This window comes from Bacteroidota bacterium, assembly GCA_016699695.1.
Taxonomy (GTDB): domain Bacteria; phylum Bacteroidota; class Bacteroidia; order Bacteroidales; family UBA10428; genus UBA10428.
This window is the reverse complement of sequence record CP065006.1, coordinates 2,422,201-2,479,871: the sequence shown is the minus strand read 5'-3', so window position 1 is coordinate 2,479,871 and position 57,671 is coordinate 2,422,201. Positions and strand designations below refer to the sequence as shown.

The window sequence follows — 57,671 nt, the reverse complement described above, 5'->3', positions numbered from 1 at the left end:
GTCCTACGACCTCGAGGGACTGGCTATCTATTATACAAAAAATAAAAAAGGATATCTCATCGCTTCGAGCCAGGGTAATTATTCGTATGCCATCTTTGAACGCGAAAAAGACAATCAATACCTGGGCAGCTTTTCTATCGCCACCGGTATTATTGATGGGGTTGAGGAAACCGACGGGCTCGATGTCACGAACCTTAACCTTGGCCCGCATTTTAGCCAGGGACTATTTGTTGTACAAGACGGGTACAATTACGAAGGAGACAGCCTTAAAAACCAGAATTTTAAATTAATCCCCTGGGAACAAATTGCGTCACTTTTTGAACCAGCATTAAGTATAGATACCGAATATCAGCCTAACACAAGAAAATGGAGAAAGTAGAAGCCGGAATTTATATAGAACAGGCTGAAAGCAGATAGCCTATCAATTCAACATGAGTCCATCTTTGATGGTGAGCATGCGGTCGGACATCCCTGCCAGTTCTTTGTCGTGTGTTACAATGACAAAGGTTTGGTTAAACTCTTTTCTGAGGTCAAAAAACAGCTGATGAAGTTCATTTTTATGCAGCGTATCGAGATTACCCGATGGTTCGTCTGCCAGAATAACTGCCGGGTTATTGATTAATGCCCGGGCAACCGCCACACGTTGCTGCTCGCCGCCACTCAGTTCGTTTGGTTTATGGCTGGCCCTGTCGGATAGTTTCAGAAAGTCGAGCAATTCTTTTGCTCTAGACTCAGCCTTGCTCTTTGAAACTTTTGCTATAAATGCCGGCAAACATACATTCTCCAGGGCTGTAAATTCGGGCAGCAGATGGTGAAACTGAAACACAAATCCAATTTGTGTATTTCGAAATTGTGACATCTCCTTTTCGCGTAATTTATTTACCTGTATGCCATTGTAGGACACATTGCCAGCATTGGGCACCAGCAAAGTGCCAATTATTTGCAACAGAGTGGTTTTACCGGCACCACTGGCTCCAACAAAAGTTACTATTTCTCCTTTTTTTATTTGTACATCGATGCCCTTGAGAACCTCAAGATTACCAAAGGATTTGTGTATTTTTTCTACTTTAATCATTGTTTAATGCCAAAAACCCGTTACGATTTGAGTGAGCCTCTCATATCATTAATATCATCTCCAATTCCTTTGGTTTCCTCATTGATTTCTCGTTTGATTTCGTCCGTGGCTTTTTTGAATTCGCGCAAGCCCTTACCCATTGTGCGGGCAAATTCGGGTATTTGCTTAGAGCCAAACAATAATAAGATGGCCAGAAAGACTATCACTAACTCCCCGCCCCCTATAAACTGAATAATGGTCATTTCTCTGATTTCTTTATTCAAAGATAACAAAATGCCCCGACAAAAACTGCCGGGGCATCAGAGGATAAAATTTTCAATATTATTTTTTCTTTTCTGAGCGACGTTTCCAGTTGAGGGTATCGAAAACAATAGGTGCTGCATTAAAGATAGAAGAATAGGTTCCTATGCCTATACCAATAAGCAGGGCAAAGATAAATCCACGGATAACTTCACCTCCGAAAATGAACATAATAATTAAAGTAAACAAAGTGGTAAGCGAAGTATTTAAGGTACGGCCTAAAGTGCTGTTCATGGCAAGGTTGAATACTTCTTTCTGGTCGCGTTTTGGATAGAGTCCACGGTATTCGCGGATACGGTCATAGATAATTACTGTATCGTTGATAGAATAACCTATCACCGTAAGAATAGCGGCAATAAAGGCCTGGTCAATTTCCATAGAAAAGGGCATCACATTGCGTAAAAGTGAATAAACACCTAGCACAATTAAAGTATCGTGAGCAAGAGATATTACCCCTCCCAAACCAAAACGCCAGTCTCTAAAACGAATAAAGATATACAGGAAGATACCAATCAAGGCAAAGATTACCGACCATAAAGCAGCTTTTTTAATGTCATCAGAAATGGTAGGACCCACCTTTTGAGAACTCATAAGATTCTCTTCAGAGAATGTATCAAAGCTGATACCATCTTTCAAATGAGGTATGAGTCCCTGGTACAATTTTGCTTCGATTAAACTGTCAGCCTCTCGGGTATCACTTGTAAGGGCCATTACCTTGGTAGAAATCTTCACCTGGTTGCCTTCGCCAAAGGTTTTTACCTCTACGGTTTGACCAATGGAGGAGGATAGATCTTTTGATAATTGAACGGTATTTATTTTCTGGGTATTATCAAAACGTACCACATAATTATATCCACCTTTAAAGTCGATGCCGAGGTTAAATCCACCGGTAAACATCGAAACTGTACCAATAAGAATAACAACAGCCGATGCCACATAAAGTATCTTACGAATACCAATGAAATTAATCTTCGCATTGACTAAAACATTGGCAGTTGATTTTCGCGAGTATTCCAGGTTGTACTGCTTATTAAGCAGGTATTCGAAAATAAGACGTGATATAAAGATGGCTGAAAAGAGCGAAGTAAGAATACCTATGATAAGTGTGGTGGCAAAACCCTGAATAGGGCCTGTACCAAAAATATACAAGATAATACCTGTGATAATGGTAGTAACGTTACCATCGATAATGGCAGAATAAGCATTTTTGTATCCATCGGTAAGGGCCATTCGAACACCTTTACCTGCACGAAGTTCTTCCTTGATACGTTCATAGATAATTACGTTGGCATCGACGGCCATACCCAGGGTAAGGATAATACCAGCAAGACCAGGCAAGGTAAGTGCTGCATTGAGCGATGCCAGTACCCCGAAAATAAAGAATACGTTTACAATAAGGGCAATATCGGCTACTAATCCGGCACGTGAATAATAGAACCACATGTAAAGAAGTACGACAAAAAATGCTACCAGGAATGATAACATGCCTGCGTTGACGGCCTCTTTTCCCAGGGTTGGTCCAATTACAGCTTCTTCGATAATATGTGCCGGGGCAGGTAATTTACCTGACTTTAGCAGGTTGGCAAGGTCAGTAGCCTCGTTGATGGTAAAATCGCCTGTAATCTGTGAATTTCCACCCTTTATTTCTTGTTGTACGTTGGGAGCCGAGAATACCCGGTTGTCCATCACAATGGCAATGGATTTGTCGATATTCTGTGCGGTAAGTCTTGCCCATGTCTTGGCACCTTCAGGGTTCATCGACATAGATACATAAGCGGTACCTCGTTGGTCGTCAAATTCCTGACGGGCTGAGGTAATGGCGTCACCATCGAGAGGTGCTTTTCCTTCGCGACCAGTAACCTTAATGGCATAAAGCTGAAAGTAGTTCGTAGGTTTTTTGTCGTTGTCGGTAATTGCTTTTGCACCCCAAAGAAGTTGAAGATCGCGGGGAAGTATGTTTTTTGCTCTGGCAATGGCTAGGTATTTATTTACGCGGGCAGTATCTTTGAAATGAGCCGTACCAACCACAGAACCGCGGTAAGCCTGACCACTCTGCTGGTCGATGCTGGGGTACAATACCTGGAACAATGGGTATTCAACTTCAATATCGCCACCTAAAGTATCAGTAGTTGTTGAAGTATCACTTTCAACAATTGATAAGAGTGAACCTTCTTCTTGTTCAGCAGCCTGTGTTGGCTCAGAGGTCATTTCGTCCGTAATAGCAGCAGCAGGCACTTCCTCTTGTTTCAAAAGAGCTTTTTCAGCCGCCAGGTAATCGCGTACCGCAAAATTTGCCTCAAGAAGCGATTGTTGCAATTCGGCATTCTCGTATGTTTGCCAGAACTCAAGGTTAGCGGTACCCTGAAGGAGTTTACGCACCCTATCTTTATCCTTTACCCCTGGTAAATCAACCATTACACGTCCAGAGGCTTCAAGTCTTTGGATATTGGGTTGTGTGACACCAAATTGGTCGATACGGGCACGAATGATGTTAAAAGCATTGTCGATGGCCCCATTGGCCTCTTCTTTTATCACTGCTATTACCGCTTCGTTTGTGGAACCAAATGGAATACGCTCTGAAAGTTCTTTGGTGCGAAACAAAGCCTCGAGGCTGGCGCCAGGGGCTAACCGGTTGTATTCTTCGCCAAACAAATCTACAAAATCTTTCGACGAACTGGCTTGTAAAAGCTGCGCATTCAGCAGAGCACGGTTCAGCGTAGTATCTTTCGGGTTGCTGGAAAGATTACGAATTACATCGGTTACCGATATTTCAAGGATGATGTTCATGCCACCCTTTAAATCGAGACCAAAATTAAGCTCTCTCTCGATACACTCCTGGTAGGTAAATATTCCCAGAAAAACATTCTCGCTCGAAACTGAATCGAGAAAATACTGCTCTTTTTGAGGGTCGAGAATTTTAGTATCAGGGCTGGTGGCATAAGCCGCCGCTTCTTTCCTTACTGATGCAGCCTTGTATGTGAACGAAAGCTGATAAATACATACAAGTGCAAGGGCTATGGCCAAAGTTAAAATGGCTCCTTTGTTTCGCATTTCTTTATTTATTTTAAAATTTTATACCTGTGCGTAAATCACCTTTTTTACTACGAGGCGCAAATATAAAGGAATTTTTCAGAACAAAAAATTGTAAGTCTTTATAAGAATTGGCGATTCGAAGCAGAAGAAAAATGCAATTCAGGGCTTTACTAATTTATGTCTGCTTTAGTTTGACTCAATTCCAAATTTTGAACCACGAGTATTCTTCAAGTATAGAGAATAATTGCCTATTTGCCTTAATTTTAAATGATGCAGCTTTTGGCTCGAAATACTTTTATCTGAATTTATCATTTTTATCGATCACGGCTTTTATTTGGCAATGGTATAGGAGTATGCAATTCTTGGAGCCTTTGAGTTTTGGTGGAGAATAAAAAGATAGCCACCAAGGCACAAAGGCACAAAAAAAACACTGGGTTTTCAAAACAGATCTAAACTACAGCCTTAATAACCTCCATTACTTTTTGAGCCAAAGAACCGGCTTCCGCTTCACTTGCTCCTTCGGAATAAATGCGAATAATAGGTTCAGTATTCGATTTTCGCAGGTGCACCCATCCATTGCTAAAGTCAATTTTTACGCCATCCACCAGGTTAATTGTCTCTTCAGAGAAGTTTTGTTTTACCTTTTCAAGGAGTGCATCGACATCGGAACCAGAAGAAAGCTCTATTTTATTTTTCGACATAAAATAGGCCGGATAGCTTTTACGCAATTCAGAGCATTTTTTGCCCGATTTGGCAAGGTGGGTCAGAAACAGGGCTATTCCCACCAATGCATCGCGACCATAGTGAAGCTCGGGGTAAATAATGCCCCCATTGCCTTCACCACCAATTACAGCCTGGGTTTCCTTCATCATTTCCACTACATTCACTTCGCCCACAGCCGCAGCAGAATATTTCACCCCGTGTTTTTGGCTTACATCACGCAGGGCTCTTGTAGACGACAGGTTCGATACTGTATTTCCTTTTTTATTCTGTAAAATATAGTCGGCCACCGCTACCAGGGTATATTCTTCGCCAAACATGGTTCCGTCTTCGTTTACTATTGCAAGCCTGTCTACATCCGGGTCCACTACAAAACCCAGGTCGGCTTCGCGGTTCTTAATTACTGCAGCTATCTCTGTTAAATGTTCAGGCAGGGGTTCGGGGTTATGGGGGAAAATTCCTGTAGGTTCGCAATAGAGTTCAATTACTTCCTGCACGCCAAGTTTTTTTAGCAAATTGGGCAATACCAATCCACCCACTGAATTCACACAATCGATAGCCACCCTAAACCCTGCAGCTTTGATGGCAGCTACATCCACCAGTGGAAGATCAAGTACCTGGCGGATATGATCGTCGTTAGCCAATGGATAAGTACTTAATTTTCCAATTTGGTTATAAGCAACAAAAGAATATTTACCCATCTCTATTATATCCAGCAAACGGTTACCGTCGGAGGACGATATAAACTCACCTTTGTCATTGAGTAACTTGAGCGCATTCCATTGGGCTGGATTATGGCTGGCAGTTAAAATAATGCCGCCATGAGCACGAAGCTTTACAACTGCCATTTCGGTAGTGGGTGTGGTGGCCAGGTCGAGGTCAATTACATCAACCCCCATCGATTGGAGGGTAGCTGCTACAACCTGCGAGATAACTGGTCCTGAAACACGTGCATCTCTTCCCAACACTACTTTCAACTTCTCTTTTGGGTGTTTTTCCATCATCCATTGAGCAAAGGCTGCGCTAAATTGCACCACATCCAATGGGGTAAGATTTTCGCCAGGCGAACCTCCAATGGTTCCACGAATACCGGATATCGACTTTATAAGTGTCATTTTAGTTTATGTATTTTTCGAATAAAATTCTGAGTACTTTTGCGTTTCAAAAATAATGTTTTCATCACAGCATAGGGCAGCATATCAAAAAAATAACAAATAGCCGGGTAAAGATACAGATTGAATATTTTGAACAAGAAATGATGCAAGATAAAAAACCAATAAAAAGAAATACTACTCCAATTGTTTCCACGCTTATTAGTAAGGCCGAAGACAAAAGCCATGAGGCTGTTCGGTTAAACAAATACATTGCTTCTACCGGCCTCTGTTCTCGTCGTGATGCAGATCTGCTCATCGATGAAGGCAAAATAATGGTGAATGATATAGTGGTAACAGACCTGGGCACAAAGATACAACCTACCGATGTGATCAAACACAATGGCAAATTGCTTAAACCTCAAAAGTTTGTGTATGTGCTGCTGAATAAACCAAAGGACGTGGTAACTACGATGCACGATCCGCATGCCAAGCTTACCGTAATGGACCTGGTAAAAAATGCCTGCAAAGAACGCATTTATCCGGTAGGTCGGTTGGACAAGCAAACCACCGGGGTGCTCCTGCTTACTAACGATGGTGAGCTGGCTGACAAATTAACCCACCCCAGTAACAATAAACTTAAAGTTTATCATGCAGTGCTCGATAAAACTTTGAGTAAAGATCATTTCGAATCTATCCTGAAGGGAATTGAACTGGAAGATGGCCCCATTCAGGCCGATGCCCTTAGCTACATTGACCCCACCGATGAGAGACAGATAGGTATTGAAATACACAGTGGCCGAAACCGTATTATCAGGCGCATTTTCGAGCATCTCGGCTATCAGGTAAATAAATTAGACAGGGTGTATTTTGCAGGACTCACCAAAAAAGGTTTACAACGTGGTCATTGGCGCCACCTGACCACCACCGAAGTAGCAAGCCTGAAAATGGGTTCTTATAAATAGTATCTAAAAAGGTTTTAGAACTTCACACCCATAAAAAGCACATCATCCACCTGTGGATAATCTTCTTTCCACAAATTAAAGGTGCTCTTCACATATTCATACTGTTCTTCCATGGGTTTCTTGTGAATGTCTTTCAGTAGGTTTTTTAGCCGAACCATCTTAAACTTTTTGCCCATTGGGCCACCAAACTGATCGGGGTAGCCATCGGAAAACATATAGATTAAATCGCCTTTGCTCATCTGAAGGCTATCCTCCGAGAAGTCTTTTTCCTCTTTGGTTTCTCCCTGGCCACCGATGGAGCTACGACTACCTTTAATATAAATCTGCTCACCGTTCCTGTAAACAATCATAGGCCGCATGGCTGAAGCATAGCGCAAGGTGTAATTATGAATGTCAATTTCACAGACCATCACGTCCATTCCATCATGTGATTGTGCTGCATCGACATTCTGGTTGAGGATATTGCTCAATTGTTCGTCGAGATCGAATAATATCTGGGAAGGAGAATTAGCCCTGCCCGACATGCAAATATCTTTTATAAGAGTAGTGCCAATCATCGACATAAATGCCCCGGGTACACCATGACCGGTAGAATCGGCGCAAACCATTATAAATTTATCGTCCGATAGCTTTTCGAACCAATAAAAATCGCCACTCACAATATCGCGGGGTTGATAGAAAACAAAAGAACCGGAGAAGCTTTGCTGGAGTTTTTTAATTGGAGGCAAAATGCTCGTTTGTATGCGCTGGGCATAGTTTATGCTATCTGTAATGTCGCGGTTCTTGATTTCAATCTCTGTCTTTTGTTCCACTACTTCGCGGGTACGTTCGTCGAGACTTTTCTCCAGATATTCCTGCAATGCCTTTTGCCTGCGCTCGCGATACTTGACAACAAAAACAATAGTAAATAGCAACAACAATACAGACAATGTAATGAACCACCATGTTTTCCAGAATGGTGGCTTAATGCGAATGGAGAATCCTACAAGGGTAGAGTCGTATTTCCCATCGTGACTAAACGAGCGAATATTAAATTTGTAATCGCCGTCTTCCACCCTCGAATAAAGGCTAAACCGTAAATCTGTCATCTCGAGCCACCCGAGGTCATATCCCTCGAGCTGATACTGGTAACGTACGGCTTCCGGATCGTTGTAATTGAGGCCAACAAACTCTATACGCAATTTATAGGCGCCATAGGGCAGTATTATGGGCTTGGTAAAATCCACTTCCTGATCGGAAATAAACAACCTAAGCATGTTTGTTTTTGGCGGCACGGCAACTTTCCTGGCTCGCTGTGCATCGTATATTATAAGCCCGTCAGTGGTTCCGAAGTAAAGTTTTCCCTGCTCATCGGTATCTATTGCATTCAAATTGGCATCGCCTCCAATGCCATAATTCACATCGAAGGTTTTAATATTTAAATCTTTGATATGTATGCGGGTGAGACCCATGCGATGACCTACCCAAACATAATTGCTGTCTGAGGTAGCTACACTGTAGCAATAATTCGATTTAAGGCCGTTTTGTGAAGTAAAGTTAATGACGGTATCGGGCAGAATCAGAAAAACTCCCTGACCAAAAGTACTTACCCACAAACGCCCATCCACATCCTGGGTGATGCTGTTAAATGCTAACTCATAATTGCCCACCGAAAAGTAATCAAGCACCTCCCCTTTTTCGTCAATCTCAAAAATTCCGTTACTACGGGTAGCAAAAAGTAATCGATTGTTCCTGTCAATGTAAAGATGTTCGATGTTATTATGAGGTAAGCCCGAACTGGTGTTATAATGATATTGTTTGCCATTGGACTGATCAAACACATAAATGCCATCTTTGGTAGCAGCATAAAGGTTGGTGTTGTCGGCAAGTAAATAATTAATTGAATTGCCTAAGGAATTGGCTGCTTTAAAGTACGACTGAATTTGTCGGGTTTTGGTGTTGTATGAATAGATTCCATGGGATTCGGTACCCAGCCAAAGCCGGGAGTTATTATAGCACATCGAAGTAATTCTGTCGGTTGGTAAACCATTGCGTGTTCCAATAAACTGTTTTTTGAGGGGAAAACTCATTTGTATTTCGAGAAATCCGTTTGCTCCTCCCAAGAAAATCAGACTGTCATTGGTTGCTACAGAAAGTATGTTGTTATCATCTAAATCGGCTTCGAAACCAATAAATGTAAATGCCTGTTCTGCGAGTAAAGAGACTCCACCCCCATAGGTACCTACCCATAAGTTCGACTCGCGATCGAAAAACAAGGATTTAAAAAAATTGGTATTAAAGCCCTGTCCTTTCTTAAAGGTCGAAATAGAACCATAGCCCCCATTCTCATTAAATCCGGTCAACTTTACAAGTCCAGCATAATAGGTACAAACCCATAGGTCCTGGTCAGGGGTATGCCAAACATCTTGTATGTTTTGAAAATCGAGTTGGGTTCCAGGTGCTACAGCTTGAATTTCAGGTATTTGATTTTTTAAGGAAAGTTTAAGTAGACCTTGATCTTCGGTACCAACCAGGTAGGTATTTTCCCAAAGACTGGCTTTTATAATCTGAATGCTGACATAGGCAAGTGCTTCTGGTAAAAGCACCGAATTAAAATCGAAACTTTTATCTACGATAGGAATAATCTCTAAACCATCAGAGGTACCAAGCAACAAACGGTCGGAAGTAAAAAGTAAACTAGAAATGCCTTTCCCTTTAAACTGCTCATCGCTTGCTTTTATTTCGCCTTCGGGCGAAATTAGGAAACAACCCTGGCCATTGGTAGAAACAAATATTTCGCCCCAGGGTGTTTGGGCAATAGCACTGATAGCGCTGGTATTGTTTTCGGGCAGATAATACGAAGTAAAGCCTATACCATCCCAGGAGAGAATTAAGCCGTTGCTGAAACCGAACCACAAATCGCCCAGGTCATCGGTAAAACTCACATTAACAACATCGTTGGCCAGAGAATCGACTGCATCGAAGGATACAAACTCAAAACCATCAAATCGATACAGGCCTTCGCCGGTGCCCATCCAAATAAAGCCGTTCTTATCTTGATTGATCGTATAAATAAAAGGGTGGTATTTTAATTCTGCAACATCATAATTCCTGAATCGTTCCAGCTGAGCTTGAAGAGGTGTAAGTGCTGCAAAAATAAAAATCGCTGCGTACAACCACCTGATCAAACGCTGACTAAGAAAAGCTACAGGGTGCATCATAAAGTTTATTGTCGTTTAACAGAAATGTTATAATTGTATTTAGGCACTCCTCCGATAGGTATTACATAGAAGGGTAATAGCTCATTGTATTGGTTTCGCACATTTACAACGACGTTATTGTTCTTAACCGGTGGGGTTTTCTTTTTAATAAATTGAATATCGAGCGAGGTATTTTTTTCTTCGTCAAATATTTTAAATTCTTCTTCGGCCCATCGGTCATCGCCCGATACTTTCACCATTTGCCCGCGACGTGCCACTGAAACAATGCGAATAAAACCATCGTCGTCCCAATCAAAATTCGACAATTTAACAGTTATGGTGCGGTCGTCGACATAAGGATAAATGTGCGACACCTCGCTGGGGTTATCGTGCATGCGAAACGAATATTCGAAAGCAAAGGCATTACCGCCTTCCACAGGTCTGTTTTCGCTAAAACTGGTACTTAGAAAATATCGATAAAGGTTTCCATCATTACCCGCCACTCCTTCGCAAATTATTTTAAAAATATAGCCTCCGAATTTCGATACATACTCTCCCTCGGTAGGGTTAAAGGGGCCAAAGGTATACCAGTTATTGTCGTATCTTGGGTTAATGCCATAAGATTTCGTAGCCAGAAGGTTTCCGCTTTTATAATTTCCTATCGGGTCAGTTTCTTGCGCATCTTTATGAGTGTAGCAGCCAGCGCCTCCAAAAACTTCATAAGTCACGCGGGTATCCCATTCACCATTTTTTTCGTCCAATTCGCCTCCCACATCCGGATCGTAGACACGGATAAAAATAGGCTCTTTGAATGATTCAGGGATCAGAAAGAAAAATGTTTGCGAGAAATCATCATCTCCCCATGATTTTTCGGCAGCTTTTCCAAAAGTCATCAGGTAAGGAATATTCTCATCGCCCGCAGGCACCGATTGAGCAAGTAATAATTTACCTGCAAGAAAAAAAAGTATGATAAAAGTGAGAAATTGCTTCATTACTTATTTAAAATTACTGAAAATATCCCAAGCGTACTTAAATGGGTAGGACAAATTAAACAAAAGTTTTGCCAAAATGTGTTTACGATAAAAAAGTTTTCAAGTTATACACTTTAGCGCTTGAGTACCAAAATACTTTTTTGGGCGCATAAGCGTCCACCTTCCACTTTTTTATCCTTCTCATCTTCTTCACCCTGCCCATCAGTAACACCCAGTCGAACATAAAAGACTCCGGTGTTGGTATAAGTGTGAGTAGTATTAAGTCCTGTTTGTATATTTCCATCGCCGAAATCCCAAAAATAGCTCACTGGCTCAAAACTTCGAATAACAGACTGTTGCCCATTGAGCTGAATTTTTTCATACACATAGGCTGTATCTACGGCTGCAATATAGGGTTGCTCTGCCGGTTGAACCAATAAGTCGTAAGTAGCTTCGCTGAAGTAAATCTCGCCCGTGAGGGTATCAATTACATTAAGCGATACCACGTAAGTGCCTGTTTTGGCATAACAGTGGTAGGCATCTATGGAACGCATTTTACTTCCATCGCCGAAATCCCACTCATATTTCATGCTGGTGGCCGCAATATCAACGCTGCCTGTTTCGGTAAAGGTGTAGCAGAAATTTTCGTCAACCTGAACCGGACATTCCGGAAAGGCAGGAAAGGATGATGCAAAAAGAAAAATATCGTCTGACCCCCGGCGGTTCGATACAAAATACCCGGTATCCATTCTTTCCGAAAGTACATACGCAAAATCATCCTGTCGGGAATTAAAAGGTGACGGAAGATTAATGGGTCGAACCCATTCACCATCGCGTTTCTCGGAATAGAAAATATCTATTCTTCCCTGCCCCTGATGCCCGCGCGACGAAAAATATAATCGACCATTTGGATGAATAAACGGGTAAACTTCATTTTCCGGAGTATTGATTATTGCCCCCAGGTTTTCGGGGTCTGACCAGCTTACTCCCCGTTTCTCCGATACATAAATATCGTACCCACCCTGCCCGCCAGGCTGACGGGAAGAAAAGTACAGGTATCGCCCATCGCTGCTGATGCTTGGAAAGGCAACATCGTAGCTTTCATCATTAAAATAAAAGGATTGTACCACACGCCAATCCTTACCTGCAGGCTCGCATTCGAAAATACCATTGCGAATGGTGTCGGCCTTAGAAATATCTGAAATAGATGCTGTTGCCATCTGTGAGCGTGTAATGTACATGGTCTGGTAATCGGAAGAAAAACTTGCTGATGACTCACTCAGCCTGCTGGTGAGGCTGCCAGAAAATAACCCGGGGATTCCCCATTTATTTCCTTTCTTTTCGACAAAATAGAGATGGTAGGGGTAATTGCTTTGCTCGTCGGTGGTTACCAGCACAATGTTGTTTTTTCTGTCGGAACTAAAAACAAGGCCATTCTGATAAATAAATGGTGCCATTTCGCTCGAATTGGGACTGTTAAACGGCAATACGCTAACCTTGTAATGTTGTTGCCCCATCGCTGCGAAAGCAATAAAGAGTATGAGTATGGAGAATAACTGTTTCATTCAAATTTGCTAAAAATCCCTTGGATTTACTGTGTTTGCAACAAAACCAAAATAATACATCAACCCTAATTCGTGCGATCCGCTTGAAAATGCTCCCAGCTTACCAAGGGTATGCTCGTAGGAATATGCAACCGAAAACTGCTTGTTAATGCCATAAGCCAAATTAAATAGGAGTGCTTCATCCAATCGATATCCACCCCCAAAAAGAATGTGTTCGATAAGTCTGAAATTGACTTGTGCCATCATGGCCGGCTCTAAATTGGAAGAATAATTTACCGCTAAGGATGGTTCTATTTTTAAAACTTCAGATACAGGAAATGACCCACCTGCAGTGAACAGGTATACCAAACGGCTCATATCAAAATCCATTTCTGCTGTTCCATCGCTTGTAGCCTTTGTGCCAAAAAAATAGGGAATGGCAAGTCCTGCATAAAACTTTTTGGAATAGTATCCTATACCAAACCCGGCATTGGGAAGCAGCAAAGAATTGGTTTCATACGCCGGATCGAAAGTGCTGGTATTCTCCAGAGAAGCTTGTGTGTAGCTAATACTATTAATTCCACCTTTTAAACCAAAGGCAAGTGTTGATTGGGCAAGCCTGATCCGGTGAGTATAAGTAAAAAAAGCTTCGTTGTTGTTTTTATTTCCGACTGTTTCGCGACGGGCTTGCAACCCTAAGGCTACTGCTTGTTTTTTAAGTGGCGCATGGAACTCAAACGATTGGAAGGTGGGCGCACCGGGGACATTTAACCATTGTGTGCGGTGCATTAGGTGAACCACCGCTGCGCCAGGTTTGCCAGCATATGCCGGATTGACATAAAGCAAGTTACGATCGATCTGAGCAGGCATCGAGAACTGTTGAGCCGACAGTGCACAAGAAAATAATAATAATAATATGAAGCTCAATTTACGCATTTACCTTCTTATTTCGATATAACCGACACGGGCCGATTTTCCTTCTTCCTCTATCACATAATAATAGGTATCTTCAGGTACCTGCTGCCCATTTTTGCCTGTACCGTCCCAGGTTAATTCTAATGTTCCGTCAAGAACCTTTACAGGTTGCCCATTCCTATCGAATATGCTTACCTTAAATTTTTGACCACTGGGAATAGAAATCACAAAATTATCGTTCACTCCGTCGTCGTTGGGCGAAAAGCCATTATTCAACAATAATTCGTTTATCAACACGATTAAATTGTCTGATACAGGTAAACAGGCACCATTTGTAATGGTCCAACTAAGCTGATATTCTCCAATGCCAGGAAATTCAACACTTGTATTGGCTAATGTGCTGTCTTCAAAGGTACCAATCCCCGATACAAACCGCCATCTTCCGGAAGCAGGCAATTGGGGTTCATTGGCATCCAATTGGGTAACAAAAGTATAAGGCAATACCTGGTCTTCTCCTGCATCGGCAGCTGCGGGTTGTTCATAAGCTGTAACTGTGATAGTTTCCTGATCGGTACATTCCCAGTTTGTTTCGGTCCAGGTAAGCACAGATTGACCATAAGAACCTAAATTTGCTTGTGTATTGGCGCTGGTCGGATTATCAAACACCGCATCACCCGAAGTCCACAAGCCGGTGCCAAGGGATGTAGATAAACTGGCATTCAATTGAACTCCAAGACCGCAGGCTTCGAAATCTGCTCCCGCATTGGCAATTGGTACTTCATAAGCAGTGGCTAAAACCCGGCCAATTGTAAGGGAAGTATCGGCAATACAAGTGCTATCGTCTTGCATTTCTAGTATCCGGATGTTGGCCGATTCGTTTAAACTAAATGTGATGCTTCCAGAGGAATTTGTCAGTCTGGAAGAAGTATGCAGTGGGCTTGTTTCTCCAAGTTGAAGAATTATACCGCCATTGCCTGTAAGATTTTCATAAGCAATACTTAATACTTCTCCGGCACAAAGGGTGTCTGCACTACTTACTATATCACCCGTAGGAAGAGGGTTAATCTTCGCGAATACAAAGGCCGAAGTATCCTTGCATTGATCAAGTTCGCCAGAGAATGTAATACGCCTGAAATATTGCTGTGTGGTAAGTGGGTCGCTCGTAAAATTTATGTTGTTCGACCCCACATTGCCCCAATTAATGCCATCGGTAGAGTTTTGCCAATAATAATCGTAGCTATTGTCTCCGCCCGCAGGTTGCGAACCACTAAAAAGTTTAGTTGAGCTATAACAAGCATACTGAACCGATGCGCCCAGAATTTCATTTGATTCAATGGAATCGTAAACCAAAATATCCAGCGCATTGCTTGTACTAGCACAAATCTGAGAAGTAGCCAATCGCCGGTATTGAGTAGAGGCGAATAAGACCGGTGCGGAATAACTTATTAGGTTGTTGGTTCCAATAGCATTCACCCAACCTAATCCCGCAGTATTTTGCTGCCAAAGGTATGTGAATGTGCCCGTTCCGGCACCTCCCAGAGCGGCGGTTTCGCTAAATGGCTGAGGTATGGATGCCTGACAAATATTTTCATCGGCCGAAACTAAAGTATTGACAATGGCAGGAATAACATCTACACTCAGCGCAGCGCTTTGATCGACACAAGCATAGATAGAACCGGTTACAAGACCCGAAGAAACGATTCGTCTGTATTCCGTTGTATCTGTTAGAACACCTGGTAAAAAGAATGAACTTGTTTGACCAGACAAATTGATCCAGCTTGTTCCATCGTATTGTTGCCACTGGTATGAATAAGACCCATCTCCTCCACCAAGGGTAAAACCTGTTATTTGTGTCAAAGCCAGCGGACTATCGCCTGAGCAATAGCGGAGCGAGTCGCTGTCGATCACATTATTTGTAATTACAGGCAATACTTCAATCAGTCTGGCAGTAGTGGTGTCGATACAGGCATCGTCGGAGCCGGAATAAACAATTCTCTTGTAATGGCGAGTAGCCGAAAGAGTGCCCGGACTATAATTAATCAAAGTGGCTGCACCCACGGGGGTATAAGTTATACCATTTGAACTTTGCAGCCATCCATATCTATAAGTTCCATCGCCGCCAGCGGGTTGCGAACCAAGAATTGTTCCAGCCGAAAGGCCACTACAAATAGTTGTATCCAAAAAGGGGTTTAGCAAAAGGTTATTGAGAATGGAATCAATAACCGAAAGGGTATCTACATTGCTTAGGCTGTAGCACACTGCCTCTGGTCCGCTTTCTACATGACGTCGGTAGTAGGTTTCCTGAACAAGACTGTTGGTTTCATTGAGTAAAACCGTGGTGTTGGTTCCTCGTGATATCCAGCTTAACTGGTCGGTGCTCGACTCCCAGCGATAGTTATACACTCCACTTCCTCCTGATACAGGATTGGCACTGAGCACCCCGGGTGCCACACCAGAACAAATTGTATCGCGTAAAGTAAGTATGTTATTGCTAAGGTTGGGGTATACCAATATCATCACCGAAAGTGCAGTATCGCGAATATTATCGTCGGGGAAGAAAACTTCGCGGGTATAATAGGTAGTAGTGCTTAAAGTGGGTGGTTGATAGTTTTTGCCCGTTGCAGCGGGGCTTACCGGAACCCAATTACTATTGTCGGAGCTCTGTAGCCACTTATATTGAAAATTGGTTGTTCCTTTGGGCACGGTGCCAATAAGCAAATGTGGGATATCGCCATCGTTGCAGATGGTGTCGTTTGCCGAAATGGCATTGAAAGTAAAACCGTTGAGAAGAGTTGTATAATTTCGTAAAGTATCTCCTACAATTCCTGGAGAGCCAAAATTTGAGCCACATTCCGAATTTCCTTCTAAACCGCCAGACAAGTCGTATGTTACTTGCGATTGGGTTGCTGAAGCAGCAATGAGCAAGGTGCCACCTGCTCCTCCCCCACCAGTTCCACCGCAATTCACTCCAAGTGTGTTTCCACCATTGCCACCTAGCGCAAGAACGGAAAGAGGACCATTGTAATAGGCCACATCGAGCAACACCGTGCCTCCGGCACCTCCACCGCCAGCTCCGGCTTCGGAAGGTGTTGAAACCGACTCACCATTGGCGATAATGTTGTATCCGTTAGAGATAATGGTATCGGCCAGGATAATCGCCAAACCACCTCCATCACCTCCCTTTGAAGCATTGAGTCCGGTACTATCGGTCGAACCTCCTCCTCCTCCTCCAAAAGTGATTTTTTTATAAGTGCTGTAAAAGCCTCCAAACAAGGCAGTCGCACTTAATGATCCATCTTCAAGTCCATTGCCACCGCTTCCAAATTCAGTAGCTGCGGTATTACAGAATATTTGCTGCAAACCTCCTGCACCTCCCCGGCTGTAGTTACTTCCACCACCACCACCACCAAATTTCCCGATTCCCCCACCTCCTCCATTGAAGTTATTGCCGGGTCCAATAGTATAATTTGAGGCCGCAGGTTTAATTCCTTCTCCCTTGGTTCCGCCTTTGTTGACCGAGCCTGTAGGAAAATACATAGTATCGTTGGTATTAAACGGCCGGCAACCGATTAGGTAGGAGGCCGGGTCGGCACCACGAAAACCTTTTCCACTAAGGTCGATATTGGCGTTCAGAGTAAGCTTCTGAAGAATTACAAGGGCAAGGATACCTCCTTTATTTCCATCCCAATCTGCGGCGGTTACTTCGCTGTTGATATTTACATCATAACCTACATATGCTTTAACCAGCTGAATTTTTTCTCCGGCGGTATAGGAGTTTTTAAAATTAGCGGTGAAGCTTATTTCCTTGCTTACATTGTTCACTGCTAATACAGAAAGAAATTCGTATTTACCGCCACTACCTATGTTTTGATCGACATGGTTGTTATCCCGGACATTAAAAATGGTAAAACCAGCACCCGTCATCTGTATGAGTAATACCTTATCGCCAGGCAGCAAACCCGACAAATCTTCTCCGGTGCAGGTAATTGTATTGGTATTGGGAAGGGCCGACACGGCATAATACTGGTTAACCACACCCCCGATATTATCCTGTGCGCGAAGCACAATAACGAAAGCAAATAGAAAAAGTATGGTGGTTAAGTGCTTCAAAGTGGTTTACTCAGTATCGGTTTTAATTCACCAAATATAAAAAAAATATATTCAAGCAACAGAAATTTAAAGTATTAACAGCCACCATTAGATCATTCATATAAAAGAGGAATTCGTATGGTAAAAGTGGTGCCTTTATTAACCTGGGTTGTAAAACCTACCTGGCCATCGATGCTTTCAACAATATTCTTTACAATGGCCAGTCCAAGCCCCATTCCTCCACTTTTGGTAGTAAAACTTGGGGTAAACAACCGATCAATTATTTCTTCAGGTATTCCTTTTCCATTGTCTGAAATATGGATCAAGGCCAGATTGCTTTCGCGCTCCAGCTTCACCTCAATTTTACCTTCAACTCCTTCAGGTATAGCCTGTATACCATTTTTAATGACATTGATAAAAACACGTGTCAACTGATCGGCATCGGCCATTACCCAATATTGTCCTGGCGAGGCCAGATAATTCACTTTTACATGATCCTGACTATCGAACAAGGATACAACTTTACTCAGTGCAACTGACACTTCAACTTTTTCAATTTTTGCCAAGGGCATATTGGCAAAATTGCTAAACTCCCCTGCTATAGCAGAAAGGTTATCGATCTGCTCAAGCAGTGTTTCAGTTACCCGCTGCAGATAGGTTTCAAAATCTTCGCGTTTATCGTTCCAGGTGCGCTTCAATTGCTGCACACTGAGCCTCATGGGAGTAAGCGGGTTTTTTATTTCGTGTGCCACTTGCTTTGCCATTTCCCGCCAGGCCGATTCACGTTCTGACCTTGCTAATAATTCTATATTTTTTTCCAATTCGAGAACCATGCTGTTGTATTCATTCACAAGCCTGCCAATTTCGTCGCTGTTGGCGTATTCGATGGGTTCATAACGGCTTCCTAGTTTTAGGTTGCGAAGTTTGGCCTGAAGCATTTCAAGAGGTCGGGTAATCTGATCTGAAATAATCACAGCTATAATGATAGTAAGCAAAATAAGCAGTACATAAATATTGATAATCGCTACTGTGAGTGTAGTGATATCCTCCTGAAGTTCAGTTTGTTTAGTAAAATAAGGCAAATTCAGATAAGCCAGCAGCTTGCCCTCGCTGTTCAGAAAAGGAGCATAAGCCGACAAGTAAGAAAGCTGACTGATTTTTTCTTTGCTAATGAAGCGTGTAAGCCGATCTTTACGAAGGTTTTGGTATGCAATCGGGGTCATTTTATCACTTTGCAATCCAAGCCGGAATATTTCGTCACGCGAAGTGGCTATGAGCTTACCTTCGGGACTATAAAGATTGATATCGCTATAGAACACATCGGAAAACTTGATGAGAAGTTGCGACAGGTTGTCGTATTTATCAGCCCTCCAATTGGCAGTAAGTTCTTCTTCGTACATAAGTTTATGCTCTAATTCCACATACACCATTTTTATTTTCTCTTCGAGCAGGCGCTGTTGCGACTGATTAAACTTATGTATGTTGAAATAAATTGTACTCCCGGCTGTAAGAACCAGCGAAACAATGAGTATGAATACCACCGAAAACTGAATTTTATTCCGCAAACTATTGCTGAAATTGAATTTTCGGTAATTGGGATCGAGTAAAAAAGTGAAAAACAGAGCCAACAGGTAGAAGAATACAAAAACATACGAGAACAACACCATGTAATCAAGGGCATTTAATTCCTGTACACTTATTACTACAATGTTGTCAGGATTACTTCTAAAAACCAGGTGAAGGTATCCGTTGTGTTTGATTTGTCGAAACTCTCCGGACCAACCCTTTTCGAAAATTTCCGAGCTCAGGCTGTAATCGTAATTTCCTCCGAAAGATAATAGATTGCCCTTGTTGTATTTTGCATAGGAGCGCCCTTCATATTTAATCCCCGAATTCAAATCTTCATCGAGCAAAAGCTCCGGATAACCAAGCTGATTACTCGTAAACCTCGATTCCATTTCAATGAATACCGACACAGAAGAGTTATTGGCGATTTTATAACTGATCCATCCCAGGTAATTGATCAGACCAGAATTTTTATCGATATAAAAGAACTGGGTATTGGGTATAACAATGCCACTGGATTGAATAATTTCTTCAAAAAAAGTATAGCAGGGATACAAAAATAAACTTCCACTGCTAACGAGTACACTGTCAATAGGCCGGCACACTGTTACAGTAAAATCGTAGTTTTTCCAATACCCGTCTAAGTGTTTTTTTCTAAGGTAATCGTAAAATGAAACGATATCAAAGGCATCTGGCTCTAAATTCCTGACGATAGCTGTATCTGATTCCAAATCACGCGATAGTTCGCGAAAGAAATACTCTGCCACCGGATCATGTTCGGCAGATAACCCAATGGCCAATGACCTGTTCTGCTGATACTCTTTCTGCCCGCCTGTTTTTACAGTAAAAAACAAGATGTAAACCGAAAACAACAACAGAAATACCATCAGGGTCGAAAAAATTGTATTCCGTTGCAGGTGTCGCTGCATGTAGGCCAACAAGGAATATAAAATAAAAGCAAATAGTACAGAATAAAGTTCAAAGGGCAATTTCACTGCAAAACTCATAAAATAAGCTACCGACAGCAGGATTCCACAATTAATAACCAATCGGTAGAGCTTTATTTCTGCAAGATTTTTAAATATCCAGAGTGCAATGAGCAATACCGCAAAAAAGTTTAATGAGAAAATGATATAAGCGATTATAACAGGCAGTTTCAGTTGACTGATATTTTGTACCAGTATTTTTAAACTCGAATTGGCAATAAGACTTGTAGACGAAAAAATGGCATAGGCCAGCACCAAGAGAAATATCAGGTTAAAAAACAAAATCCATACAGCCTGGCCTGAAGAACCGGAAACCAATACTGCGGGCACTCTCACATACCTGTAAACGAGGTAAATAATAAATAGAAAGAGGATTGTGTGAAGCATCAAATCGCCCAGCGAGGGAGCCCATGCAGAAGCATAGATATAGGGATCAAATAAAAGATAAAAATCAGCGGGCCAAGCTGTAAACAGCAATCCGATACGCGCAAGTACCAATGCACCAGCCACTAACAGCAGGGCCCATGAGCGCTTTTTAGCGTTCATGTATTTCAGGTATATGCGCAAATATTGAAGCAAAAAATAAATTCCGGTAAAAAACAAAAGAGTTGCTAGTACCAGCAAATTGCGATTAATATCTTTTGATGCATGCGTAAAATCAAGGAAAAAGACAATCTTTCCGTCCTGATCTTTTAGGGGCAAACTGTTCTTAATTTGTTTTTGAGCAATGATTACTCCTTTTGGCAGTTTAAACCCAGGATGCATACCATTGACTACGAAACGATTTTTATGCGGAAAATTGTTTTCAAGCAATACCAGGCCAAGTCCTTCTTCTAAACCAACCGGCCTCTTGAAATAATAATAGCTGCTCGAAAAAATGCTTACAACACCATTTTCATTAAGTGTATCTGTAACAATTTTTTCAACTGCCACATTGTTATCAGACCAGGCTATAAGTGTGTCTCCGCGAAATAAAAAGGCGCTTACACCATGTTTAAAATAATAATCATCGCGATTGGTTACGTATTGCGAATGAAATTCCTTATCAACCAATTGAATCAGTTCAGTAGCCTTTTCGAGCTTTTCGATAAAGGCTTTCTGAGCTTTTTTTACATGCCATGTGCGGGTCTCAATCTTTCCTGGCAATTTTACAAGTGTCACAGAAAGAGCTAGCAACAGAATAGCGATGTAAAAATTTCGGAGAGTATTCTGATTCATTTTAATCTACTAAGTAAAAAAACATTCTTCCGGCTGGCTGGTCTTTTCTCTTATCGAAAAGAACGTAGTAACTACACCGGCACTAAATTTATAGCATATTCCTATAAGTTCCTCATTAATTGATCAACACACCAATCTATTCGTTGTGGTATGGATGCCCGCTAAGAATCGACAATGCCCGGTAAATCTGTTCGGCAAATATCAATCGCACCAACTGATGCGTGGTAGTCATTTTCGAAAGCGAAAGCATCTCCTGGGCCCTTTTGTAAACAGCATCGGAAAAACCATAGGCACCGCCAACTACAAAATAAATATTTTTATGTCCGGCATTAAAATGACGTTGCAATTGATTGGCAAACTCAAGCGAAGTAAAAGATTTCCCTTTTTCATCTAAAAGAATTATATAATCAGATTTACCAAGTCGCTTCAAAATAAGTTCTCCCTCTGCCTTTTTCCTTTCGTTAGGGTTTAGTTTACTGAAATTCTTTGGAGTATCGATGGATTCAAGACTAAAATCAACCTGCTTTTTTATCCGTTCAATATAATCTTCTATCAAAGCATCGAGGTGATGACTTTCAGAACGGTTTACACATAAACAATTGATTTTCATGCAAATTACAATAATAAAAAAATCATACCTAAGTTCAACCTGAATAGCATCTCCGCAGGTTGGTAATAAGTTGGTTTTCAGAGTTCGCTAAATGTTGTATTTTTACTTTTTATTTGGCTTGCTTTTTGAGTCACCCTAACAAAAGTACAATGATGAATTGGAATAAAAAACTTCTTTCATTGCTGGTATTTGTCATGCTATTGGCGACAAAAGCAACTTGTCAGGACTTACCAACGGATTTGATCAATGGATTTAGCACTGGCAACACCTCCCTGATATCAAATTATTTTAAACCTTCGCTTGAGCTCAGTATTGGCTCTACCAGCAATGTTTACAGCAAAACCCAGGCAGAAATTATTCTGAAGGATTTTTTCAAAAACAATGCTCCTAAAAGCTTTTCGGTTTTACACAAAGGAGGCCAGGGCGAATCGAAATATGCTATTGGCACACTGGTTACAGGAAATGGTACCTACCGTGTTACCATTTTAATAAAAGGCGAAACCACCAATGCGTTCATTCATCAATTAAGAATCGACAAAGATGGAGCTTAAGAGTTACCTCGACTCATTCATCTCAGGTGCCATAAACGAAGATATTGGCCCTGGCGACTATACCTCGCTTGCTATATTTCCATCAGACAAAAAGGGAGTTTCCCGACTATTGGTGAAACAAGAGGGTATCTTGTCTGGTGCAGAGATCTCCATCGAAATATTAAAACGTTTTGATCCGGAAATTAAAGTAGAACAATACTTTTTCGATGGCGAACCGATACAAGTGAATGACATCGTATACATTGCCGAAGGAAAAATTTTGGCACTTCTGCAAGCAGAAAGATTGGTATTAAATCTTGTTCAACGTATGAGCGGAATTGCCACACAAACAAGACAGTACGTAGAAGCAATTAAAGGGCTCGACACCAAACTACTCGACACCCGCAAAACCACTCCCGGTTTGCGTATTCTGGAAAAAATAGCGGTTAAACATGGCGGAGGAGTAAACCATCGCATGGGCCTTTACGATGCCATGATGATTAAAGACAACCATATCGATTATGTGGGGGGGATTCGCAAAGCCATTGAAATGACGAGAGATTACAACAAAAAAAACCAGCTAAACCTAAAAATTATTTGCGAGGTACGCTCCTTGGCTGACATCGCAGAGGTTTTAAAAACTGGAGGAGTTGACCGCGTATTGCTCGATAATTTCAGCCCGGAACTAACCAGAGAAGCCCTTTCACTTATTCAGGGCAAACTGGAAACAGAATCATCCGGAGGAATTACATTGGCCAACATCCGAGAATACGCCCGCTGTGGGGTGGATTACATTTCGGTTGGAGCACTTACGCATCAGATACGTAGCCTCGACTTAAGCCTTAAAGCTGTGGTCTCTTAAAAGATGCGAAAATCTGACTCCTACATAATAGGCCAATGGGTAAAGAAGGCAAGCCAGGCTGCAAAAATACGGTGGAAGAAAACCTCCTTTTCTGGCTTTAATGATGTGAGCTTGTCTGATGTAATAGAATTCTTTATAAAAGGAATAAGAAAAGGATCCTTAAACTTAAGGGCCACCTCGATAGCTTTTAATTTTTTATTGGCACTCGGACCTGCCTTGGTTTTTTTTCTAGCCATTTTGCCTTATCTGCCTATTGATAATTTCGAAGCCACTCTCTCGACAGTGCTATTCGACATTATGCCCGAAAATTCATTCATTGCCATCGAGCCCTTGTTGGATGAAATATTCCGTAGGCGGGGGGGGTTGCCAATTTTCGGACTACTTACCAGTCTCTTCTTCGCACAAAAAGCAATACACGGAATCATAGAAGCATTTAATGCCACTCACCACACCATCGAAACCCGCAGTTGGTACAAACAAAGAGCTGTTTCTATTGCACTTGTGTTTGTGTTTTTTGCCCTGGCGGCCATCGCAAGTTCTGCATTTTTTATCAGTAAAATGTGGCTGGCTTCATTTTTCGAAGAGAGCTTTTTCGATATCAATCCATGGCTTTTCTATTTTGGAAAATGGCTTATGCTAATAGTCCTTACTTATATCTCAATTTCCTTATTGTATTATTTCGGACCAAGCCGGCGAGGCAAATGGAAATTCTTTTCAGCAGGCTCCAAACTAGCCACCTTGCTTACCATTATATCCTCATTAGGCTTTACTTATTTTATGGACCACTTTGCCCAGCTTAATAAGTTTTTTGGGTCTATTGGTGCCCTGGTAGCTCTTATGCTTTGGCTAAACTTCAATGCCATTTCACTGCTCATTGGTTTTGAACTTAACGCTTCCATTAACAATGCAAAGCTCAAGCACAACCAGGCACCAGCTGAAAACAATTGATTCAAACTTCCTCTGGAGGTATATCCCTATATCTTTTTCAGAAATACGCTATTTCAATCTTTGAACATAAAGCATGTAGAAAATGTTAAGCATTTATTATTAATAAATTGCCAAATGAAGAAATTTTTCCATATACGCCGCGATTACAATAAATCGAATCTTCAACTCATCGATCTGAAATCGAATCCTATGGAACAATTTGATCAATGGTTTCGTGATGCACAAAAAAATGAAATATACGAACCCAATGCCTTTGTGCTAGGCACCTCAACACCCGATGGCAGAAATTCAACCCGCTATTTGCTTTTAAAGGCCTACGATAATGAAGGTTTGATTTTTTTTACAAATTACGAGAGCAAAAAAAGCCAGCAAATGGCGCGTAACCCCTTAGCATCCATGGCATTTTACTGGCCTGTTGCTCAGCGTCAGGTCAGAATAGAAGGGAGTATCACACGTTTGCCAGAAGCACAATCAGACGAATATTTCAATGTGCGCCCCGAAGGCAGTAAGATCGGTGCCTGGGCATCGCCGCAAAGTAAGCCAATCCCTAACCGCGAATACCTCGAAAAACTAAAAAACGAATACGAAAAAAAGTTTAGTCAATTTCGCATTAATCGTCCAAATTTTTGGGGTGGCTACAAATTATCTCCAGACCTGATCGAGTTTTGGCAGGGCAGACCTGACAGGCTTCACGACCGTTTTGAGTACATCCTAAAAAGTGACGGTTGGAGACGTGAGCGGTTAGCGCCTTAAACTTTTTCGTTGGTATCTATTTTGAAGGATAATCCAGCTTCAATTCAAATAATGAAGCTCCCCGCAACAAACTGACGGGATATCTGCAAAAGATTTTATTCGCCTCAAGAGGCGTGGTATTTACCCGCGCACCTACTTTCAGTCCCGGATGTAAATCGGGATTCGACTATAAAATTTCATTTCGTGAACTCATGAAATTTAAGTCTCACGAATAAAACCGCCCCGAATAATATGCGAAGCGGCTTTTTTTTCGATTAGATTAGTTTGCCCAATTGCTCTCCAATTGTTTTTATTTTTAATTCGGCGTCAGCCTGTTTCTGCTTTTCCTTTTCAACTACTGCTGCAGGAGCACTGCTCACAAATTTTTCATTTTCAAGCTTTTTACACACCGAAACTAAAAATTCCTGATAATACTTAATTTCCCCTTCCAGGCGCTTACGTTCTGTTTCTGAATCGATTAGCTCGGTCATAGGGATTCCAAATTCAGTGGTTCGTACTAAAAAATTTATCGTTCCGCTGTCTACCTTTTCTACAAATACAATCCGATTGATATTGGCAAGTTTCTGAACAACCGGTAAAAAATCTTTTCTGTAACTTTTTTCGTCAGCTACTATCTGAATATCCAAGGAATCTTTGTTGGGAATATTTTTGCCCTGACGGATGTTGCGCACAGCAGCAACCAGTTCTTTAGTCTGCTCAAAAAGCTCAATCAGCTCCTCATTAACCTTTCCAGCCATAGGCATTTGGGCTATCATGATACTATCGTTATCTTGCCGCTTCTCAATAAGTTGATAAATTTCCTCTGTAATGAAGGGCATAAACGGGTGCAGCAACCGCATTACCTTATCGAAATAGCCCACGGTGGCATCGTAAGTTTTTTTATCTATTGGTTTCTGATATTCTGGTTTAACGGCTTCGAGAAACCAGCCGGAAAAATCATCGCGTACGAGAGTGTAAACTAACATCAATGCATCGCTGATTCTGAATTTCGCAAAATTATCGTCGAGAATTTCAATGGTTTTATTGAGGGTATGATCAAACCACTCGATGGCTTCTGCAGCTGATTTGGGTTGCGTGGCCGAGGCGTCAACCTCCCAGCCCTTTACCAACCTGAAAGCATTCCAGATTTTATTGCAAAAATTTCGTCCTTGCTCAGTAAGGCTTTCATCGAAAAGAATATCGTTTCCGGCAGGTGAGCAGAGCAACATTCCAACTCTTACTCCATCGGCCCCATATTTTTCAATCAGGTCAAGTGGGTCAGGAGAATTGCCTAATGATTTCGACATTTTACGACGCAATTTGTCACGCACCATCCCGGTGAAATAGACATTATTAAAAGGTTTTTGGCCTTTAAAAGCATAGCCTGCCATTATCATACGGGCTACCCAGAAAAAAATAATATCGGGTGCAGTAACCAAATCGTTGGTTGGGTAATAATAATCCTGTTCTTTCTCTGGAAAAACAGAATAGGGCCATAGCCACGACGAAGCCCAGGTATCCAATACATCTTCGTCCTGAGTTAAATCAGCCATAGTTAAGGCAGAGTTCCCTGTATTGTTTTTCGCTAAAGTCAACGCCTTTTCAGCGGTTTCGGCTACTACAAACGAACCATTGTCCAGGTAATAAACCGGTATGCGGTGCCCCCACCACAACTGCCGGCTAATGCACCAGTCCTTAATGTTTTCCATCCAATGCCGATACAGGTTCTTAAACTTGGCAGGGTAAAAACTAATGTTATCTTCCATCACAGTTTCAAGTGCCGGACGGGCCAATGTTTCCATGCGCAAAAACCATTGGGTCGAAAGTTTGGGCTCTATCACCACATCTGTGCGCTCTGAATAACCCACTTTATTGACATAATCGTCGGCACGCACAAAATTTCCGGATTGTTCTAATGCAGGAATTATTTTTTTACGGGCAACAAACCGATCTTCTCCAACCAGGTATTGTGCTTTTTCACTTAAAGTGCCGTCATCGTTAAAAATATCAATCGATTCCAGTTTATGGCGCATGCCAATTTCATAATCGTTAATATCGTGTGCGGGAGTAATTTTTAAACAGCCAGTACCAAATTCCATGTCGACATAGTCGTCTTCAATCACCGGTACCGATCTGTTGATAAGAGGCACCAGCACTCTTTTTCCTTTTAGATTCTTATACCTTTCGTCACTGGGGTTCACACACACCGCCGTATCGCCAAGTATAGTTTCCGGCCGGGTAGTTGCAATTACCACATAATTATCTACCTCACCTTCTACCTTGTAGCGTAAGTAATATAACTTGGATTGTTCTTCTTTGTAGATTACCTCTTCATCGGAAACCGCTGTTTTCGCGGAAGGATCCCAGTTTACCATACGCACACCGCGGTAAATCAGTCCTTGCTCGTACAACTCGACAAAAGATTTGATAACTGCCTTACTGCGGGCTTCGTCCATAGTAAAAGCTGTACGATTCCAGTCGCAACTGGCTCCCAGCTTCTTAAGCTGATCGAGAATAATGCCACCATGCTTTTCTTTCCATGCCCAGGCATGTTGTAAAAACTCGTCGCGGGTAAGCTGGTCTTTGTTTATACCCTCGGCCTTAAGTTTATTTACAACCTTTGCCTCGGTGGCAATGGAGGCATGGTCGGTACCCGGCACCCAGCATGCATTTTTACCTAACATTCTGGCCCGCCGAATAAGAATATCCTGAATAGTATTGTTAAGCATATGCCCCATATGCAATACGCCAGTTACATTGGGTGGAGGAATTACAATGGTGTAAGGCTCGCGTTTATCGGGATGCGAACTAAAATAATTCTTCTTCATCCAGTCGGCGTACCATTTATCCTCTACAATACGGGGATTATATTTGCTTTCAATTTCCATTTATACTCTTATTGTTTGAATAAATATTGTTGTAAAAAAACCAAAATAAAATCATGCACTTTTTAAAAATTGCGTAAAAATAGCAATAAATTAGCAGCCACTTTCTGCTGGCATTAAATTTGATTTATTAAACTTAAAAATGCAGATAAGATCGAATTGAATTAATTATAATTTTGCACAATAAATAGAATAATTATGAAAAAGATTCTCACCTTCTGTTTGTTAGCTTTAGCTTCATTCAGTATAAGTTGTTCCCAAACCAGCCAGGCTGAGCCAAATGTGGATATTGATGCTCAGGGGCCTGTAATTAAGTTTAAAGATCTGAATCATGATTTTGGCACCATCGAGCAAGATGGCAACGGTACGTACGAGTTTGAATTTAAAAACGAAGGCAACGAACCACTTCTCCTCGAGAATGTGCGTAGCTCATGTGGTTGCACCATTCCTCAGTGGCCGAAAGAACCAATTGCTCCGGGTCAATCATCAAATATAGTAGTGAAATACGATACAAGACGAGTAGGTTCTTTTTCGAAATCCATTACTGTAAGCTCCAATGGTTCTGAAATACCCATTACACTTAGCATTAGAGGTACTGTTGAAGCCAAAGCGGCGGCGCAATAATTAAAAAACTGAAATAGCTTGATTAGACTCACAAGTCCACCTTACAGGCTTGTGAGTTTTGTTTTTAATAACCATTAACATTCAAATTTATGCCATCCATTTCCGATCGAGGGAATTTAATGCCGAACTCCCCAATCCGTAAGCTTGTTCCGCTGGCTGAAAAAGCTGAGAAAAGCGGCAGAAAAGTAATTCGACTAAATATCGGGCAACCCGATATTCCTACTTCAGATAAGGCATTGGCGGCAATTCGGAACATGAATGTACAGGTAATTGAATACAGCCATAGTGCTGGAATGGAATCGTTAAGACGGAAGATGGCCGAATATTATCAAAAAATCAACATTGATGTAAGTTACGAGGATATTCTGATTACTACCGGTGGGTCAGAAGCCATTACCCTTACTTTGCTCACCTGTTTAAATGCAGGTGATGAGATTCTGGTTCCTGAACCATTTTATGCCAATTATTACAGCTTTGCCACTTCTACCGATGTAAAAGTGGTAGCCATCAGCTCGAAAATTGAAGATGGTTTTCGACTTCCTCCCATAGAAGAGTTCGAGAAAAAAATTACCAACCGTACAAAATGTATCATTATTTGCAACCCGAATAACCCAACCGGTCATGTATACAGCCGCGAGGAACTGGAGCAAATAAGAGATCTGGCATTAAAGTACGATTTGTTTCTGCTCTCCGACGAGGTTTACCGCGAATTTGTATACGATGGAGAGGCTTTCACTTCCATCATGCACCTCGATGGGCTTGAAAACCATGCCATTTTAATCGACTCCCTTTCCAAGCGATATAGTGCCACTGGCTTGCGCACCGGTGCCCTGGTAACCAAAAATAAGTCCCTACGAGATACTGCCTTAAAATTTTGCCAGGCAAGATTATCTCCACCCTATGTGGGGCAAATTGCGGGTGAGGCTGCACTCGACTCCTCGGACGAATACATGAGCAATACTTTTAATGAGTATCTGGCTCGTCGGAATTTTGTAGTAAAAGCGCTTAACGAAATGCCTGGTGTATTCTGCCCCAATCCTAAAGGTGCATTTTATGTCATGGCCAAACTTCCCGTCGACAATGCTGAGAAATTTGCGATGTGGCTTCTCGACGAATTTAATTGCGATGGCAATACCGTTATGGTAGCTCCCGGTGCAGGCTTTTATACCGAAGGAGGATTAGGAATGCAAGAGATAAGAATTGCCTATGTAATTAACCTGCAACAGCTCGATATCGCCATGAAATGCCTGAAAAAAGCCCTGGAAGTTTATCCTGGTCGAATTTCCTGATATTAAAGTCCTATACAGACTATTCGGGATAAATCAGATACTTCTGTCGAATTGTTTCAAAATTTTTTAATCCGGGCTCCCAACTAGCCCGGATTTCTTTTTCTGTAAACCCAGCAAGAATTTGTTTTTGGAGTTGATCCGTTCCGGCCAGCAAATTAAAATATTCGTTAAAAAACAGCTCTTTGCTATTCATTTTCAGATAAGCCGCCAGCAAATAAGACAGATTTAATTGATGAGTTTGGTACAATGAGTCGATGGAGGTTCGGGTTAAATCAACCCCAAAACACCTTAAATTTTTATATTCAGGGTTCAGACTTGCTCCAGGTTTGCTTTTAGGTATAAAAGAGTAATTTTTCTCTGGATAATCTGGATGACCGAAAACCTGAAAAGGAGAAGGAGTACCCCTTCCCACCGAAATAACTGTACCCTCAAATAAACAAAGCGAAGGATAGAGCATAACCGAACGCATGTCAGGCAAATTCGGTGAAGGTTTTTCGGGAAAACTATAACGCGAATGCCGCCAATAGTTCCCAATCTCAATTACCTTCAGTGTGCATTTCATATTTTCACCAAGCCATCCTTCTCCGTTGATCATATTGGCATATTCACCAATGGTCATACCATATACTATTGGCACTGGATGCATACCAACAAAAGAATTGAACTTCATTTCAAGAACTGGTCCATCGACATATTGAATATGAGGGTTGGGGCGATCGAGCACAACCAGTTTAATTCCTTCTTCTGCACAAGCCTGCATTACATAATGCAGAGTGGATATATAAGTATAAAACCGAACCCCAACATCTTGTAAATCGAACAATACGATCTCTATATCCTGCAAATCACTTTTCGAAGGTTTGGTTTTACTTCCATACAAAGAAACAACCGGAACTGAATCATACAACATTAAAGCTCCATCGACCTTACTACCGGCATCATAGGTGCCTGAGAAACCATGTTCGGGAGAAAAAACCCTTTTAACAGAGAAAGCTGTACCTTCTTGCCTGCTGTAAAACAAAAGTGTATCAACCAAATGAGTGCTATTTACCTTGGAGGCATAATTGCACACCACAGCCACATTTTTTCCTTTCACCAGAGGTAGGTACTCCGAAATGCGAAAAGCTCCAGGACGGATAGTAGGCTGTGAGTATGCCCAAGCGCAAAACCATGCTGAACTCACAACAACAAAAACTATTGCAAATAATCTTAGAAAAGATCTCGTTCTGAAAAATGAATTTTCCAGCAAAGCACTTGGGTTATCAGACATATTATTTTCCTTTCAGACTGCCTCATGATATCTTTGCAGCATTTTTCGAATGTTATTAAGCATAATCGACTTGCACTCATTCAAATCTGCCAAATATACTTTTACCTACAACAATATCTAAGGTTCAAATTTACTACTTTTGAACAAAGCTTTTAAAAACGAATGAATACTGAATTCTATATTGCACGCCGGTTTGTGCACAGCCAGCGCGGCAATAAAAAACATACAATGCCTATCATCAGGCTATCGGTTATTGCCATTGCTATGAGCCTGGCAGTAATGCTCATAGCAGTTGCAACCGTTACAGGTTTTAAGCAGGAAATTCAAAAAAGAGTAATCGGTTTTGCCAATCACATTCAAATTACCAATTACGATCTGAACAATTCATTTGAAACCTCAGCCATTAAAAAACAACAAGCCTTTTTACCCGAACTGTCAAAAATGCCCGGAATAGATCATATACAAGTTTTTGCCACAAAACCAGGCATGATAAAAACTAAAAACGATGTTCAGGGTGTTGTGGTAAAAGGTGTAGGCGAGGATTTCAACTGGGCATTTTTCGAAAAGCACATTACCCAGGGCACACATTTTACTGTGAACGATTCGGTACGCACCAACGAGGTGGTGATCTCTGAAAAGCTGGCCAACATGCTCCAACTTGAACTAAACGAAGAGTTCGCTATGTTTTTTATCGACGATAAGCCCCGCATGCGTCGATTTAAAGTATGTGCACTCTATAAAACCAGTCTCGAACAGTTCGACATGCAGATTATGCTCGCCGATATTGGACATATACAGCGTCTAAACAACTGGGATTCATCAATTGTTGGCGGGTATGAAATAATGATCGATGATTTTAAGGAAATTGATCAGATGACTTATCTTATCAAGGAAGAAGTCGAATACCGTTTCAATGACGAAGGTGGCAAACTCGAGGTGAAAAGCATTAAGCAACGATATCCTCAAATATTCGATTGGCTCTCTTTACTCGACATGAATGTATGGGTAATTCTTATTCTGATGGTTTGTGTATCCATCCTCAACATGGTATCGGGTCTTATCATTTTAATACTCGACCGTACCTTTTCTATTGGCCTTCTTAAAGCCTTGGGTACCTCCAATGCTTCGATGCGTAAAATATTTTTATACCAAGCTTTATATCTTATTTTGAAAGGTATGTTTTTCGGGAATATTATTGCCCTTGTCATCTTATACCTTCAAGATAAATACCATCTTATCCGTCTCGATCAGGCATCGTATTTTATTGATTATGCACCTGTCAATATCAATATAGGGCACTTTTTAATAATCAATGCCGCAGCTCTGGCAGTTATTTTCCTCTTTATGATGTTGCCTGTATTAATTGTTTCGCGCATACAACCGGTAAAATCATTACGCTATAGTTAAATGGATGGTTTAATTAAGACCATACAACAGAGGCTTGAAGAAGGTTTACCAGGTAAACAGGCTCATCATCGCATGATCCCTGAATCGCGCCACCTATTCCCTAACGAAGTAGAAAACCCAATTCCTGCAGCAGTGCTTATTTTATTGTACCCAAATAGGGAGGATAGGCTTGAAACAATTCTGATAAAAAGGCCATCCTACAATGGACACCATAGCGCCCAGGTAAGCTTTCCGGGTGGAAAAGCAGAAAAAACCGATCAGAATCTTTACGGAACTGCCCTCAGAGAGAGTATGGAAGAAGTAGGCATTAATCCGGACCTGATTGAATTCATCGGTGCTCTCTCACCGCTTTACATTCCGGTTAGTCGATTCGTAGTACATCCATTTATTGCATTTGCAATGCACACTCCGGAATTTTTAATTGACAAATCTGAAGTTGACTACCTGATTCCTGCAAGCATTAAAGATTTATTGAAGCCAGAGGTGCATTATAGAAATCTGATCATCCAAAGTAAGGAGTTTTCTACTCCCTACTTCAATGTAAAAAATGAAATGGTTTGGGGTGCTACCGCAATGATTTTAAGCGAATTAATAGAAGTGCTTAAATCTACACCAGCTATCGATCGATTTCTTGATTAGTTTACTACGATATTTTTATAATGCTCGTATCGCTCAAGTATTTCGCTTACATACTTGTAGGTTTCGGTTCCACGGCAATATCCATATTTCACTACAGGATCGTTAAAATACTTTGGCTCTGATTTTTTTAGCAGAAAGTTCTCTACATTGTCTTCCCAAACATTAGGGTTTTTACCATATTTATCGGCCAGTTTGCGGGCATCCATTACGTGACCCGGGCCAATGTTGTACGAAGCCAGAATAAAGCGCTGACGCTCTTCAATATCCGTTATATCCGAATACAGATTATCCAGCCATTGAATAAACATAATACCAGCCCGTATTTGTTGCCCTGCGGTAGATTCAGAACTAACGCCAAATCTTTTTGCGGTATTTGGCATCAACTGCATCAAGCCAAAGGCACCGGCCCACGAAACTGCGCTTGGATTAAAGCGCGACTCCTGGTATACCATCGAAGCCACTAATCGCCAATCCCAGCCAATCTGAGCACTGTACTCCTTAATATAATCATCGTATGGAGAAATGGTGCCCGATTTGTTTGCAAACAAATCGCTTCCAACAATTTCTGATGAACGATTATTCTCGAAGTATTTTTTGTAAAGAATTGCATAGCGGTTTGTGGTTTTAAACTCCTTTAACCATATATCAATCGCCTTCAGTAGTTCAGTATCTTCCTTGTCAACTGCCCATGCAAGATTCTGATGAAAACTTACGGGCAATGATACATCGAGGTTGTTATAATATGTTTTGTTGACCAAAGCTACATTTTCATCACTGATTGCATAATCAATGTGTCCTTCTGCCACCATTTGAATAAGCTTTTCGAGTCCTTCATCGCTTTCAACTATACGAATGCTATCGCCAATCTCCTCGGCCAAATTGTGCAAACGTCTTGCATAAGCACTGTTTTTTTGCACATGCACTGTCTTACCCCCTAACTGAAGCTGTTCGGTAACCAGTTCTTTGTTTATAGCCGATTCACTCAGATGGGCCCAATTTTCGGGTTTTCGCTGTACCAGTACCTGCCGGGTTTTAGTATGGGGTTCTGTAAAGGCCAGAAATTCTTTTCGTTTGTTGGTCACTGTGAGGTTCACAGCTATCAGGTCAATTTCGCCTTTTTCAAGCATTTCAAATTTTTGCTCCAGATTGTTGTTGGCAATTACTTCCAGTTTAACATCGAGGTAATCAGCCAGCTCTTGTAGCAACTCAAACTGGTATCCCATAGGTTGACCTCGGTAAATAAAATAGCTGGTCGAATTGTAATCTGTTACTACTCTCAATACTCCATTTTGCTTGATCGTTTCGAGTTTGTTGGGCTTATATGCCTCATTTCCTGAATTATGCGATCGATTGCATCGCGAAAATACCAATACAACAAGCACCATTAAGATGTATAACTTAATTCTCATATTTTTCGGATTAAATTTTATGAACTTACAGCCTTGGCCTAATCGTAAAATGTCCAGGATAAGCCAAATTTAAAAGCTGCAGATTTGGAAGGATAGTTTTGTGCCAGAAAATGGTTTAAGTTCCTGGTTGAACTATTCACATGTTCATATTTTAAGAAAAAACGTGTTCGTTTTAGTTTCATACTCAACCAAAGATCCACATAGGGATAATTACCCGTCATATTCGAGGAGTTCTGAATGTGAAAAAGCGAAAGTGCAGGTATGTATCCTGTGGCTTTCATTTCGGTATTGTAATACACATCAGCTCCAAGCATAGTTCTCAGTTTTCCGCCGGTAAGTTTAAAAAGCCAGGTTTGGTCGATATAGGTTGAGTTAAATACAACCAAAGCCGGCACTTCAACAACCGATCTGTTTTCGGACACCTGGTAGGTTATCTTGTTAATGGAATGAAACTTCCAAACTACAAATTCCTTCTGCACTGCCAGGGCCCAAATACTCAATGGCTGATTGTAGGATTCAGGCATTGAGTCGGTAATGAAAATATAATTGCGAAGTACGTTATATTTTAAATCGATTTCAAATCTGTTTGATGGAGCGCTCAATTTGCTTGATAAAAAAAGCTTATTTATGGCTTTAAAATCCTTCTCCCATATATAATGATTTGAATAGTAGTTATTTAACTGGTAAGAAGGCACCCTATTCTCAAGAGAACCACTTAAAAATAACTGATAAGGGCGGTTAAACAGATTAATGTTCGTGAGCATCAGTCCATCCAACATGGTTTCACCGGCTTTATACCCTGCGAGATAAATGGAAGCTGAAAACCGGCTTTGAAAATGTGTCCAGAATTTTCCATAAATACCACCAGACACATAAATATTGTATAAACTCTGGTTCGAATTGATGTCGTAAAGTGTATCGTAGTTGGTAACACCTTTTTTAAGATATTTATTCTCTGACAGTTGTCTTTCTTGCGGAGTAAGTCCTGTAGTATCGATACGGTTAAAAAAACTAGAATCGATTAGTGCTGTGTCGAGTAAGGAATAATAGGTGTATTTTAAGTAATCGTGGTTCACGTTTGCAAATACTCCAGCTGTAACTTTATTTCTGAGCTTGGTTTTAAAGTCGAATTGAAAGGTATTGGTAACCCTCATTTCAGCAATGGAATCGTAAGTAGCCTTAATGTTTGAATAGATATTATCGTAATAGTAATTATTAATTTCTTCTTTATTCTCATAAATTTTCGAAGCCTTGCGGTAACGCACAACATAGCTTACCGATGGCTGAGCTAAATTGTTTGAAACATTTCCCGAATCTGTTTTCTGGCCAATTGTAAAAAGCTTAATATTTTGGCTAAGCATACCATCGATATACCGTACTTTATTACGCACATCTACATCGGGTACACTTGAACTGGTAGACCCTCCGGTAAAATATGTCTCAATTTCTTTGGTAAACTGCCAGTCGCCATTATAACTCGAGTCGACAACCCCACCATTCTCACCAGCATAATATCGATTAAGATCTAGAGAAAGATGAATGGTATAATTTCGTCCTGTGTAACTGCTGAAAACGCTAAACGATTTACTGTTGGCATTAATGTACCTATATTGTCCTTTGTCGGTTGTTACTCCAGCACTTAAACCAAAATTTAACCGATCATTGATATTTTGAGTATGAAAAATCTTAAAATACTCCTCACGGTCTGTTTTAGGCCAACTTAGCATATAATCGAGCTGGGTAAATGGCTTGCGGGTATTAAAATAAACGGTTGTAGAGTAACTTGAGAAATAGTCGCTGTAAGAATTCAGAAACAATAAATCGTCTTGTTTGCGGCTAAAAAACAAGTTCGAAAGATAGGGAGAGCCATTGGAGCTCAGGGTTGCAGCGGAGGAATAATTCCGAAGAATAATATTATGAATCTGGAAATTCTCAAGATTGGTATCGATGATAGTTTTCTCGGGATTAACAAACCATTTGTCTAAAATCCATCCATTAAGTACAGCATTCGAGTCGGAAACAGATTGTGAATGAACTGAAATATTAAAGAAAAATAGAATAGCAAGTATATGCAGAGAATGATTCATCAGGTAAGAACTACAAATTTTGTACCAGACAAAAGTAAGAAATTTACTGTTTATAAGCAGGGTTTAGTGTGAAAACAAAGGGATTTGGAAAATAAAAAATCCCGATATCTTAAGAAAGAATATCGGGATTAAAAGAAAGGCAGCGACCTACTCTCCCGTTTTCACAGTACCATTGGCGCTAGTGGGCTTAACTTCTCTGTTCGGGATGGGAAGAGGTGGGACCCCACTGCTATAGCCACCTAAAGTCTTGATCCTTGAAGTGCTGCTCTCTTTAGAGCTTGCTTTTCAGGATTTTGTCACTCCTTTTGGGTGAACAACAATATTTTTAACGTATTGGTGGAAGTAAAGGTTATTTTCAATAGTGCGCTTGTATGAACTGTATAATGAAAGCTCACGGGTAATTAGTACTGCTCGGCTTTGACGTTACCGCCTTTACACCTACAGCCTATCAACGTCGTAGTCTCCAACGACCCTTAAGGGAGATCTCATCTTGAGGGGAGCTTCGCGCTTAGATGCTTTCAGCGCTTATCTCTGCCAGACATAGCTACCCTGCTCTGCAGCTGGCGCCACAACAGGTGCACTAGAGGTCTGTCCAACACGGTCCTCTCGTACTAGTGTCAGGTCCTCTCAAATCTCCAACGCCCACAACAGATAGGGACCGAACTGTCTCACGACGTTCTGAACCCAGCTCGCGTGCCACTTTAATGGGCGAACAGCCCAACCCTTGGGACCTTCTCCAGCCCCAGGATGTGACGAGCCGACATCGAGGTGCCAAACCGCTCCGTCGATATGAGCTCTTGGGAGCGATCAGCCTGTTATCCCCGGAGTACCTTTTATCCTTTGAGCGATGGCCCTTCCATACGGAACCACCGGATCACTTTGCCCTAGTTTCCTACCTGATCGACTTGTCGGTCTCACAGTCAAGCACCCTTGTGCCAATGCACTCTTCTGACGGTTACCATTCGTCATGAGGGTACCTTTGGAAGCCTCCGTTACGCTTTTGGAGGCGACCACCCCAGTCAAACTACCCACCAAACAATGTCCCACGCCGTTGGCGTGGTTAGACTCCAGATAGGTAAAGGGACGTATTTCAAGGGTGACTCCACAACCCCTAGCGAGGCCGCTTCATAGTCTCCGTCCTATCCTACACATCACATACCCAAAATCAATGTTAAGCTATAGTAAAGGTTCACGGGGTCTTTCCGTCCCGTTGCGGGTACCCGGCATCTTCACCGGAACTACAATTTCACCGAGCTCATGGCCGAGACAGTGCCCAGATCGTTACACCATTCGTGCAGGTCGGAACTTACCCGACAAGGAATTTCGCTACCTTAGGACCGTTATAGTTACGGCCGCCGTTTACCGGGGCTTCAATTCAATGCTTCTCACACCGAAGCGTGATGACATCCCCTCTTAACCTTCCGGCACCGGGCAGGTGTCAGACCCTATACTTCTTCTTTCGAATTTGCAGAGTCCTGTGTTTTTGTTAAACAGTCGCCTGGGCCTTTTAACTGCGTCCCGATTTGCATCGGGAGACCTTTCTCCCTAAGTTACAGGTCGATTTTGCCTAGTTCCTTAGCCATGATTCACTCGAGCGCCTGAGGATGCTCTCCTCGACTACCTGTGTCGGTTTACGGTACGAGTTGCATAACTTCGCTTTTCTTGGAAGCAAACTCACTGCTTCGCTTCGCCCGAAGGCTAGGCTCAAGGTGCTATTCCGTCAGCACCTAGCAGCTACATCACTCCGTCACTTTTTAGTGTTATGCAAGCGCAGGAATATTAACCTGCTGTCCATTAGTTTCCCCATTCGGGTACACCTTAGGCCCCGGCTAACCCTGATCCGATTAACGTTGATCAGGAAACCTTAGTCTTACGGCGAACAGGTTTCTCACCTGTTTTATCGTTACTTATGCCTACATTTGCTTTTCCAGCTCCTCCACAATACCTCACGATACTGCTTCTGCGGCACTGGAATGCTCCCCTACCAGTCCATATTTCTATGAAATCCATAGCTTCGGTAGTATGCTTGATGCCCGATTATTATCCACGCCCAACCGCTCGACTAGTGAGCTGTTACGCACTCTTTAAATGAATGGCTGCTTCCAAGCCAACATCCTAGCTGTCTCTGCAGTCGGACCACGTTTCTTCAACTTAGCATACATTTGGGGACCTTAGCTGATGGTCTGGGTTCTTTCCCTTTCGGCCACGGACCTTAGCACCCGTAGCCTCACTCCCGTGAATCATGTCATAGCATTCGGAGTTTGTCAAGGGTTGATAGGCGGTGAAGCCCTCTAGCCTTATCAGTAGCTCTACCTCTATGACACTAACACGAGGCTGCACCTAAATGCATTTCGGGGAGTACGAGCTATTTCCCAGTTTGATTGGCCTTTCACCCCTACCCACAGCTCATCCAAAAACTTTTCAACGTTTACTGGTTCGGTCCTCCATTCAGTGTTACCTGAACTTCAACCTGGCCATGGGTAGATCACAAGGTTTCGCGTCTGCCCCCACTAACTCTAGCGCCCTATTCAGACTCGCTTTCGCTTCGGCTCCGGTTCTTAAAACCTTAACCTCGCTAGTGAGGAGCAACTCGTAGGCTCATTATGCAAAAGGCACGCTGTCATCACGCCATTGGCGTGACTCCAACCGTTTGTAAGCGCACGGTTTCAGGAACTATTTCACTCCCCTGTTCGGGGTGCTTTTCACCTTTCCCTCACGGTACTGGTTCACTATCGGTCTCTCAGGAGTATTTAGCCTTACGAGATGGTCCTCGCAGTTTCAGACAGGATTTCACGTGTCCCGCCTTACTCAGGATACTACTAATCATATATATAAATACGTGTACAGGACTCTCACCCCCTTTGGTGTAACTTTCCAGTTAGCTTCCACTTCTTATATATACAATATGTCGTAGTCCTACAACCCCACATTAGCCTAAACTAACATGGTTTGGGCTGTTCCCCTTTCGCTCGCCACTACTCAGGGAATCACTCTTGTTTTCTTCTCCTCCGCCTACTTAGATGTTTCAGTTCAGCGGGTTCGCCCTCCGATTACTCGGAGTTTCCGGCCTTCAGCCGGAAGGGTTGCCCCATTCGGAAATCTACGGATTAACGGTTATTTGCACCTCACCGTAGCTTATCGCAGCTTATCACGTCCTTCTTCGCCTCTGAGAGCCTAGGCATCCACCGTACGCCCTTATTCACTTTCTTATTATACGCGCTCGCGCGTCTACTTTCAATAACTTCTACTTCTCCAATACGTCAAAGAACTTTTCGACAGAAGGGACCTTTCGGTTCAAACTGTCTGGCTGTTTATCACAGCAATATTATAAATATGAAGAGAAAGAAAGGTAAGGAGAGGTACTTCTCCGTTAGTTCGGAAAATAATTAACCAATTTCTCCAGAAAGGAGGTGTTCCAGCCACACCTTCCGGTACGGCTACCTTGTTACGACTTAGCCCCAGTTACTAGTTTTACCTTAGGCCGCTCCTTGCGGTTACAGACTTCAGGTACCCCCAGCTTCCATGGCTTGACGGGCGGTGTGTACAAGGCCCGGGAACGTATTCACCGCGCCATGGCTGATGCGCGATTACTAGCGATTCCAGCTTCATGGAGTCGAGTTGCAGACTCCAATCCGAACTGTGACCGGCTTTAGAGATTAGCATCCTGTCACCAGGTAGCTGCCCTTTGTACCGACCATTGTAACACGTGTGTAGCCCTGGACATAAGGGCCGTGCTGATTTGACGTCATCCCCACCTTCCTCACGGTTTACACCGGCAGTTTCGTTAGAGTCCCCGGCTTGACCCGCTGGCAACTAACGATAAGGGTTGCGCTCGTTATGGGACTTAACCCGACACCTCACGGCACGAGCTGACGACAACCATGCAGCACCTTGCAGTCCGCTCCGAAGAGAATTCCGGTTTCCCGAAACGTCGTCCTGCATTTAAGCCCAGGTAAGGTTCCTCGCGTATCATCGAATTAAACCACATGTTCCACCGCTTGTGCGGGCCCCCGTCAATTCCTTTGAGTTTCACTCTTGCGAGCGTACTCCCCAGGTGGATCACTTAACACTTTCGCTTGGTCGCTGACGGTGTATCGCCAACAACGAGTGATCATCGTTTACGGCGTGGACTACCAGGGTATCTAATCCTGTTCGATCCCCACGCTTTCGTGCCTCAGCGTCAGTTATAGCTTAGTAAGCTGCCTACGCAATCGGTGTTCTGTGTAATATCTAAGCATTTCACCGCTACATTACACATTCCGCCTACCTCAACTATACTCAAGAAACGCAGTATCAATGGCAGTTTTACAGTTAAGCTGCAAGATTTCACCACTGACTTACATTCCCGCCTACGCACCCTTTAAACCCAATAAATCCGGATAACGCTTGCATCCTCCGTATTACCGCGGCTGCTGGCACGGAGTTAGCCGATGCTTATTCTTACGGTACATTCAAATAAGTACACGTACCTATGTTTATTCCCGTACAAAAGCAGTTTACAACTCATAGAGCCGTCTTCCTGCACGCGGCATGGCTGGTTCAGACTTGCGTCCATTGACCAATATTCCTCACTGCTGCCTCCCGTAGGAGTCTGGTCCGTGTCTCAGTACCAGTGTGGGGGATTACCCTCTCAGGCCCCCTAGACATCGTGGGCTTGGTGAGCCATTACCTCACCAACTACCTAATGTCACGCATGCCCATCCTTAACCGCCGGAGCTTTAATAATAATTCCATGCAGAATCACTATGTTATGGGACATTAATCCGAATTTCTCCGGGCTATTCCCCAGTTAAGGGCAGGTTGCATACGCGTTACTCACCCGTGCGCCGGTCGCCACCAAGTATTACTACCCGTGCTGCCCCTCGACTTGCATGTGTTAGGCCTGCCGCTAGCGTTCATCCTGAGCCAGGATCAAACTCTTCATTGTAATTAAAACTTTATATGTCTTGATCTACTGGCTTATTACCAGGGAATTCTCCCCGAGTACCTTTTTCCTTTACCTTTCCTCTTCACATTATTCTCAAAGAACTTCTTCTTGTATTCTTCTTGCTTCTTTCATCTCCCTCCGTTCTGACCAGAGCCTCAACTCAAAAGCGGGTGCAAATGTATATCGAATTTTTTATAAATCCAAATATTTTTTTGATCTTCCTCAAATATTTTTTCTCAGAAAAAATATTTGATAAATTTCTTATTTGGTTACGACATTTTCAACACCTAAAGAACCTTGCTTTCGTTTAAAGCGGGCTGCAAATGTAGATGCTTTTTTTGTATTTGCAATAGCCCGTTTAATATATTTTTAGTTTTAATTTAATTAATTCTTAACTGGCTCATCCTCTGCATTTCACCTATTCAGAAATTCACTTAAAAATGATATGTTTACTATTTAAGACTAATGACTTTTATTACAAGTGAGCTAAACATTGTTTAAAAAACAGCAACCAATTTAATAACCCCTATTGTTGATTTGCTTTTTTCTGCAGAAAAAGGAATTCAAGTTAAGTAAAATAGTTGAATCGGAAAAGTTAAATCTGCATCACAAACAAACCTTTAATTGTTTTAATCTGGTAGTTGATTTAGAGAATCGACTAGCAATGATAGAAATGGGTAGGGTAATAAAATGAAACTCCCTGCAGGAAGCTGACGGGGTATCTGCAAAGGATTATATTTTATTCGCCTCAAGAGGCGGGGTATCTACCCGCGAATCCGCTTTCAGTCCCGATGTAAATCCATAGCCATTAACTTTAGAGGACAAAAATCCGATTAAGTATCTGACAATGTGTGTCTTTATTCATCCTTTTTTCAACAACAAGGTCTGGAACAATTGGTATAATAGCTGTTTTAAACCAATTTACAAAGGAGTATCTTTCACTAATAATATATCGCAAAGTTTGTGAGAACTTTTTAGCAAGTTTACAAAACTTAACCAAGCTACATCCCTTATCTGGAGTGTCTGCTTTTATTGCATTATTAGCCATTTGAAAAATTTTTGAGTTCAATAATATCCATATGAGTTTTGAAAATAGTTGGCACTCCATTCTCTCCCTCTTCATTGATTTTATTTTATGGATATTCAGGTTTGATTTCCAGGTTTTGAACACTAATTCAATTTGCCACCTTAATGTATATGCTTCAAAAATTTCCTTTGCTGTTAGTACCTCTTTTGGCACATTGGTAATAAAAATATTATGGTAGGCTTTTATTTTGTATTCCTTAGACAACTGGTATCCATTCGATCTTTTCCCTCCCTGCTTTGCTTTATGTATCCTTTCTCTTGCTACACTTTCGGGAACTGGGATTATAACCATTCTTGATTTTAGCTTATCTTCTTTTCCTAGAATAACTTCAAGTTCCAGATGATTGAGGCCTTTTCCTCCAATACTTTTATCAAGTGACTTCCAGTCAATTGATTCATAACTATCTACATTTAATTGATAAACCCGATCTTTGGTAAGCGGTTGATATAATATGCAATATTTTTTTCAACGGCTTTTAAATATGTTGGTGTTATATATCCCAGGTCTCTGATATTCAGGCTACCCTGCTTTATGTCGTTGACGGTTTCATTTGAATCGGTTTGGTCATTTCTGGTTGCTTTTGTCAGCTCTAAACTGGTCCAATTTCCAGAGAATAAATCAAACTCGTATTGAAAATTCATCAGGGATGAAATTTTGTTGTAACTACCATAAAATGGATAACTAGCATGATACGATACTGGGAGCTTGAATTTGGTGGAGTCTCTGATACATAGACTGCTAAAAAAGCCTTTCTTAAAAACCGTACTGTTTGTAAATGTTAATTGTTGTGAAAGCAGTTGTTGGAAAACATCTTTTAAAAAAGAAACAGCTTCAGGTGTAAAGCGCTTGTGGATTGCTTCTTGACTTATACGGTAGTCAGAATGTTCATATAAATCACATTTTAAATCTAAAAGACTTAACTGTTCATGGGATTCTTCATTGAATACAAGTGTTTTGATAAATGAAGAACCAGTGATTTTTCTACCTCGCTTAATAAAATTGTTTTCACGAGCTTTAGTATTCAGATTCTCTTCCGAAAAAACTTAAGCAAATTCTTGCTGAATTTGGCTACACTATCTATAAATACTAGGATTTACATCAGCTAAAAAGGCATTTTTCCACAAGAAAAACTACCTTTATAAAAAAAGGCGGCCTTTTAATGGTTGCGAAAAACCTTGCCGCCTTTTATTACAAATTCAAAATCATTAGTGGGCACTTAAAACCCACTGATTTTTAATTGTTTAACTTGAAGTTCTTTGACATATTTGTAATCGCATTTTGTAAGTATCTCTCTTACAGGCGTTTTATCGAGTAGAGAAATGCTGAATATTTGTAATATTTCGTAGATTGGACGGTCAACTTTCAGTTTGTTTCCAATTATGGCGACTAAACAGTAAGCAATGATCCCACAATATATTTGGATCTTAACAGCATTCATTGAATTTCCCCAAAAGGATTTAATCTTTAAGTGTTGTTTCATCCATTTGAAAAATAGTTCAACTTCCCAGCGTTTCTTATACAACATGGCGATCTCTTTGGCTTCTAACTCGGTATTATTGGTTAAGAAAACAAGTTCATTTTTACTTTCCTGATCATAATACTTTATTCTGCGAAGTTTATCGGGATATTCCTTTTTCGAATAGTGTGTTTCTAGCTTTCCAACCTGATCATATTGTACTCCTTTTGTTTTGTCAACAACTCTGGAATATAGTCGCCTAAAACGCATATTTTCTTTGGCTCTTGTTACAAAATATGCGCCTTGAGAATGCAATCTATGCAAACGACGGAAGTCAATATATGCTTTATCAACCACATAAAAACTTCCAGCTTCAAATTGGATGAGATCAAGTATATTGACATCATGGACACTTGCTTTGGTGATATGTAAAAAGCTTGGGATGGATGTCTTCACATCATATAAGGTGTGAAGTTTTATGCCTCCCTTTGCCTTTCGGAACTCAGCCCACCAAAAAACACTCAAACATAGATCAATAGTTGTGGAATCTAATGCATAAACGTTACCGTCTACCTTGACTTCGAAATCGGTTTTGTAGCAACTCCTTCTGGCCTGCTCAATTAAAACGTAAGCAAACTCTTCAAATATTCTATAACTGCGTTTTGCATTTGAAGTGCCTAGATTTCGTCGGGATACTGAAGGCCCAAATCCAAGGTGATAATATTTGGGTTGATGTGCTTCCAAACTAAGCATTAGATCACGCATACTGTCTCTTGAAGTTAGCTGTCCAAAGACCATGCAAAGCATCTGATTCCAACAAGTGAATGTTCTAACATACTTATTCCCTTCATGATTTTGAACAATCCGATCAAAACCCTGCGGGGTAAAAAATCTGTAAGTTGTGCGAAGATAATTTACCTTGATTCATAGAATTTGCTTGTTTTGAAGCAAATATCTAACTATTCAATTCAAATCGTCACGCTATCAAAAAACGCTACAACTGCGATGTACAAAGAATTTCAAAGAACGTAACTTAATTTATAATGCCCACTAGTGATTCAAAATATATACAAATATGAGGAAAAAACACATAATTTCCTCGGAAGAGGAATAGTGATGTATATAGCTAAATATCTATTAAATAAGTCTTAAGTTAATGGCTATGGATGTAAATCGGGATTCGACTATAAAATTTCATTTCGTGAACTCATGAAATTTAAGTCTTACGAATAAAAAATCCCGATATCTTAAGAAAGAATATCGGGATTAAAAGAAAGGCAGCGACCTACTCTCCCGTTTTCACAGTACCATTGGCGCTAGTGGGCTTAACTTCTCTGTTCGGGATGGGAAGAGGTGGGACCCCACTGCTATAGCCACCTAAAGTCTTGATCCTTGAAGTGCTGCTCTCTTTAGAGCTTGCTTTTCAGGATTTTGTCACTCCTTTTGGGTGAACAACAATATTTTTAACGTATTGGTGGAAGTAAAGGTTATTTTCAATAGTGCGCTTGTATGAACTGTATAATGAAAGCTCACGGGTAATTAGTACTGCTCGGCTTTGACGTTACCGCCTTTACACCTACAGCCTATCAACGTCGTAGTCTCCAACGACCCTTAAGGGAGATCTCATCTTGAGGGGAGCTTCGCGCTTAGATGCTTTCAGCGCTTATCTCTGCCAGACATAGCTACCCTGCTCTGCAGCTGGCGCCACAACAGGTGCACTAGAGGTCTGTCCAACACGGTCCTCTCGTACTAGTGTCAGGTCCTCTCAAATCTCCAACGCCCACAACAGATAGGGACCGAACTGTCTCACGACGTTCTGAACCCAGCTCGCGTGCCACTTTAATGGGCGAACAGCCCAACCCTTGGGACCTTCTCCAGCCCCAGGATGTGACGAGCCGACATCGAGGTGCCAAACCGCTCCGTCGATATGAGCTCTTGGGAGCGATCAGCCTGTTATCCCCGGAGTACCTTTTATCCTTTGAGCGATGGCCCTTCCATACGGAACCACCGGATCACTTTGCCCTAGTTTCCTACCTGATCGACTTGTCGGTCTCACAGTCAAGCACCCTTGTGCCAATGCACTCTTCTGACGGTTACCATTCGTCATGAGGGTACCTTTGGAAGCCTCCGTTACGCTTTTGGAGGCGACCACCCCAGTCAAACTACCCACCAAACAATGTCCCACGCCGTTGGCGTGGTTAGACTCAGATAGGTAAAGGGACGTATTTCAAGGGTGACTCCACAACCCCTAGCGAGGCCGCTTCATAGTCTCCGTCCTATCCTACACATCACATACCCAAAATCAATGTTAAGCTATAGTAAAGGTTCACGGGGTCTTTCCGTCCCGTTGCGGGTACCCGGCATCTTCACCGGAACTACAATTTCACCGAGCTCATGGCCGAGACAGTGCCCAGATCGTTACACCATTCGTGCAGGTCGGAACTTACCCGACAAGGAATTTCGCTACCTTAGGACCGTTATAGTTACGGCCGCCGTTTACCGGGGCTTCAATTCAATGCTTCTCACACCGAAGCGTGATGACATCCCCTCTTAACCTTCCGGCACCGGGCAGGTGTCAGACCCTATACTTCTTCTTTCGAATTTGCAGAGTCCTGTGTTTTTGTTAAACAGTCGCCTGGGCCTTTTAACTGCGTCCCGATTTGCATCGGGAGACCTTTCTCCCTAAGTTACAGGTCGATTTTGCCTAGTTCCTTAGCCATGATTCACTCGAGCGCCTGAGGATGCTCTCCTCGACTACCTGTGTCGGTTTACGGTACGAGTTGCATAACTTCGCTTTTCTTGGAAGCAAACTCACTGCTTCGCTTCGCCCGAAGGCTAGGCTCAAGGTGCTATTCCGTCAGCACCTAGCAGCTACATCACTCCGTCACTTTTTAGTGTTATGCAAGCGCAGGAATATTAACCTGCTGTCCATTAGTTTCCCCATTCGGGTACACCTTAGGCCCCGGCTAACCCTGATCCGATTAACGTTGATCAGGAAACCTTAGTCTTACGGCGAACAGGTTTCTCACCTGTTTTATCGTTACTTATGCCTACATTTGCTTTTCCAGCTCCTCCACAATACCTCACGATACTGCTTCTGCGGCACTGGAATGCTCCCCTACCAGTACCGACTTTACGTCGGTAATCCATAGCTTCGGTAGTATGCTTGATGCCCGATTATTATCCACGCCCAACCGCTCGACTAGTGAGCTGTTACGCACTCTTTAAATGAATGGCTGCTTCCAAGCCAACATCCTAGCTGTCTCTGCAGTCGGACCACGTTTCTTCAACTTAGCATACATTTGGGGACCTTAGCTGATGGTCTGGGTTCTTTCCCTTTCGGCCACGGACCTTAGCACCCGTAGCCTCACTCCCGTGAATCATGTCATAGCATTCGGAGTTTGTCAAGGGTTGATAGGCGGTGAAGCCCTCTAGCCTTATCAGTAGCTCTACCTCTATGACACTAACACGAGGCTGCACCTAAATGCATTTCGGGGAGTACGAGCTATTTCCCAGTTTGATTGGCCTTTCACCCCTACCCACAGCTCATCCAAAAACTTTTCAACGTTTACTGGTTCGGTCCTCCATTCAGTGTTACCTGAACTTCAACCTGGCCATGGGTAGATCACAAGGTTTCGCGTCTGCCCCCACTAACTCTAGCGCCCTATTCAGACTCGCTTTCGCTTCGGCTCCGGTTCTTAAAACCTTAACCTCGCTAGTGAGGAGCAACTCGTAGGCTCATTATGCAAAAGGCACGCTGTCATCACGCCATTGGCGTGACTCCAACCGTTTGTAAGCGCACGGTTTCAGGAACTATTTCACTCCCCTGTTCGGGGTGCTTTTCACCTTTCCCTCACGGTACTGGTTCACTATCGGTCTCTCAGGAGTATTTAGCCTTACGAGATGGTCCTCGCAGTTTCAGACAGGATTTCACGTGTCCCGCCTTACTCAGGATACTACTAATCATATATATAAATACGTGTACAGGACTCTCACCCCCTTTGGTGTAACTTTCCAGTTAGCTTCCACTTCTTATATATACAATATGTCGTAGTCCTACAACCCCACATTAGCCTAAACTAACATGGTTTGGGCTGTTCCCCTTTCGCTCGCCACTACTCAGGGAATCACTCTTGTTTTCTTCTCCTCCGCCTACTTAGATGTTTCAGTTCAGCGGGTTCGCCTCCCTTGCGGGATATCACGCCTTCAGCGTGATGGGTTGCCCCATTCGGAAATCTACGGATTAACGGTTATTTGCACCTCACCGTAGCTTATCGCAGCTTATCACGTCCTTCTTCGCCTCTGAGAGCCTAGGCATCCACCGTACGCCCTTATTCACTTTCTTATTATACGCGCTCGCGCGTCTACTTTCAATAACTTCTACTTCTCCAATACGTCAAAGAACTTTTAATCATTTACAACGAATTGTATCTGATTATACCTGTTAATTGTATAACAGGCTGTGTGATACATTCAGAATCGAACTGAATTGACAACCATTGTATCCAAAAAAAGAACGTTTTTTAAACCTTAAAAGTGGAGAATAACGGATTCGAACCGTTGACCCCCTGCGTGCAAGGCAGGTGCTCTAGCCAGCTGAGCTAATCCCCCATAACCCTTCGTTTGCTTTGACAATAAATAGCCAAAATATCTGATTGGGACCCAACAATCAAATGTGATTGTTATGGTAGTCCCGCCCAGATTTGAACTGGGGACCTCTACATTATCAGTGTAGCGCTCTAACCAGCTGAGCTACGGGACTGAGATTGGAGTTATGATAACTCCAGATATTATAAATATGAAGAGAAAGAAAGGTAAGGAGAGGTACTTCTCCGTTAGTTCGGAAAATAATTAACCAATTTCTCCAGAAAGGAGGTGTTCCAGCCACACCTTCCGGTACGGCTACCTTGTTACGACTTAGCCCCAGTTACTAGTTTTACCTTAGGCCGCTCCTTGCGGTTACAGACTTCAGGTACCCCCAGCTTCCATGGCTTGACGGGCGGTGTGTACAAGGCCCGGGAACGTATTCACCGCGCCATGGCTGATGCGCGATTACTAGCGATTCCAGCTTCATGGAGTCGAGTTGCAGACTCCAATCCGAACTGAGGCCGGCTTTTCAAGATTAGCATCCTGTCACCAGGTAGCTGCCCTTTGTACCGACCATTGTAACACGTGTGTAGCCCTGGACATAAGGGCCGTGCTGATTTGACGTCATCCCCACCTTCCTCACGGTTTACACCGGCAGTTTCGTTAGAGTCCCCGGCTTGACCCGCTGGCAACTAACGATAAGGGTTGCGCTCGTTATGGGACTTAACCCGACACCTCACGGCACGAGCTGACGACAACCATGCAGCACCTTGCAGTCCGCTCCGAAGAGAATTCCGGTTTCCCGAAACGTCGTCCTGCATTTAAGCCCAGGTAAGGTTCCTCGCGTATCATCGAATTAAACCACATGTTCCACCGCTTGTGCGGGCCCCCGTCAATTCCTTTGAGTTTCACTCTTGCGAGCGTACTCCCCAGGTGGATCACTTAACACTTTCGCTTGGTCGCTGACGGTGTATCGCCAACAACGAGTGATCATCGTTTACGGCGTGGACTACCAGGGTATCTAATCCTGTTCGATCCCCACGCTTTCGTGCCTCAGCGTCAGTTATAGCTTAGTAAGCTGCCTACGCAATCGGTGTTCTGTGTAATATCTAAGCATTTCACCGCTACATTACACATTCCGCCTACCTCAACTATACTCAAGAAACGCAGTATCAATGGCAGTTTTACAGTTAAGCTGCAAGATTTCACCACTGACTTACATTCCCGCCTACGCACCCTTTAAACCCAATAAATCCGGATAACGCTTGCATCCTCCGTATTACCGCGGCTGCTGGCACGGAGTTAGCCGATGCTTATTCTTACGGTACATTCAAATAAGTACACGTACCTATGTTTATTCCCGTACAAAAGCAGTTTACAACTCATAGAGCCGTCTTCCTGCACGCGGCATGGCTGGTTCAGACTTGCGTCCATTGACCAATATTCCTCACTGCTGCCTCCCGTAGGAGTCTGGTCCGTGTCTCAGTACCAGTGTGGGGGATTACCCTCTCAGGCCCCCCTAGACATCGTGGGCTTGGTGAGCCATTACCTCACCAACTACCTAATGTCACGCATGCCCATCCTTAACCGCCGGAGCTTTAATAATAATTCCATGCAGAATCACTATGTTATGGGACATTAATCCGAATTTCTCCGGGCTATTCCCCAGTTAAGGGCAGGTTGCATACGCGTTACTCACCCGTGCGCCGGTCGCCACCAAGTATTACTACCCGTGCTGCCCCTCGACTTGCATGTGTTAGGCCTGCCGCTAGCGTTCATCCTGAGCCAGGATCAAACTCTTCATTGTAATTAAAACTTTATATGTCTTGATCTACTGGCTTATTACCAGGGAATTCTCCCCGAGTACCTTTTTCCTTTACCTTTCCTCTTCACATTATTCTCAAAGAACTTCTTCTTGTATTCTTCTTGCTTCTTTCATCTCCCTCCGTTCTGACCAGAGCCTCAACTCAAAAGCGGGTGCAAATGTATATCGAATTTTTTTCCTTCCAAACTTTTTTACTCTTTTTTTTCAATCTTTTTTCTAACTCCTTTTTTATCAGAGCTGAATAAAAAAATATCAGGAAGAAACCCTCATTTGCTTAAAAGAACATTGCTTCAAAAGCGGCTGCAAATCTATCTCCTTTTTTTGAATTCGCAATACTCATGTTCACTTTTTTAATGCTATTTTTTTACTTGCCTGAAGGTCTGATTGATACCAAACTAACCACTACCAGAAACGATAGAAAATTAAACCCCACTTACATAAACAAGTTTTGCTCTGTTGCTCGACATTTGCAAACCTTGTTCAGAATCCTGACCATTACAATTTCATTTGGGCGTTTCGGCTTGTTCAATTATTATGGTATATTCGCATAAAAATCTAATATTCTATGAACAGGGCACTTGTAATTATTCCAACCTACAATGAAATTGAAAACATTGGCCGGATGATTGACACCGTGTTTTCCCTGCCACGTGATTTCCATCTACTCATTCTCGACGATAATTCTCCCGATGGTACGGGTGCTTTTGTGAAAGAGCAGCAAGCCCGCTTTGAAGGGAAACTTCATCTTATTGAGCGTCCTGGAAAGCTTGGTCTGGGTACGGCTTACATAACCGGCTTTAAATGGGCCATAGAAAATAAGTACGAATTCATTTTCGAAATGGACTGCGATTTTTCTCATAATCCTCAGGATTTGCTAAAGCTTTATGAAGCATGCGAAAACGGAGCTGATCTGGCAATCGGTTCGCGCTACAAATCGGGGGTTAATGTAGTGAATTGGCCTATGGGCAGGGTTCTGATGTCGTACTTTGCTTCAAGGTATGTACGCTTTATTACCGGGCTTCCGATACATGATACCACTGCCGGGTTTAAATGCTATCGTAGCATTGTGCTTAAATCGATAGAACTGGATAAAATTAAATTTAAGGGTTATGCTTTTCAGATTGAAATGAAATTTACTGCCTGGAAATTGGGATTTCATGTAGTGGAAGTTCCGATTGTATTTACCGACCGTAAGGAAGGAAAATCGAAAATGTCGGGTGGTATTTTCAATGAGGCTTTCTGGGGAGTTATTAAACTAAAGGTAGCAAGCTTCTTTAAGACCTATAAAAAAGCAAGCGATGAAACTACTTCTTATTAAGAATGCAAAGCTGGTTAACGAAGGCGAAATATATCAGGCAAACCTGATTGTTAAAAACGGTTTGATTGATTCCATTCATCGTGATACAATTCCGGAGCATACAGAAGCCGAAGTAATTGATGCCCGTGGACTTTATCTTCTGCCAGGTGTTATAGACGATCAGGTTCATTTCAGGGAACCAGGACTCACCCACAAGGGCGATCTGGCTAGCGAATCAGCAGCGGCTGCTGCAGGTGGTGTTACAAGTTTTATGGAAATGCCCAACACCAATCCCCAAACCATCACCCTCGAAGAACTGGAAAAAAAATTTGAGTTGGCCGAAAATAAATCGGTGGTTAATTTCTCTTTCTACCTAGGAGCAACCAACGATAACCTCACCCAGGTAAAGAAAGTAAATCCACTGCAGGTTTGTGGAGTGAAAGTGTTTATGGGTGCATCTACCGGCAACATGCTTGTTGACAATAAAAAAACCCTTGAGGGAATTTTTGCCGAGGCTCCCCTATTAATTGCTACTCATTGCGAGGATGAAGCTACTATAAAAGCCAATACAGAAAGGTTCAAACAAAGCTATGGCGATTCCATACCGGTAGAATACCATGCTGAAATAAGAAACGCCGAGTCATGCTACAAATCATCTTCGTTGGCAGTTGAGCTTGCTTCGCGATATGGTTCTCAGTTGCATATTTTGCATTTATCGACTCTTCAGGAAATGAGCTTGCTCGAAAGCGGACCTGTCACTGAAAAAAAAATAACCGGAGAAGTTTGTGTGCATCATTTATGGTTTAATAACAGCGACTATAAAAGACTTGGTTCACTCATTAAATGGAACCCGGCTATTAAGAGCGCTGCCGATCAGCAGGGTTTATGGGATGGACTCCTTGCCAATAAACTTGATGTAATTGCCACCGACCATGCTCCTCATACCCTGGAGGAAAAAGCAAACCCTTATACCAAATCCCCTTCTGGAGGGCCATTGGTGCAGCATTCGCTGGTTGCCATGCTCGAATGCTATCAACGCGGTAAAATTTCGCTTGAACGTGTAGTAGAAAAAATGTGCCACGCCCCTGCTGATCTTTATCGTATAAAAGGCAGGGGATATTTGCGCCCTGGTTATAAAGCCGACCTGGTATTGGTCGATCTGAACCGAAAGTGGAAAGTTTCTAAAGAAAATATCTTGTATAAATGTGGCTGGTCACCTTTCGATGGGGTTGATTTCAATTCGAAAGTAATTTGCACACTTGTCAATGGCAAAATTGTATACCAGGATGATAAAATAGTGCAGAGAGCAGGTGAACGATTGGAGTTTAACCGATAAACCTACCTGATGAAAGTACAATTCTTTATATTGTCGGCTTTCGCAGCCATATTGATCACAGGATGCAGGCCAAGCGAATCAACTGAAAAAATTGTCTATAATACAACCCCAAGGGAAAACCTGCCTGTAATTGCCGACACCATAATTTACGATGTGATCATTAAAAACCTGAATAAAGAGGATCTTTGGACAGAAGAATGTCTGCAGCAATTAAAAAGGAACACCTTCCTGGATAGCCTCTTCACAGCCATTTACAACGAACAGATTCTAGTTTTCGATTTCTTTACAAAAGAAAAACTCACCCCGCGCGATATTAAGAAAATGGAAACCGCAGAAGGATATTCGCGTGATGCCATTGGCAAAATTCAATTTACAGAAGTATGGTATTTCGATTCGGGTAAGGCTTTGCTTGAGAAAAAGGTAGTTGCCATGGTTTTAGGACTCGAGCAATTTACAAGTACGGGTGAGTTAAAGGGTTATAAACCACTGTTTAGGGTAAATTTGAATTAATTTACCGGCATTTTGTATTTCTATACAGAAATAAATTCTCTATTTTTGCCCCCCGATAAAAATCCTTCGCATGCTAACAGTAGAAAAAATTGGCGGCACTTCCATGACCCGCTTTCAGGATGTAATGCAAAATGTGATCATTGGTAACCGAAAAGGATCGGAACTCTACAACCGCGTGTTTGTAGTTTCGGCCTATGGTGGTGTAACCAATTGGCTACTTGAACATAAAAAAACAGGTGAACCTGGAGTATATGAAAAATTTGCAAACGGCAACGACTACAATAGCTCCCTCACAGAAGTGCTTAACAAATTGCTGGAACTGAACAAATCTTTTGTCCCCATAGGTCTTGATTTAGGCAAAGCCGAATATTTTATTTCGCGACGGGTAGTGCAGGCCAAAAACTACCTCAATAGTCTTGCCGATGTACTCGCAACCGGTTATGTTTCGCGCACAAATATCTTTCTTGCTGCGCGAGAGATTCTGGCCTCTATCGGCGAAGCCCATTCAGCATTCAATTCGGCAAGCATTCTGGAAAACAACGGAATAAACGCCACATTTATCGATTTGAGCGGCTTTAACGACCCGGAGTACCTCACCATCGACCAGCGGATAAACAAATCTCTGCGCGGCATTGATTTTAAAAATACCATTGCAATTGCCACCGGTTATACAAAAGGAACTGAAGGTATCATGCGGGAATTTGACAGAGGCTATTCAGAAGTTACCTTTAGTAAAATTGCAGTAGACCTTAAAGCCGATGAAGCTGTGATACATAAAGAGTTTCACCTTTCCTCGGCCGATCCAAATATTGTAGGTATAGAAAACTCCATACCGGTGGGGCAAACAAATTACAATGTAGCCGACCAGCTTGCCGATGTAGGCATGGAAGCTATTCACCCAAAAGCCTCAAAGCCACTGGAAATGGCCAATATTAATATTCGTATTAAAAATACTTTCGAACCAGAACACCCTGGTACACTTATTTCGAAGAACTTTGTCGATACCAGGGCCAATGTGGAAATTATATCCGGAACCGACAAGGTAATTGCCATTGAAATCCACGATCCATCGATGGTAGGTGAGGTTGGCTTCGACCTTAAGATTATGGAGATGCTGAAAAAATACCGAATCAGCTATATTTTAAAAGCCACCAATGCAAACAGCATCACACAATTGCTTTGGGAAAAAGATTTACTACCTGAGCTAGTGAAAGAGTTACAGGAATCATTTTTTGAAGTAACCATTAAGCCAGTTGCCATCGTTTGCGCACTCGGGACCAATATTGCCCATCCTGGAATTTTAGCAAAAGCCACGGCTGCACTGGCAGAAAACAAAATTAACATCGAAGCTTTTTCACAATCGCTCAAACAGGTAAACATGCAATTTGTAATCAACCGACAGGATTATAAAAGAGCCATTGTGGCCCTAAATAATTCGCTCTGTGTCAATTTCAGAGCTTAAGGTGAGAATTCAATTGGCACTGCAAGCTTAAGTTCTTGTTGCTATTGTGATTTTCTGACCACCAATTGTACCGTTTTGTTCGAATATTGCTCGAGAATAACTTCCTTGCCCGCTAATACCCGTTGGATAGTATCCTGATCGTAGTAACGTATCGTAATCAGTTCCAGATTGTACTCCGTAGAAACCTCGTAAGAATGCCCCAGGTCATTCAGCACCCCAGGCACACGGGTAGAGTCGTTGTTGACACAAATTCGGAAACTAACTGCTGTATTTTGCATTAAATTTACCCTTAACCCGTATTTGGCCAATATACCAAATATGCGCTCCAGGTTATCTTCGGCAATAAACGACAGGTTCCTGGGATGTATGTTGAGCAGCACCTGATCTATTTTAAAAATGAAACTCGGCACCAGTTTATCGTAATCGAAATTACCAATCGCAGTACCTTCTGCTTTCGGATTCAGAAATGATTTTACATACAAAGGAATATTTCCCTTTTTAATAGGTTGTATCGTTTTCGGATGCAGTACACTGGCCCCGTAAAAAGCCAACTCTATGGCATCGGTATAGGTAAGTTTGTCGAGTTTGACTGTGTTGTCGAACCATTTAGGGTCGGCATTTAGTACTCCAGGTACATCCTTCCATACCGTAAGGCTTTCGGCTTTAAGAAAAGATGCCAGCAAAGCAGCTGTATAGTCCGATCCTTCGCGACCAAGAGTAGTAGTGTGGCTGTTTAGGGTAGAGCCAATGAATCCCTGGGTTACGAATACATTCAAATCCTTTTTTGTGAAGGCCGCCTGCACAAGAGGCGCAGATTCTTCAAACAAAATATGTGCTTCGCGGTAGTTCGCATCGGTTTTGAGCACATTGCGTATATCGACCCACTCCGAAAGAATTCCAAAATGATTGAGGTAGAGGTTCACAATACTTGTAGAAATAATTTCACCATATGAAACCAACTGATCGTATTCGAAATTAAAAGTTTGCGAAGGCGATTGAGACAGTTTGTCTTTTATCTCCGAAAACACAGATTCGATCTGATTGAAGGCCAGGTGATCCTTGGGAAATAGTTCCTTCATGATCTCGAAGTGATAACTGCGAATTTCTTCTAAAATCTTATTGGTATTCAAACCCCGATCGAAATATTCCTGAACGAGCTTCTCGAGGGCATTGGTCATTTTACCCATAGCCGAAACTACTACCACCAGTGGCTCGGTGTATTCGTTAATTATTCTGGCCAGGTTCTGAACAGCTTCGGCATCTTTTACCGAAGCTCCTCCAAACTTAAAAATATTCATAATTCTCAGAAAGGGTTAATTCAATCAAAAATAACAGTATTTCGGCAGAACATTCTTTATTTTTTAACAACAATATGCTCCCCCAGGGAATGAGAAAAAAGCTTAAAGACTAGTTCAACAGCCACCCTAAAGGAATCTCATACACAAAAAAGACCCCACTAACTGGTCTCTCCCAATAATACCATTACCTTTGTAAAAAAAATACTGCGTGCTATTTACCGATCTTAATCTAAGCTCCCCGATTCTCCGAGCCATCGACGAAATGGGGTTTATCAATCCAACACCTATTCAACAGCAAGCCTTTTCAGTAATACGATCTGGCCGTGATGTAGTTGGTGTGGCGCAAACCGGCACGGGCAAAACCCTGGCCTACCTCCTGCCCTTATTGACGCACTTAAATTATTCTGAACAACGGCACCCACGCATTTTGGTGCTGGTACCTACACGCGAATTAGTGGTGCAGGTCGAACAAGAAGCCAAGCAAGCTGCCAAATACACCAGTTTACGAATTGCAGGGGTTTATGGCGGAACCAACATGACTCCGCAGGCAGAAACCGTAATGGAAGGTTTGGATGTGCTGATTGGCACCCCTGGCAGGCTCTTCGATCTGGCCATGAGAGGCGTACTTTCAGTGAAACAAATTAAACATCTGGTAATTGACGAAGTAGATGAAATGCTTAATCTTGGATTTCTGCCTCAAGTTAAAAGCATGATTGATCTTGTTCCCGAACGAAGGCAAAACATAGTTTTTTCAGCAACCCTGTCTGAGCAGGTTGAGAAATTGTTATCTGGTTTCTTGGGCGATACACATAAAATAGAAATTGCCCCTCACGGCACCCCTCTCGACCAGATTGAACAAAGAGTTTTTCTGGTGCCAAATTTTTACACGAAAATAAATTTGCTGGCACATCTGTTAAATACAGAACCTGACTTTTCGAAAGT

General features: G+C 42.2%; 33 protein-coding genes, 2 tRNA genes, 6 rRNA genes and 1 pseudogene (2 of these 42 only partly in view). 15 read left to right on the top strand and 27 right to left on the bottom strand.

Annotated elements, in window-relative coordinates; genetic code table 11:
• Nucleotides 1-379, top strand: partial view of a phytase gene (locus IPM71_10465; protein ID QQS50023.1) — the final stretch only. 785 nt of this gene lie to the left of the window's left edge; the window shows 379 of its 1,164 coding nt (coding positions 786-1,164); the start codon falls outside the window, past its left edge; it ends in the stop codon at nucleotides 377-379.
• Between the two features lie 42 nt (nucleotides 380-421).
• Here the strand turns inward: IPM71_10465 and IPM71_10460 are convergent, their stop codons facing one another.
• The 4 genes from IPM71_10460 to glmM form a co-directional block, all read right to left on the bottom strand.
• Nucleotides 422-1,075, bottom strand: coding sequence for an ABC transporter ATP-binding protein (locus IPM71_10460; protein ID QQS50022.1), 654 nt, complete (start codon nucleotides 1,073-1,075; stop codon nucleotides 422-424).
• A 20-nt stretch (nucleotides 1,076-1,095) separates the two neighbouring features.
• On the bottom strand, nucleotides 1,096-1,317 hold the full coding sequence (locus IPM71_10455; protein ID QQS50021.1) for a twin-arginine translocase TatA/TatE family subunit: 222 nt from the start codon (nucleotides 1,315-1,317) through the stop codon (nucleotides 1,096-1,098).
• A 79-nt stretch (nucleotides 1,318-1,396) separates the two neighbouring features.
• Nucleotides 1,397-4,426, bottom strand: coding sequence for a protein translocase subunit SecDF (secDF, locus tag IPM71_10450; protein QQS50020.1), 3,030 nt, complete (start codon nucleotides 4,424-4,426; stop codon nucleotides 1,397-1,399).
• 431 nt (nucleotides 4,427-4,857) lie between these two features.
• On the bottom strand, nucleotides 4,858-6,243 hold the full coding sequence (gene glmM / locus IPM71_10445) for a phosphoglucosamine mutase (GenBank protein ID QQS50019.1): 1,386 nt from the start codon (nucleotides 6,241-6,243) through the stop codon (nucleotides 4,858-4,860).
• 140 nt (nucleotides 6,244-6,383) lie between these two features.
• Here glmM and IPM71_10440 point away from each other — a divergent pair, with 140 nt between their 5' ends.
• Nucleotides 6,384-7,184, top strand: a complete 801-nt coding sequence (locus tag IPM71_10440) for an rRNA pseudouridine synthase (GenBank protein ID QQS50018.1) — start codon at nucleotides 6,384-6,386, stop codon at nucleotides 7,182-7,184.
• Between the two features lie 14 nt (nucleotides 7,185-7,198).
• Here the strand turns inward: IPM71_10440 and IPM71_10435 are convergent, their stop codons facing one another.
• The 7 genes from IPM71_10435 to IPM71_10405 form a co-directional block, all read right to left on the bottom strand.
• Nucleotides 7,199-10,384 (bottom strand): SpoIIE family protein phosphatase, encoded by a 3,186-nt coding sequence (locus IPM71_10435; protein ID QQS50017.1) that lies wholly within the window; start codon nucleotides 10,382-10,384, stop codon nucleotides 7,199-7,201.
• Between the two features lie 5 nt (nucleotides 10,385-10,389).
• The gene (locus IPM71_10430; GenBank protein ID QQS50016.1) at nucleotides 10,390-11,355 is read right to left on the bottom strand and encodes a hypothetical protein; all 966 of its coding nucleotides are present in this window, start codon (nucleotides 11,353-11,355) and stop codon (nucleotides 10,390-10,392) included.
• Between the two features lie 113 nt (nucleotides 11,356-11,468).
• Nucleotides 11,469-12,899 (bottom strand): PKD domain-containing protein, encoded by a 1,431-nt coding sequence (locus tag IPM71_10425; GenBank protein ID QQS50015.1) that lies wholly within the window; start codon nucleotides 12,897-12,899, stop codon nucleotides 11,469-11,471.
• 9 nt (nucleotides 12,900-12,908) lie between these two features.
• Nucleotides 12,909-13,814, bottom strand: a complete 906-nt coding sequence (locus IPM71_10420; GenBank protein QQS50014.1) for a type IX secretion system membrane protein PorP/SprF — start codon at nucleotides 13,812-13,814, stop codon at nucleotides 12,909-12,911.
• Nucleotides 13,815-17,903 (bottom strand): gliding motility-associated C-terminal domain-containing protein, encoded by a 4,089-nt coding sequence (locus tag IPM71_10415; GenBank protein QQS50013.1) that lies wholly within the window; start codon nucleotides 17,901-17,903, stop codon nucleotides 13,815-13,817.
• Between the two features lie 92 nt (nucleotides 17,904-17,995).
• The gene (locus tag IPM71_10410) at nucleotides 17,996-21,652 is read right to left on the bottom strand and encodes a GHKL domain-containing protein (GenBank protein ID QQS50012.1); all 3,657 of its coding nucleotides are present in this window, start codon (nucleotides 21,650-21,652) and stop codon (nucleotides 17,996-17,998) included.
• 136 nt (nucleotides 21,653-21,788) lie between these two features.
• Nucleotides 21,789-22,262, bottom strand: a complete 474-nt coding sequence (locus IPM71_10405; protein QQS50011.1) for a 23S rRNA (pseudouridine(1915)-N(3))-methyltransferase RlmH — start codon at nucleotides 22,260-22,262, stop codon at nucleotides 21,789-21,791.
• Nucleotides 22,263-22,411: 149 nt separating this feature from the next.
• On the opposite strand from IPM71_10405, the gene IPM71_10400 reads away from it, so the two are divergent.
• From IPM71_10400 to pdxH, 4 genes are all read left to right on the top strand, one after another.
• Nucleotides 22,412-22,813 carry a DUF4783 domain-containing protein gene (locus tag IPM71_10400; protein ID QQS50010.1) on the top strand — a complete coding sequence of 134 codons (402 nt, stop codon included), beginning with the start codon at nucleotides 22,412-22,414 and terminating at the stop codon, nucleotides 22,811-22,813.
• Nucleotides 22,803-23,654 carry a carboxylating nicotinate-nucleotide diphosphorylase gene (gene nadC / locus IPM71_10395; GenBank protein QQS50009.1) on the top strand — a complete coding sequence of 284 codons (852 nt, stop codon included), beginning with the start codon at nucleotides 22,803-22,805 and terminating at the stop codon, nucleotides 23,652-23,654. The genes IPM71_10400 and nadC overlap by 11 nt, the downstream gene beginning before the upstream one ends.
• A 3-nt stretch (nucleotides 23,655-23,657) precedes the next feature.
• Complete coding sequence (locus tag IPM71_10390) at nucleotides 23,658-24,602, top strand: YihY/virulence factor BrkB family protein (GenBank protein ID QQS50008.1); 945 nt, start codon at nucleotides 23,658-23,660, stop codon at nucleotides 24,600-24,602.
• Between the two features lie 114 nt (nucleotides 24,603-24,716).
• A complete protein-coding gene (pdxH, locus tag IPM71_10385; GenBank protein QQS50007.1) occupies nucleotides 24,717-25,355 on the top strand; it encodes a pyridoxamine 5'-phosphate oxidase in 639 nt (212 codons plus the stop codon).
• Nucleotides 25,356-25,609: 254 nt separating this feature from the next.
• On the opposite strand, the gene IPM71_10380 is transcribed toward pdxH, so the two are convergent.
• Nucleotides 25,610-28,222 carry a valine--tRNA ligase gene (locus IPM71_10380; GenBank protein QQS50006.1) on the bottom strand — a complete coding sequence of 871 codons (2,613 nt, stop codon included), beginning with the start codon at nucleotides 28,220-28,222 and terminating at the stop codon, nucleotides 25,610-25,612.
• A 195-nt stretch (nucleotides 28,223-28,417) separates the two neighbouring features.
• Here IPM71_10380 and IPM71_10375 point away from each other — a divergent pair, with 195 nt between their 5' ends.
• Nucleotides 28,418-28,843, top strand: a complete 426-nt coding sequence (locus tag IPM71_10375) for a DUF1573 domain-containing protein (protein QQS50005.1) — start codon at nucleotides 28,418-28,420, stop codon at nucleotides 28,841-28,843.
• Nucleotides 28,844-28,932: 89 nt separating this feature from the next.
• A complete protein-coding gene (locus IPM71_10370; protein ID QQS50004.1) occupies nucleotides 28,933-30,132 on the top strand; it encodes a pyridoxal phosphate-dependent aminotransferase in 1,200 nt (399 codons plus the stop codon).
• Between the two features lie 19 nt (nucleotides 30,133-30,151).
• Here the strand turns inward: IPM71_10370 and IPM71_10365 are convergent, their stop codons facing one another.
• Nucleotides 30,152-31,315, bottom strand: a complete 1,164-nt coding sequence (locus tag IPM71_10365; GenBank protein ID QQS50003.1) for a DUF1343 domain-containing protein — start codon at nucleotides 31,313-31,315, stop codon at nucleotides 30,152-30,154.
• 249 nt (nucleotides 31,316-31,564) lie between these two features.
• Between IPM71_10365 and IPM71_10360 the strand changes: the two genes are divergently transcribed.
• Together IPM71_10360 and IPM71_10355 are read left to right on the top strand one after the other, a co-directional pair.
• On the top strand, nucleotides 31,565-32,809 hold the full coding sequence (locus tag IPM71_10360; protein ID QQS50002.1) for an ABC transporter permease: 1,245 nt from the start codon (nucleotides 31,565-31,567) through the stop codon (nucleotides 32,807-32,809).
• Nucleotides 32,810-33,448, top strand: coding sequence for a CoA pyrophosphatase (locus IPM71_10355; GenBank protein ID QQS50001.1), 639 nt, complete (start codon nucleotides 32,810-32,812; stop codon nucleotides 33,446-33,448).
• Here the strand turns inward: IPM71_10355 and IPM71_10350 are convergent.
• The 13 genes and pseudogenes from IPM71_10350 to IPM71_10290 form a co-directional block, all read right to left on the bottom strand.
• A complete protein-coding gene (locus tag IPM71_10350) occupies nucleotides 33,445-34,857 on the bottom strand; it encodes a transporter substrate-binding domain-containing protein (GenBank protein ID QQS50000.1) in 1,413 nt (470 codons plus the stop codon). The two genes, IPM71_10355 and IPM71_10350, sit on opposite strands and share 4 nt — an antisense overlap.
• Nucleotides 34,858-34,895: 38 nt before the next feature.
• Nucleotides 34,896-36,944, bottom strand: a complete 2,049-nt coding sequence (locus tag IPM71_10345) for a hypothetical protein (protein QQS49999.1) — start codon at nucleotides 36,942-36,944, stop codon at nucleotides 34,896-34,898.
• 134 nt (nucleotides 36,945-37,078) lie between these two features.
• Nucleotides 37,079-37,187, bottom strand: a 5S ribosomal RNA gene (gene rrf / locus IPM71_10340).
• Nucleotides 37,188-37,325: 138 nt separating this feature from the next.
• Nucleotides 37,326-40,153: ribosomal RNA gene (locus IPM71_10335) — 23S ribosomal RNA — on the bottom strand.
• A 194-nt stretch (nucleotides 40,154-40,347) separates the two neighbouring features.
• Nucleotides 40,348-41,871: ribosomal RNA gene (locus tag IPM71_10330) — 16S ribosomal RNA — on the bottom strand.
• Together the 16S, 23S and 5S rRNA genes form the textbook arrangement of a ribosomal RNA operon.
• Nucleotides 41,872-42,685: 814 nt before the next feature.
• Complete coding sequence (locus tag IPM71_10325) at nucleotides 42,686-43,249, bottom strand: transposase (GenBank protein ID QQS49998.1); 564 nt, start codon at nucleotides 43,247-43,249, stop codon at nucleotides 42,686-42,688.
• 119 nt (nucleotides 43,250-43,368) lie between these two features.
• A complete protein-coding gene (locus IPM71_10320; GenBank protein QQS52817.1) occupies nucleotides 43,369-43,983 on the bottom strand; it encodes a transposase in 615 nt (204 codons plus the stop codon).
• Nucleotides 43,984-44,174: 191 nt separating this feature from the next.
• Nucleotides 44,175-45,342 (bottom strand): annotated as a pseudogene (locus IPM71_10315) (IS4 family transposase).
• A gap of 344 nt (nucleotides 45,343-45,686) precedes the next feature.
• Nucleotides 45,687-45,795, bottom strand: a 5S ribosomal RNA gene (gene rrf, locus IPM71_10310).
• Between the two features lie 138 nt (nucleotides 45,796-45,933).
• Nucleotides 45,934-48,759: ribosomal RNA gene (locus IPM71_10305) — 23S ribosomal RNA — on the bottom strand.
• A gap of 192 nt (nucleotides 48,760-48,951) precedes the next feature.
• A tRNA-Ala gene (locus IPM71_10300) sits at nucleotides 48,952-49,025 on the bottom strand.
• A gap of 74 nt (nucleotides 49,026-49,099) precedes the next feature.
• Nucleotides 49,100-49,176, bottom strand: a tRNA-Ile gene (locus tag IPM71_10295).
• 106 nt (nucleotides 49,177-49,282) lie between these two features.
• Nucleotides 49,283-50,808 (bottom strand): 16S ribosomal RNA (locus tag IPM71_10290).
• A gap of 583 nt (nucleotides 50,809-51,391) precedes the next feature.
• Here IPM71_10290 and IPM71_10285 point away from each other — a divergent pair.
• The 4 genes from IPM71_10285 to IPM71_10270 all read left to right on the top strand — a co-directional run bounded on the left by IPM71_10285 (nucleotide 51,392) and on the right by IPM71_10270 (nucleotide 55,431).
• Nucleotides 51,392-52,144: a polyprenol monophosphomannose synthase gene (locus IPM71_10285; GenBank protein QQS49997.1), complete on the top strand. Its 753-nt coding sequence runs from the start codon at nucleotides 51,392-51,394 to the stop codon at nucleotides 52,142-52,144.
• Nucleotides 52,125-53,459, top strand: coding sequence for a dihydroorotase (locus IPM71_10280; protein QQS49996.1), 1,335 nt, complete (start codon nucleotides 52,125-52,127; stop codon nucleotides 53,457-53,459). Before IPM71_10285 ends, IPM71_10280 begins: the two co-directional genes overlap by 20 nt.
• A 9-nt stretch (nucleotides 53,460-53,468) precedes the next feature.
• Entirely contained in the window at nucleotides 53,469-53,969 is a 501-nt protein-coding gene (locus tag IPM71_10275) for a hypothetical protein (protein QQS49995.1), read from the top strand.
• A gap of 70 nt (nucleotides 53,970-54,039) precedes the next feature.
• Complete coding sequence (locus IPM71_10270) at nucleotides 54,040-55,431, top strand: aspartate kinase (protein ID QQS49994.1); 1,392 nt, start codon at nucleotides 54,040-54,042, stop codon at nucleotides 55,429-55,431.
• A gap of 41 nt (nucleotides 55,432-55,472) precedes the next feature.
• Here the strand turns inward: IPM71_10270 and IPM71_10265 are convergent, their stop codons facing one another.
• Nucleotides 55,473-56,729, bottom strand: a complete 1,257-nt coding sequence (locus IPM71_10265) for an aspartate kinase (GenBank protein QQS49993.1) — start codon at nucleotides 56,727-56,729, stop codon at nucleotides 55,473-55,475.
• A 262-nt stretch (nucleotides 56,730-56,991) separates the two neighbouring features.
• Between IPM71_10265 and IPM71_10260 the strand changes: the two genes are divergently transcribed.
• Nucleotides 56,992-57,671: the 5' portion of a DEAD/DEAH box helicase gene (locus IPM71_10260; GenBank protein QQS52816.1), read on the top strand. 595 nt of this gene lie beyond the right edge of the window; the window shows 680 of its 1,275 coding nt (coding positions 1-680); its start codon is at nucleotides 56,992-56,994; its stop codon lies beyond the right edge, outside the window.

Excerpts from the sequence above, each read along its gene's own strand:
- IPM71_10460 (QQS50022.1), bottom strand. The coding sequence starts at position 1,075 with ATGATTAAAGTAGAAAAAATACACAAATCCTTTGGTAATCTTGAGGTT.
- IPM71_10455 (QQS50021.1), bottom strand. The coding sequence starts at position 1,317 with ATGACCATTATTCAGTTTATAGGGGGCGGGGAGTTAGTGATAGTCTTT.
- secDF (QQS50020.1), bottom strand. The coding sequence starts at position 4,426 with ATGCGAAACAAAGGAGCCATTTTAACTTTGGCCATAGCCCTTGCACTT.
- glmM (QQS50019.1), bottom strand. The coding sequence starts at position 6,243 with ATGACACTTATAAAGTCGATATCCGGTATTCGTGGAACCATTGGAGGT.
- IPM71_10440 (QQS50018.1), top strand. The coding sequence starts at position 6,384 with ATGATGCAAGATAAAAAACCAATAAAAAGAAATACTACTCCAATTGTT.
- IPM71_10435 (QQS50017.1), bottom strand. The coding sequence starts at position 10,384 with ATGATGCACCCTGTAGCTTTTCTTAGTCAGCGTTTGATCAGGTGGTTG.
- IPM71_10430 (QQS50016.1), bottom strand. The coding sequence starts at position 11,355 with ATGAAGCAATTTCTCACTTTTATCATACTTTTTTTTCTTGCAGGTAAA.
- IPM71_10425 (QQS50015.1), bottom strand. The coding sequence starts at position 12,899 with ATGAAACAGTTATTCTCCATACTCATACTCTTTATTGCTTTCGCAGCG.
- IPM71_10420 (QQS50014.1), bottom strand. The coding sequence starts at position 13,814 with ATGCGTAAATTGAGCTTCATATTATTATTATTATTTTCTTGTGCACTG.
- IPM71_10410 (QQS50012.1), bottom strand. The coding sequence starts at position 21,652 with ATGAATCAGAATACTCTCCGAAATTTTTACATCGCTATTCTGTTGCTA.
- IPM71_10405 (QQS50011.1), bottom strand. The coding sequence starts at position 22,262 with ATGAAAATCAATTGTTTATGTGTAAACCGTTCTGAAAGTCATCACCTC.
- IPM71_10400 (QQS50010.1), top strand. The coding sequence starts at position 22,412 with ATGATGAATTGGAATAAAAAACTTCTTTCATTGCTGGTATTTGTCATG.
- nadC (QQS50009.1), top strand. The coding sequence starts at position 22,803 with ATGGAGCTTAAGAGTTACCTCGACTCATTCATCTCAGGTGCCATAAAC.
- IPM71_10390 (QQS50008.1), top strand. The coding sequence starts at position 23,658 with ATGCGAAAATCTGACTCCTACATAATAGGCCAATGGGTAAAGAAGGCA.
- pdxH (QQS50007.1), top strand. The coding sequence starts at position 24,717 with ATGAAGAAATTTTTCCATATACGCCGCGATTACAATAAATCGAATCTT.
- IPM71_10380 (QQS50006.1), bottom strand. The coding sequence starts at position 28,222 with ATGGAAATTGAAAGCAAATATAATCCCCGTATTGTAGAGGATAAATGG.
- IPM71_10375 (QQS50005.1), top strand. The coding sequence starts at position 28,418 with ATGAAAAAGATTCTCACCTTCTGTTTGTTAGCTTTAGCTTCATTCAGT.
- IPM71_10370 (QQS50004.1), top strand. The coding sequence starts at position 28,933 with ATGCCATCCATTTCCGATCGAGGGAATTTAATGCCGAACTCCCCAATC.
- IPM71_10360 (QQS50002.1), top strand. The coding sequence starts at position 31,565 with ATGAATACTGAATTCTATATTGCACGCCGGTTTGTGCACAGCCAGCGC.
- IPM71_10355 (QQS50001.1), top strand. The coding sequence starts at position 32,810 with ATGGATGGTTTAATTAAGACCATACAACAGAGGCTTGAAGAAGGTTTA.
- IPM71_10350 (QQS50000.1), bottom strand. The coding sequence starts at position 34,857 with ATGAGAATTAAGTTATACATCTTAATGGTGCTTGTTGTATTGGTATTT.
- IPM71_10345 (QQS49999.1), bottom strand. The coding sequence starts at position 36,944 with ATGAATCATTCTCTGCATATACTTGCTATTCTATTTTTCTTTAATATT.
- IPM71_10325 (QQS49998.1), bottom strand. The coding sequence starts at position 43,249 with ATGGTTATAATCCCAGTTCCCGAAAGTGTAGCAAGAGAAAGGATACAT.
- IPM71_10285 (QQS49997.1), top strand. The coding sequence starts at position 51,392 with ATGAACAGGGCACTTGTAATTATTCCAACCTACAATGAAATTGAAAAC.
- IPM71_10280 (QQS49996.1), top strand. The coding sequence starts at position 52,125 with ATGAAACTACTTCTTATTAAGAATGCAAAGCTGGTTAACGAAGGCGAA.
- IPM71_10275 (QQS49995.1), top strand. The coding sequence starts at position 53,469 with ATGAAAGTACAATTCTTTATATTGTCGGCTTTCGCAGCCATATTGATC.
- IPM71_10270 (QQS49994.1), top strand. The coding sequence starts at position 54,040 with ATGCTAACAGTAGAAAAAATTGGCGGCACTTCCATGACCCGCTTTCAG.
- IPM71_10265 (QQS49993.1), bottom strand. The coding sequence starts at position 56,729 with ATGAATATTTTTAAGTTTGGAGGAGCTTCGGTAAAAGATGCCGAAGCT.